The organism is Microbacterium sp. 05N427 (genome assembly GCF_056397105.1).
Map to the genome: position 1 here is coordinate 1 of NZ_JBFTMT010000028.1, position 54,465 is coordinate 54,465.

Here is a 54,465-nt window from a genome sequence, read left to right on the forward strand (position 1 = left end):
GTCCTCGACGGCGCCCTGGGACGCCGCGTCGGCGGCCGGAGCCTGCGTCTCGGCGGCTTCGGCCGGGGCCGGCTGCACGTCGGCGGTCTCCGCGGGCGCGGCCGGGGTGTCGACGCTCTGGGCGTCGGTCTCGGGCGCGGCGGCCACGGCGTCGTCGACGTCGTGCGCCGGCGCCGGCTTCGAAACCTCGTGGTCACTCATATGAGCTCCTCCATACGGATACGGTGATCCGAGGTTATCTCCGAGGTGGGACACCGTCGCGGAGACCTGCCGGAAAAGTGCGGATGCCTGATCCGGATCCGCTTCACGGGCGGATCCGCGTCGCTATCGCAGCAGCCCGGTGAGGTAGTTCACCATCACCGGCCCCATGGGCGCGGCGAGATACACGAGCCCCGCGATGACCCCGGCGCAGACGACGCCGGCGAGCCACGCGATCCCGGTGTTGCGCCCCCCGATCCGTGCCATACCCCGAGGGTACGAGCGCGGAGCACCCTGGCACGGGCGGCGCGCGGCGGAGAGTCTTCCCCGGCGCCCTCAGCGGGCGTCGGGGTACCCTGCCGGAGCGCTCAGGCGGCGTCGGGGGCGACCACGCCGGGCAGCGCCCACGCGGCGAACGCCGGCCCCTCCGCGGCGAGCGCGACGGCGCCGCCCTCGGCCACCGCGAACATCGCATCGCCGAACAGGGCCTCGGCGGCCGTCGCCCCGGGCAGCGCCCCGGGCGGAAGTTCGATGTCGACGTCTCCGCGGGCCGCGAGCACCAGGACGGTCTCGGATGCCGACTCCCGCACGAACACGAGGCACTCGTCGTCGACGTGGAGCCAGCGCAGCCCGCCCGTGCCGAGCACGGGATGCGCGCGGCGCAATTGGACGAGATCGCGGTAGAGCGCGATCCGCTCCGCGGTCTCCGGCTGTCCCTCGGACCCCCACGGGATCGGCGTGCGGCTGGCCTCGCCGTCCACGCCGGTCAGCCCGAACTCGTCGCCGGCGAACACCACGGGCAGGCCCGGCAGCGTCATCGAGAGCCCGACGGCGACCGGCACGGTGCCGGGCGCGGCGTTCGTGGCGAACCGTGCGGTGTCGTGCGTGTCCAGCGGCTGCATGTTGCCGAGCCGCACCCGCCAGGGGATCCCTCCGGTGAACCGGGCCATCGAGTCGACGACGTCGCGCGCCGTGTAGCGCGGGATCCCTCCGGTCTGCATGCCGAAGAACCAGCTCTCGGTGCGCTCCTCCCCCTCCGCGGTGAGATACGGCTCCCCGTTCGGCTCGCTGAGCCAGGCCCACACCGGGCGGGTGAACGACGGGTACGTCATCGCGCCGTCCCACCCGTCGCCCTGCAGGTCGCTCGTGGCGTCGTTCGTCGACTCCCCGAGCAGGATCGCGTCCGGGTTGATCGCCCGCACCGTGTCGCGCAGCAGCCGCCGCACGTCGGCGTTCAGGTCGATGGACCCGAGGCGCCCCGTCATGTTCGCGACGTCGACGCGCCAGCCGTCCGCGCCGTAGGGGGGCTTGAGCCACCGCGCCACGGCCGAATCCTCGCCCGTGATGAAGCGTTCGCGCAGTTCCTCGCTGGCCCAGTCGAACTTGGGCAGGCTCCGCGCGCCCAGCCAGCACTCGTACTCGGTGTTGTCGTCGTTCGTGAAGTAGTAGAACCCCTCCTCGGGGGCTCCGGGATTCCCGAACGCCGCGCGGAACCACTCGTGGCGGTCGCCCGAGTGGTTGCTGGTCAGGTCGCCGATCACCTTGATACCGCGGGCATGCGCCTCCTGGATGAGGCGCGCATATGCCTCGTCACCGCCCAGCAGCGGGTCGACGCGGAGGAAGCTCGAGGCGTCGTAGCGGTGATTGGACGCGGCGGGGAACACCGGCGTCAGGTACAGCAGGTTGACGCCGAGTTCGACGAGGTGGTCCAGGTGCTCTGTGATACCGGGGAGGTCTCCCCCGTAGAACTGGTGCGCGCGGCCGGGCATGACAGGGTCGACGGGCGTGTCCCAGTCCGCGGGGATCGCCCAGTCCGGGGTCGGGTGCTCGTCGGCCTGCGCGGAACGGGCGAAGCGATCGGGGAACACCTGGTACATCACCGACTCGTGCAGCCAGGCGGGAGGCGCGGGCTCGGCCACGAGTGCGAAGTCCTCGGCGTCGAGCGTCTCCAGACCGTGGAGGCCGGTCTGGTTCAGCCACTCGATCCGGCCGTCCTCGTGCTGCAGCAGGAAGCGATACCCGTGCCGCGGGTTGCGGACGGTGACCGGCGCCTCCCACCAGTCCCAGCCGTCGGCGCCGCCGATCCGCTCGGCGTCGGTCCACTCGGGCTCGTGGTCGGGGTTGGAGCGGGTGCGGACGGCCGCGAGCGGACCGTAGCCGGCGGGCACGCGCAGTCGCACTCGGACGACGTCGCCGAGGGCGGGGGCGTCGTCGGAGACGTGCAGCGGGGATCCGTCGTGGTGCGGGAGGAGAGCGGTCATGTCAGGCCTTTCCGGGTGCGGCGGCAGCCCGCCGGGAGTCGACGTGGTTGCACGACCGGTGCCGTGACAGAGCCCTTGAGTTGTGGTTCGAGGATCGCTACTTCACGCTACCGGCGGTGAGCCCGCCGACGATGTACTTCTGCAGCGAGAGGAACAGGATCATCGGCAGGATCGCCGCCAGCACGGCACCCGCCGCGAACACCGCATAGTTCTTCGCGTCGGTCGAGACGTACTGGTAGAGGCCGACCGCGAGCGTCTGCTTCTCCGGGGAGATCAGCACGGTGGATGCGATCAGGAAGTCGCCCGTGATGCCGATGAACGCGAGCAGCCCGACCACCGCGAGGATGGGCGCGACCAGGCGCAGGGTGATCGTGAAGAAGATCCGCGCGTGACCCGCCCCATCGATCTTCGCCGCCTCGTCGATCGACGCGGGGATCGTGTTGAAGAAGCCGTACATCAGGAATGTGTTCGCACCCAGCGCGCCGCCGAGATATACGAGGATCAGGCCGATCTGCGAGTTCAGGCCGAGCGCCGGGAAGATGTCGCCGATCGCCGACATGAGCAGGAAGATCGCCACGATCGCCAGCAGCTGCGGGAACATCTGCACGAGCAGCAGGGTCATGAGCCCCGTGCGGCGTCCGCGGAAGCGCATGCGCGAGAAGGCATATGCAGCGAGCGCACACAGGAACACGCTGGACACCGAGGCGAGCACGCCGATGAAGATCGTGTTCAGGAACCAGGCGCCGTAGGGGCGGGACGGATCCTGGAACAGCTGCACGTAGTTGTCCAGGCTGATCTTCGAGAACAGTCCGTTCGTGCTGAGCAGCGTGCCGCCGGGGTTCAGCGAGGCGGACAGCACGTACACCAGCGGGAAGCCGGCGAACACGAGCATCACGATGCCGATGATGTGGCGCCAGCCGGTCTCCCGGAACCAGCGGCCGAACGGACGACGGGCGCGCGGCGCCGGAGCGGCGAGCAGCGCCGAGGTCGCGGTCGGCGAGGAGGTCGATGCGATGTCGGTCATGTCAGTTCAGATCCTCCAGCACCTTGGTCTGCCGGAATCCGATCAGGGAGATCGCGGCGACGAGCACGAAGATGATGATCGAGAAGGCGCTGGCGAGGCCGTAGTCCCGCTCGGAGCCGACGAAGGCGACCTTGTAGACCATCGAGATGAGCAGATCCGTGGATCCCACGTTGATGCTCGCGCCGGTGAACTGCGGGCCGCCGTTCGTGAGCAGGAAGATGAGCCCGAAATTGTTGAAGTTGAAGGCGAACGACGCGATGAGCAGCGGAGCCACCGCCACGAGCAGCAGCGGGAACTTGATGAGCCGGAACGTCTGCCACACGCTCGCCCCGTCCACTCGCGCGGCCTCGACGACATCATCGGGCAACGACTGCAGCGCACCGGTGGTCACGAGGAACATGTACGGGAAGCCGAGCCACAGGTTCGCGATGAGGATCGCCCCCTTGGCGAGCCACGGATCCGTGAGCCACGGGATGGATGCGCCGCCGAGCACCACCTGATTGATGAAGCCGAAGTCCTTGTTGAACAGACCTGCCCAGACCAGCGCGGACAGGAACGCGGGGAACGCGTACGGCAGGATCATGATCAGCCGGTAGTACTTGCGGCTGCGCATCTTCGGATCGTTGAACACGATCGCCAGGAAGAGGCCGAGGATGAACGTCGTCGCGACCGAGAGGATCGCGAATGCGAACGTCCACACCAGCACGGCGAAGAACGGGCCGCGGATGGACTGGTCCGAGAAGGCGCGGACGAAGTTGTCCATGCCGACCCAGACCTGCCAGCCGGGCAGCAGTGCCTTGCCGTCCTTCGCGGTGAATGCACCATGACCGGTGTCGCTGTAGACGACCCCGGTCTTGGTGTCGGTCATCGTGTCGGCCTTCGGATCCCACCTCAGCGTCGAGGTGAACAGGTACGCCTTGGATCCGTCGGTGGTCTTGAGATAGCCCTCGTTCAGATCGTGCGAGAGCGGCACGGCGAGGGCGGCGATGTCGTCCTGGTGGGCGATCACGCTCGGGAAGTCGAGGGTCGTGAAGCCGGGCGCTCCGTCGGCGGTGATGCCGGGCTCGGTGGAGAGCGGGCGATCGGCACCGCCGATGAGCGGCGCGGCGCTGCCGGGCTCGGTGGTGAGGAAGAAGAACTTCCCGTCCTTCTCGAGGACCTTCACGGAGAACGTCGGAGAGTCGGCGACGCGGGTCTGCGACTGCAGCAGCAGCGCCTGGACCGCGTCGTCCTTGGTGGAGTTGTGCCCGGATCCGTAATTGGTGAAGGCGACGTATCCGGAGTAGAGCACCACGAAGATCTGGAAGATCAGCAGGAATACGAGGCCCGGCGTGAGGTACTTCGCGGGCAGGAGACCGGGGATGAGGTAGACCGCGTTGATCGCGAGGACGCCGACGGCGACCACCACGGCCGGGGTCCACTGCGCGTTCACGGCGAGCGCGAACACGGCGTACAGCGCGAGGGCGTCGATCACCGCGAGCGCGACGATCTTGACCAGCCACACCTTCCAGCCGGCCGATGCGGCCTCGGCATAGGCCGCGGCGCGGCGCTGGCGGCGGCTCCTGGCCCTGTCCTCGGCGGACACGGCCGTCTTCTCCTGCACGGCAGGACCCGTCATCTCGACCCCTTCACAACGTCGTCCGCGGGCGGTGGTGCGGGGAGGCGGCGCGATCGCGCGCCTCCCCGCACCGGGTTCTGGACCGGGTCAGCCGATCTTCGTCTGGATCGCCTGGGCCATGGTGGTCCAGGTGCTCGCCGGGTCCGCGCCCTTGATGATCGCGACCTCGGACTTGCCCCAGTCGTCCCACACGGAGCCCATCTCGGGCACCGAGGGCATCGGCACGGCGTTCGCGCCGACCTTGGCGAAACCGGCCACGGCCGGGTCGGACTGCGCGGCCTGGAACGACTCGGTCAGTGCCGGCGGACGTCCTCCGGCCTTGTACAGCGCGGTCTGCACGGCGGGGGTGGCGAGGTAGTTCACCAGGAACTCGTTGGCGGCGAGGGTGTTCTTCGACTTCGCGTTCACGAAGAACGCCTGCACGCCGGCGAACGGACGGGCCTCCTGGCCGCCGGCGCTCGGGATGGGGTCGACGGAGACCTTGATGCCGGCCTTCTCGGCGTCGGGCAGGTTCCACGGCCCGCTGATGAAGTACGGGGCCTCGCCCGCGTTGAACGCGGCCTTGGCGAGGTCTCCGGTCAGACCGGGGTTGAAGATGCCGGCCGCGCCCTGCGCGCCCAGCCAGGCGGCGAACTTCTGACCCGACTCATCGCCGATCGTGAGCTTCTTGGCGTCGTAGCTGCCGTCCGTGTTCTGCGCGAAGACCTGGCCGCCGAAGGACGTCTCGAAGGGGTAGGTGTGGTACGCGTCGCCCGTCGCGGCGTCGAGTCCGATCAGGAACGGGTACTTGGTGCCCGCGGCCTTGCCCTTCGCGATCATCTCCTCGTAGGTGGCGGGGGTGGCGTCCGCGAGGGCGGTGTTGCGCAGGATTGCGATGTTCTCGATCGCGTAGGGCAGGCCGTAGACCTTGCTGTCGTAGGTGACGGCCGAGATCGCGACCTTCTCGAACTTCGACGCGGAGTCGCCCAGCTCGATCGGGGCGACCAGGCCGTCCTTGACGAAGGACCCGATCCAGTCGTGCGCGCCGATCGTGATGTCGGGGCCCTTCCCGGTGGGGACCTGGGCGGTGAAGTCGTCGCGGATCTTGCCGAAGTCCTTGACCACCAGGTTGATGGTGATGCCCTTGTCCTTCTTGAAGTCGGCGGCGACCTGCTTCATCGCGGCCGCGCGGTTGGAGTCGACCCAGACCGTGAGCGAGCTCGTGGTCTTGTCGCCGCCCGCGGACGATCCGTTGCCGCTGCCGCTGCCGCTGCCGCCGCAGCCGGTCAGCGCCAGTGCGCCGGCCACGAGGAGTGCGCCGAACGCGACGACGCTCTTCCTGTTCACCTTCATCGGTGTACCTCTCTCGGTGCTATGTGGGAGCGCGATCGGCTCCGATCGTGCGCCGGATCGGCGCGCGCCCCGCCTGCCAGAACGCAAGCGTTTACAGTATGCGGATCCGATCCCGATCGCGCAACCCTCACTCACGCCTCCCCCCGCCATCAGAGCCGCGACGATCCCTTGTCTCCATTGGCGTGCAGGCGGAAACGACTCTGACTTGCACCGCACGGAAGCGTTTACAACAATGATCCGAACGAACACCACAGATCTCTCCTGCGGCCAACGCCCGCCGGGTGGGACCGGTACCCTTCCTTGACCCGACTCCCCAGGAGGCCTCGTGGCTGACATCGCCGATGTGGCGCGTCTCGCCGGCGTTTCCACCGCCACGGTCTCGCGCGCCCTGAACGGGAAGACCGCTTCGCCCGCGACGCGGGAGAAAGTCCTGGCTGCGGCGGCGGAGCTCGGCTACGTGATCTCGTCGAACGCCTCCGGGCTCGCCTCGGGGCGCACCCGGCAGATCGGCTTCATGGTGCCGTTCATCGACCGCTGGTTCTTCACCGACCTGCTCACGGGCATCGAGTCCGTGCTGCTCAGCCAGGGGTACGACGTGACCCTGTACGACCTGCAGGGCAATGACTCCCAGCGCGACCAGGTGTTCGCCAGTTCGCTGCGCCGCGCGAGCATCGACGGCCTGATCGCCGCGAGCATCGAGCTGACGCCCGACGAGGTCCGCGCGCTGCGGGCGCTCGGCAAGCCCGTGGTCAGCATCGGCGGATACATCGAGGGCGCGACCGCGGTCGACGTCGACAACGCACGGATGGCGACCCTCGCCACCGAGCACCTGCTCTCGCTCGGGCACACTCGGATCGCCTACGTCGGGGCGGGGCGGACGATCGCGAGCGCGTTCCAGCTCGGCGACGCGCGGTACGACGGCTGGCTGTCGGCGATGCGGGCGGCGGGGCTCCAGGTCGAGGAGACCGGGTTCTGGGAGGCGGACTTCGACATCCCCTCCGGGTACGCGGCCGCCAAAGCGCTGCTCGCGCACGACCGGCCGACCGCGATCTTCGCCGCGAGCGACGAGATCGGGATCGGCTGCATGCTCGCCGCACGCGACCTGGGCCTGCGCGTCCCTGACGACCTGTCCGTCGTCGGCATCGACGACCACAAGCTCTCTGCGTTCTTCGGGCTGACCACCCTCGCGCAGGATCCTGCCGGCCAGGGCCGTCTCGCCGCGCATCTGCTGCTCGCCCAGCTCGACAACCCGGGCGCGGAGCCCGAGCACCGCACGCTCACCCCGCGGTTCGTGGTCCGTTCTTCGACGGCGCGCCCGGGCGGCGCCGTGCACGAGACCGCCTGACTGCCCCGCTCGATACACTGCCTGTATGGCTGACAGCTCATTCGACATCGTGTCCAAGGTGGATCGCCAGGAGGCGGACAACGCCCTCAACCAGGCCCGCAAGGAGATCGAGCAGCGCTACGACTTCAAGGGGGTCGGCGCGTCGATCGCGTGGAGCGGCGAGAAGATCGTGATCCTGGCGAACACGGACGAGCGTGTGCGGGCGGTGCTGGACGTGTTCCAGACCAAGCTCATCAAGCGCGGTATCTCGCTCAAGAGCCTGGAGTCCGGCGAGCCCGCCGCGAGCGGCAAGGAGTTCCGCCTGGAGTCGACCCTCAAGGAGGGCATCAGCTCCGAGAACGCGAAGAAGATCGGCAAGATCATCCGCGACGAGGGCCCGAAGTCCGTGAAGTCGCAGATCCAGGGCGACGAGCTGCGCGTGCAGTCCAAGAGCCGTGACGACCTGCAGACCGTGATCGCGCTGCTCAAGGGATCCGACCTGGATCTCGATCTGCAGTTCATCAACTTCCGGTAAAGGACACTGCAGTGGCCGCTGCGTCCTGACGGCATCGCGCTGCTTCGCCGGCTGCCCGCCGCCTAGCTCAGCCCGAGCGCTCGCCCCAGAGCGACCAGGCTGGGGCCGAACAGCTGACCGACAAGCCCTCCTCCGCCGACCACGGCGAGCGCGACGACGCCCGCACCGATCAGGTTGACGCCGATGATGGCCGCGGTCGCGAGGATCGTCTGCACCGCGAACGACGGATCCGTCGACCCCGAGCGCCGACCGCCCCCGAGTGCCTCGACCTCTTCCAGTACCGTCATGCTGCTCTCCCCGTGCTCCGCGCGCTCGACCGGAGAGCATTCCCCTCCACAGCACTCAGACGCGATCTCTCCCGTTCCATTACGCCGGTCGGGCGCATGTTTCAGCGGCGGAGCCATCCGCGCGCGCGTACAGAGCCAGTTCATAGAATTCTCACGCACGATCCGTGGTGGGGACGTTGTCGCCGGCCACGGATGGACCGTGCGGTGAGCACGTTTGGGGAGACAATCATGAGCAAGTACCTGGTGCTGTACCGGTCGAACGTTTCGGCCGCCGAGCAGATGCAGAACCCGGATGCGGAGCAAGCCGCTGAAGGCATGAAGGCATGGATGGAGTGGGCCGGCCGCGCGGGCGATGCGATCATCGACCTGGGCGCCCCGACGCAGACCGTCGATGGAGCGGATCCCGGCGCGACGACGTTCATCGGCGGGTACTCGATCATGCAGGCCGACACCCTCGACGCGCTGAAGGCGCTGTTCGAGGGGCACCCCCACCTTGCCTGGGGTGGCACGATCGAGGCCCTCGAGCTGCTCGCGACCCCGGGGATGAACTGAACGCGGTACTGAGCGCCGATCGCACGATACGGATCGAACAACCTCCGCTCGTCGTCTACGACTTCCTCGCGGACGGCCTGAACGGCCCGCTGTGGCGCTCAGCGATCCGGTCGATCAGCCTCCGTACCGGCACGGCCGGCCAGACCGGCGCGGAGTACGAGCAGACACTCGCCGGCCCGGGCGGACGCACCGTTCGGGGGGATTACCGGATCGTGCACGCGGAGAGGCCGGGACGGATCGAGTTCGAAGTGACCGCAGGCCCGCTTCGGCCTCGTGGTGTGTACTCGATCCTCAGGAGCGGGTCGTCGTCCGTCGTGACGTTCGCGCTCATGGCCGAGCCGACGGGGCTCATGCGCCTGATGACCAGAACGATCCGCACGACCATGGCGGACGAGGTCTCGCAACTCGTGAACGCCAAGCGCGTCATCGAGACGATGTCGCAGCCCTAGGGCGCCCGAGCGACGCGAATCGCCGCTGCTTCTCTTCGGAGAGGCAGGGCGATTCGCGTCGGCGGCATGTCGATCGCGCGCCTCCTCGATCGTCACCCTTCTGAACGGAACCTCCGATCCGGAAAGGGACACTCATGGACAGCACGCACATCACCGGAGTCCGCACCGTCAGCATCCCGGTGAACGACCAGGACGACGCCCTGCGCTTCTATCGTCGGCTCGGCTTCGCGGTCCTGCGCGACGCGCCCATACCGAACGGCCGCTGGATCGAGCTGGCCCCCGGGCGAGGGAACGTGATCCTCACGCTGGAGCCGGCGGATCCGGACGTCCACCGCGGACCGATCGGGATCCGGTTCACCTCGGACGACGTCGACGCCGCCCACGCCGCGATGCTCGCCGAGGGCATCGAGGTCGACGAGATCCTGCGGTGGCCAGGGGTGCCGGCGATGTTCGCGTTCCGCGACCCGGACGGCAACGCGTTCTCGATCACGGGCGTGGATCCTGCGGCGGATCCCGGCGCTGATGGGAGGATCGCGTCATGAGCACGATCGGGCCTGTGGACATCGCCTTCACCGCCACGCTCGGGCGCGTCCGCGAGGGCGACACCTGGATCTGCGTGCAGCTGCYGGACTCGGCGACGATCTTCGGCACCCGAGGGCTCGTGAAGGTGTCCGGAACCGTCGACGGGCACCCGTTCGACGGCGCCTTCATGGCCCTGGGCGATGGCACGCACAAGCTGCCGGTCTCGAGCGCGATCCGCCGGGCGATCGGCAAGGCGGAGGGCGACGACGTCGCCGTGCACCTCACCCGCCGGCGCAGCTGACCCTCGCCTCCCCCCGAGCGCTGTTCCGGTCCCGCCCGGCCGGAACGTCGCGGAAACACCGCTCGATGTCGCGGAATGCACGGCTCGTTCATCACTTCGATACCGGTATTTGGGTTTGCCCTCTCCCAGTGAGATAGTGCTGTTCTGGGGTAACTACTTGGGGGTAGTGATGGGCGAACGCGGTCCGTTGACTGGCGTAGTACGGTCGCCGCTGGGGGCGACGAAACAGCTCCTCGCGGAAGAGGTGTATCAGCAGGTCGGTGCGTCGATCATCGACGGCACGCTGCCGGCGGGATCGCGCATCCGGGATGCGGATCTGGCCGAGAAGTTCGGCGTCTCGCGAATGCCGATCCGCGAGGCGCTGCAGCGACTCGAGCGGGTCGGCCTGGTCGAGATGTATCCGAGCCGGTACACGCAGGTGACAGAGGTTCCGCCCGAGCTCACGGCGAAGACCCTGGAGTACGCGGGCTACGTCGGCGGGGCGGTCGCGGCGATCGCCGTACCTCGGCTGAGCGCCGCCGAGCGCGAGGAGGCAGCGGCCCTGGCTCGCGCCCTCGACGACGGCCTCGACGATCCGGCCGCGCTCTCGGCGGAGCGCTGGGCGCTCCTGCACTATCTGGCCGAGCGGTGCGACAACGAGATCCTCAGCTCCGTCCTGGACGAGACGAGCATGCCGCTGTCCCGCAACCTGCGACCGTGGTCCGTCGACGCCTCGCAGCGCGACGTCATGCGCGCACGTCACGCCGCCCTGGCCGAGGCGATCCTCGCCGGCGACGGGCACTCCGCGGAGCATCTCATGCGCGCCATGCACCTCGTGGAGTGATTCCGGGCGGATCCGGATCCGGATCCGGGCGGGCGGTCAGGCCGGCGACGTGCGCCGGGCGGCACGATCCGCGGCGGCCCAGCCGTCGACCCAGTGCCCGAGCCGGGCGTAGGCCTCCTCGCGGGCCTCATGCCGGGACAGGAACACGTCGTGCAGGGCGCCGTCGATGCGCTCGATCGTGACCGAGGGGCCGAGCTTCAGCGCGGCGCGGGCGATGTCGTCGACGACCAGCACGCTGTCCGCGCGGGTGAGGTCATCCGACCAGGCCGTCGGCACGGCGCTGCGCGCCGAGAGCAGCACGCACACCGGAACGCCGATCGCGATACCCGCGGCGATCGTCGCATGCCCGGCCAGGATCGCGTGCAGCCACCCGGCGTGCACGGCCATCGTCTGCGCCGGCCGCCAGGCGAGGTTCACGTCCATGGGATCCGCCCCGTCGGCGGCCTCCTGCTGGGCCCGGGTGTAGTAGCCGAGGTCGACCTGCGGGGCCCGGTCGAGCGGACGGTACTTGGCGCGCAGCCCCACGAGCGGTGTGATCGTCTCGCGCGTGAAGCGCGACAGCTGGAACTCCAGCCACGGGCTGTTCAGGATCACCGCCGAGGCGACGCCGGGGTTCCGTGCGGCCCACAGGCTCAGGATCAACCCTCCCGTGGAGTGGCCGAGCAGCACCAGCCTGCGACCGACCGCATCGGAGCCCGCCTGCATGGCGGCGAGCGCCGCCGCGATGTCCTGGTCGTAGTCGGCGAGGCTCCCGATGTAGCCCGGGGTCTGGTACTCGCGCAGGCTCCGTCCGTACTTGCGCAGATCCAGGGCGAAGAACCGGGCGCCGCGGCCGGTCCAGAACCGTGCCAGCCGCTTCTGGAAGAAGTAGTCCGACCAGCCGTGCACGTACAGCACATCGGTGTCAGCGAGCTGCCGGCCGTCTCCGAACAGCCGCTGCCATGCGGTGCGCTGCGGCAGCGCTCGCACCAGGGTCGCGACGACCTCTCCCTCGTCGTCGGATCCGAGCGGCAGCGTGAGCTGCTCGAACTCGTCGCCGAGCACGTCAGCCGTCCACGCGGCGGGGTCGGAGCGGCTCATGGGTCCAGGGTATCCGGGTTGCCCCGGGGTGCTCACGGTGCCCCGGACGCCCTTCGTCTCGCCTTCGGCTCGCTCAGGGACCGGGTTCGGGTCGCTCAGGGACCGGTTTCCGCTCGCTCAGGGACCGGGTTCGGCCGGGGGCGTCACTCCCCGCGCGAGACGCGGACCATGTCCTCGCGGGGCACGAGCTTGATGCGGACGCGCTCCTCGGGAGCGCCGAGCGCCATCTCGTGCTCGTCCAGCCGGTGCCAGCCGTCGAGGTCGGTCCAGCGCACGCCGCGCTCGGCGAGCAGTGCGGGGATCGCCTCTTCGGACGGATCCTCCGGCTGCCACCACGAGCCCTGGTCGTTGATCACGTGACGGATCGTCTCCATCGCGTCCGACTTGGTGTGCCCGATGAGGCCGACCGGACCGCGCTTGATCCAGCCCGTGGCGTAGATGCCCGGCACCCGCTGGTTGGAGTCCTTCGCGAGCACCTGGCCCTCGCGGTTCGGGATCACCCCGTGCTTCTTGTCGAACGGCACGCCGTCCAGCGGCGAGCCGAAGTAGCCGACCGCGCGGTACAGCGCCTGGATCGGCACCTCGCGCAGCTCTCCCGTGCCGACCGCGCCACCCGTGCCGTCCGGCTTCGTGCGCTCGTAGACGAGGGCGGCGACCCGGCCGTTCTCATCGGAGCGGACCTCCACGGGGCGCGCCCAGAAGTGCAGATGCAGACGACGCGACGCGGACCCCCCGGCGTTGTTCACCGAGTCCCGCTTGCGCCAGGCCTGCAGCACCCGGTCGATGACCATGACCTGCTTGTTGCTGGCGATCGCGTCGCGGGACGCGTCGTCGTAGTCGAAGTCCTCGTCGTAGACGACCATGTCGACGTCGCGCAGCTCGCCGAGCTCGCGCAGCTCGAGCGGAGTGAACTTCACCTGCGCGGGTCCCCGGCGGCCGAACACGTGCACATCGGTGACGGCACTGGCCTTCATGCCCTCGTAGACGTTCGCCGGCACCTCCGTGACCAGCAGGTCCTCGGCGTGCTTGGCGAGCATGCGCGACACGTCGAGCGCCACGTTGCCGTTGCCGATGACGGCCACGGAGGCGGCGTCCAGCGGCCACTCGCGCGGCACGTCGGGGTGCCCGTCGAACCAGCTCACGTAATCGGCGGCGCCGTAGCATCCGACGGCGTCGATCCCCGGGATGTCCATGCCGGTGTCGCGCCGGGCGCCGGTCGCGAAGATCACCGCGTTGTAGTGCCGCTTCAGATCCTCGAGCGTGATGTCTGTGCCGAAGTTCACGTTGCCGAACAGGCGGATGTCGCCGCGGTCCAGCACGTCGCGCAGGGCCGTGATGATGCCCTTGATGCGCGGGTGGTCTGGCGCGACGCCGTAGCGGACCAGGCCGTAGGGCGCGGGCAGCTGTTCGAAGAGGTCGATGGAGACGTCGAAGCGCCGCTCGGCCTTCAACAGGAGGTCGGCGGCGTAGATGCCGGCGGGGCCGGCTCCGACGATGGCAAGCCTGAGCTTGGTCATGGTGGTTCCTTTCGGCAGCAGGACGTCAGCTGCTGCGGTCCGCGAGCGACTCCGCGAACCGGGTCAGCGCCTCGCGCACGGGCCCCTTGGGCAGCACGGCGAGCTCGTCGATCGCGCCCTGGGTCCAGCTGCGGGCGAGGTCGAGGGTCTTCCGGGTGACAACGTGGTCGCGGAGGCGGGCGAGGGCGTCGTCGAGGATCGCCGGATCCTCGCCCTCGGCGATCCGCTGCACGCCGGCGTCGATCTCCGCAGCGAGAGCTCTGGATTCCGGATCCGTCTCGACGCTGAGCAGCAGGGAGGGCATGGTCGGGACGCCCGCGCGCAGGTCCGTCCCCGGCACCTTGCCGGTGTCCTCGGGCTTCGCGGAGAGGTCGATCACGTCGTCGAGCAGCTGGAAGGCCACGCCGACCTTCTCGCCGTAGTTGCGCAGCGGCTCCTCGTACTCGGCGGGCGCGCCGGAGAAGATCGCCCCGGCCTGCGTGGATGCGGCGATGAGAGATCCGGTCTTGTCGGCGAGCACCTGGATGTAGAACTCGACAGGGTCGTCGCCCTCCTGCGGGCCGACGGTCTCGTGCATCTGCCCGAGCACGAGGCGCTCGAACGTGTCGGCCTGCAGCCGGATCGCACGGTCGCCGTGGCGCGACATGAGCTGACTCGCGCGGGAGAACAGGATGTCGCCGGTGAGGATCGCGATGTTGTTGCCCCACACGGTCTGCGCGGCCGGCACACCGCGGCGACGGTCCGCGCCGTCCATGACGTCGTCGTGGTACAGCGAGCCGAGGTGCGTCATCTCCAGCGCCTTCGCGATGTCGATCACCGCTGGCACGTTTCCGGCGCCGAGCTGCGCCGTGAGTAGCGACAGCACAGGGCGCACGCGCTTGCCTCCGGCCTCATAGAGGTAGCGGCTCGGGGCGTCCGCGATCGAGTCGGCGACGCGCAGGTCGACGGCGAGTCCCTCTTCGACCAGGTCGAGACCCGCCTCGACCTCGCGGGCGAGCTTGCGCGCGGCGGGGCCGACGAACACGCGGTCGCTGAAACCGAGACGGCTCGCGAGGCGCGAACCCGTGGCGGCGGGGCTCGAAGTCACGTCGTCCAGCCTACCTGGGCGCGAACCGTGTCCGGTGCCGGGTCACGCCTTCGGCTTGCGCGCGCGGTGCAGCGCCACGATCCCGAAGGACAGATTGCGCCAGGCGACGTCGATCCAGCCCGCCTCGCGCAGCCAGCTCGCGAGCGTGCGCTGATCGGGCCAGGCGCTGATCGACTCGTTGAGGTAGTCGTAGGCCTCGCTGTTCGTGCCGGCCAGACGGGCCACGCGCGGCAGCACCTGCGCGTTGTAGAGCTTGTAGAAGCCGCGCAGCAGCTTGGCCGGCGGTGTGGAGAACTCGTTGATCACGACCCGCCCGCCGGGCTTGGTGACCCGGAACAGCTCGGCGATGGCCTTCTTCGGATCCTGCACGTTGCGGAGGCTGTACGACATCGTCACCGCATCGAAGGAGTCATCGTCGAACGGGAGGGCGGTCGCGTCCGCCTCGACGAAGCTGAGGTTCGGAAGGTCGCCGTGCCGTCGCTTCCCCTCGGCGAGCATGCCCGGCGAGAAGTCTGCGGCGACCACGTCTGCGCCGCTCCGCGCGAGCGCGGCAGAGGACGAGGCGGTACCGGCCCCGAGATCGAGGATCCGCTCGCCCTTCCTGGGCGCGACGGCGCGGGTCGTCGCCGCACGCCAGAGCGCGTCGTTGCCGACCGTCATCACGGTGTTGGTGCGGTCGTAGCCGGCCGCGACCTGGTCGAACATCCCGCTCACGCGGGAGGGATCCTTGCCGAGGTCTGCGCGGTTCGGCTGCTCGTTCGCACTCACCCGTCCAGCCTACGCGGCTCTCATTCGGAGTCTCCCCGTGGAGCTCCCCCGCGTTTGAGAGTCTCCCCGTGGAGCGCCCCCGCGTTTGAGAGTCTCCCCGTGGAGCGCCCCTATTTCCGAGTCGTCCCCGTGAGCGCGGCCTATAGCGTGCGCTCACGGGGACGACGCGGAATGGTGAAGCGCTATGGGCGCTCTGTGCGCGGGGGGAGGGCGAGCGCCTCGAGCCGGTCCAGCCACGCGTCGGCCGTGGCGTCGTCGAACGGCGGCAGCTGGGCGCGCACCCGCTGCTCGAGGTCGGCGGCGAGGGCTTCCAGATGCCGCTGCACGTCGGCGGGGTAGCCGTACTGCACGCGATGCTCGTCCCACTCGTCCTCGTCGTCGATCCAGGTGCCGCGCTCTCCCTCGATCCGCACGACGTCGAGGTCCATGTCGATGCCGGTGAAGAGCACGGGCACCGCCCCTGACTGCGCGTCGTGCTCGGCGGCGCCAGCGGGCGCGTCGACGAAGTCCCTTGAAGGATGTTCCTGTTCCGCAGGGTTCGCGGAGCGCAGATCCCAGGCGAGGTCGATGTAGATCCGCATCCCTTCGGGGTGGTCGCGGTTCACCGTGAGGGCGTAGTCGCCGCTCGGCGCCACGAGGGTGACGTTGGGGCCGTGCGCCGTGAAGGAGCGGCCGGGGCGCGCACTCCCCCATCCGCCGGGCTGGCCCACCCAGTGGCCCCACTCGTCGGTTCCGAGGTAGACGCATTCATGACGCCAGTGCGGGGATCCGTCCCACTTTCGCCATTGGAAGACGATCTCGGTTCCGAAGGCGAGGCGCTCTGGGGTCACGGTGCCACTCTATGGCGCACCCCTGACGCTTCCCGGGGCACGGCGGCGCTTCCGGCACGCAATAGGCTGGATCCGTGAGTGCCGGCCTGGTCGTTCAGACGCGAGAGTTCGACCTCGCCGACGACCTGCTCGCCTACGCGGATCCGGTGGATCCGCGAGCATGGCTGCGCCGCGGCGACGGGATCGTCGCGGTCGGATCCGAGACCGCCACGGTCGTCCGGGTCGCCGCCGGCGGGGAACCTCGCACCACCGCCCTCAGCCGCGCCTGGGACGGGATCCGCTCCTCCGCGCGCATCGACGACGCGGTGCGGCTACCGGGCACCGGCCTCGTCGCGTTCGCCGCACTGGTCTTCGACGAGACCTCCGCCGCGGACAGCGTGCTCATCGTGCCGCGCACCGTGATCGGCCGGCACGGCGGACGCACGTGGATCACGCGGATCGTCGATGCCGGCGGATCGGTCGATGCCGGCGGACCGGTCGATGCCGGCGGACCGGTCGATGCCGGCGGATCGGTCGATGCGCCCGCGGTTTCGGGCGATGGGACCGACGACGACGCCGCTGGATTCGCGGGCGGACTGCTCGCGGACGGCATCCCGGCGCCCACCGCCCTCGGGCCGCACTGGGCCGGCACGCTCGGCCCCGGCGCGCAGACCGCGCAGGGCTACCAGGCCTCGGTGCGCCAGGCGCTCGCCGCGATCGCCGACGCCAGGTACGGCAAGGTCGTGCTCGCGCGCGATCTCGTCGGCACGGTGCCGGCCGGATCCGACCTGCGCCGTCTGGTGCGCGCGCTCAGCACCGAGTACCCGGACACGTGGGCCTTCGCCGTGGACGGCCTCATCGGCGCGAGCCCGGAGACGCTCGTCACCGCGCAGGACGGCGTGGTGACTGCCCGGGTGCTGGCCGGCACGGCCGCGCGCGGTGCCGACGCGGTGACCGACGCCCGCGCCGCCGCGTCACTCGCCGACAGTCCCAAGGACAACGACGAGCACGCGTTTGCCGTGCGCAGCGTCGTGGCCTCGCTCGCCCCGCACACGACCGCGCTCGACGCGGAGGGCGGGCCGTTCATCCTCGAGCTGCCGAACCTGTTCCACTTGGCGACCGATGTGCGCGCGCGCCTCAGCGACGGCGCCTCCGCCCTCGACCTCGCCGCCGCACTGCACCCGACGGCCGCCGTGGCCGGCACCCCGACCGATGCCGCGATCGCGGCGATCCGCGAGCTCGAGCCCTTCGACCGGGGACGCTACGCCGGCCCCGTGGGCTGGATCGACGCGCACGGCAACGGCGAGTGGGCGATCGCGCTGCGGTGCGCGCAGTTCGACGTGGCCGGATCCGGATCCGGAGCGCCGATTCCGCTCACCGCCTATGCGGGCGCGGGGATCGTCGCCGGCAGCGACCCCGAGGCGGAGCTGCTGGAGACCCGGGTGAAGTTCCGCCCGATCGTCGACGCGCTCGCCTGAGCGGGGCCGGGCCGTTCCTGTTCTTCTGTTCGCCGGCCCGCTGACGGCTAACGGCGGAATCGAACGATGCCGATGGCGGTCGCTGCCGTTGCCGCCACGACCACCGCGACAAAAAGCACAAGCAGGAGCGGTTGGTGCACGGCGAGCGTTGGGATGCGCCGAGTCGGCACAGCCACGACACCGATGAAGGCGCCCAGCAACCCGAAGTAGGAGCCGATCATGAACGCACGGTGTGAGCGGATCTTGCTGCGTCGTGCCTGGACGACACCGATGGTGATCGTGCAGGCGGTGAAGAGCGAGAGCCCATGCAGGATGCCGAAGCCGCCCGTGATCGTCAGAACCCCGAACGAAGTCAGTAGCGCGATCGCCATGGAGACGACCCAGATGCGCCCAAGAAGTCGGTGCGGCCGGTCTCCCTTGCGGCGAAAGAGCTGAACTCCCCCGATCAGGAGCGCGACAGTCGCTGCAACCGCGTGGAGAAAGATCAGCGGTGTCCACGGAGACATCAAGCAGCGTCTCTACACGCGCATGAATCTCGGGACGGGGCTGGCGTGATTGCCGCGGTTCCGTATCGTGCCATCAAGAGAAGCACGAGTGCGGTGCCGGAGAGTAGTCCATCTACGATGCCGGCGGGGAGCATGAACAGCATCAGTGCAAGCGTGACGGAGCAGTTGATGAGCGAGAGAGCGTAGCCCCAGAGGCGGTTCTTGAGGACGCCGATTGCGCCGGTCACGCGGAGCGCGCCGAAGATTCCGCTCATGATCATCATGAGGTACAGGTGATCTTGGAAGAACGGGACGATGAACGAGAAATGCTCGCCAACCGCCTGCTGCGAGACTCCCAAGGTGGCGAGGACGACGAACCCGAGGAACGTGCCGCCCTCCATGAGAGCTCCCTGGAGGAGCATCAGCCAGCCTGCGAGCCGAAGGCGTCGAGTCGTCGGCGTCTTCGTGAAACGTGCAGGCGCGATGGCGCTGTGATCGTGAGAAGGCATACTGCCCATGAATATGAAGGATGCGGCGCGTGTCGTCAAATGCACCATCTGCTGCGATCGCTGAGGCCACTTCTCATTCGCACCAGGACCCACGCGATCGCGTTGCGAGCGCCCTCAGCCGAGCCGTCGAAGGTACTCGTCGACGTGGAACGGACGCAGCGGCGCGTCGCTCTTCACATAGAGGGGGTGTCGAGGGTGCCCGTGCTTCGTCGGCTCCCCCAGCGACAACCAGCTGCTGCCGGCCGCCTTCGTGATCGCGACGATGTCCTGCAGTAGAGCCGGCAGATACCCTCGCGTCTCGATCAGAGCGCCCCACGCCGTAAGCAGCATTGCCTGCCGGCCGTCGAGGAGCTCAGCGATGTTGCGCTCGTTCTCGAGCTTCAGCTCCGCGCGGTGCTCGCGATCGAGGCCTCGCGGGTCCGTGGAGATCTGCGGGTAGACGTTCAGCATCATCCAGCTGTCAAACCCGTTGTCTGCAGCGAATCGGATCAGCCGCTTGATCGTCGGGTCCGGCGCCCCCGGCACCGCGGTGCTCGGGTTGATCCCGAAGCAGATCAGAGGGCTCTGCCCAATGGTGCCCAGAGCGAACCTGGCTGACCCGTCGGCTGCACGCTCGTAGATCCATTGCTCTTCGGCGACGTCGGTATCCATTGTCATGGTCTCGACTATCCCAGGCGCACGGACGCCGATGACGGATGCGAAAGAGCAGGGCTTAGCGAGAAGGCGCCCCCCCAGCGACAGTTCATCCCTCCGGAACGATCCAACCGAATCGCACACGGAAGTCACCGAAGCATTTCGGGCACACCCACGTGTAATTGTCGTCCGCTGTCACCCACGCCTCAGTGAAATCGGCGTTGCCTGCGTGGCCGTCAGAAATCTCTGCAGAGCAGAAGTCGCAATGGTCATGGTCCCAACCGGGGCGATATGGCGTCCACCGGGCGTAACGCAACGATCGACCAGCGAGATAAGACTCTTGTCCCTTCAACCGCCAGTCGTCAACCACGCGCTCACACTACGCGCCGGGCCACCGTCTTCACTATCCGTCGAACATCCAAGGCTCTCGATACTCCGCCCCTTCGCCGAGCGCACCGACGAGTTCTTGCGGACACTCGAGGCGATGCTGGGCGGAGTCACTGCCGCGGTAGAAGCTGGGGAGCACACCGTCCTCCCCTGCCGGACGGCGGCCAGCACGGCGCGCCCGGCCAGGGGTGAAAGTTGCCTTGATGAATCGCCCGGCTGACACGCACACTGGAGTTCAGCTACACGGCAGGAGGGTGAAGAAATGAACCAGCATCTGCTCAGGCGAATCCTCGCTAAAGTGGCGATCGTTCTGATCGTGGCCGGCGTTGTGACCTTCGTGCTGGCAAAGGTGCTCGGCTGGTCCTCCATCGGGACCACGATCGGCATCTGGATGTCCTGGCTGCCCGCCGCGGTCATCGCACTGGCGTTCCTGGTGAGAGCGATACTGCCGAGGAGGCATTCCGGGCCGCGTCCGGAGGATCTCAGCGCCGCTGGCGAAGCGATCAACGATCTCTATCTGGGGCGTGTCGACTCTGCACCGATCGTGAGGTCGGCGGACGAGCACTCAGTCTTTCCGCCCCCGGGAGATGCCGGCCGCTAGAAGGAATGCGACCGTGCCCGCAAGACGACTGCAAGGTGGGAGAATTCCGAGCCGGGGGAAAGCCGCAAAGAAAGAGGCCCCGACTTCCCAGTGTTTTCTAGGAGAGTCGGGGCCCTGATCTGGCGGTGACGGTGGGATTTGAACCCACGGTAGGGGGTTACCCTACACAACTTTTCGAGAGTTGCACCTTCGGCCGCTCGGACACGTCACCGCGGAATAGCTTACGCGACGGCGGGATCGATCGCGAATCGAGCGGCGCCGCCCGGGCGTGCCGCGCCCGCGCTCTCGCCGAACGGGTCGGACCCGGCTGCCTCTGCGGCGTGCCCGGCGGCCTGCCTAGAGCGCCGAGCGCACCGGTTGCTGCCGAGCGCACGGCTTATCGACGCCGGCTTCCCGTGAACTCGGCAGGATGCCGTACGCTCAACGTTCTCCCGCCGAGTGCACGGCTTGTCGCCAGCACCGGATCGCAGCATCCACGGCACTCCGAGCGCACCGGATCCTGCCGAGTTCACCGCTCATCTACGTCGGCTTCCCGTGAGCTCGGCAGGAATCCGTGCCATCAACGCTTCCAGTCGAATGCACGGGTTCTCGACGCAAGCTACCCGTGAGCTCGGCAGGATCCCGTGCCGTCGGCGGGATCCCGTGCACTCAACGCGAGTGCACGGCTTGTCGACGCCGAGCAGATCCCGCCGCCTGCGTAGCGCGCCGAGCGCACCGGATCCCGTCGAACGCACGGTTTGTCGACGCCGACTTCCCGTGGACTCAGCAGGATCCCCTGCACTCAGCAGGTACCCGTGGACTCAGCAGGATCCCGTGCCGTCGCGAGGATCCGGTGCAATCGGCGAGGTCAGCCCAGACCAGAACAGCCCACCCCCACCCCGGCCGCGCACATCACCAGGCGGCGGCGACCTCGGCGTGAGTGCGGAGGATGCCCTCGGTGGATCCTGCGGGGGCGCGTCCGATGCCGCACTCGGTGCCCACGCCGAACTCGGCGACGTGCGAGGAAGCTGCGGCGATTCGACGCTCCGCGCCCTCGGCGCCGTCCTCGCGGTGCACGAGGCCGAGGTACAGCTCGACGCCGTCGCCGAGCGCGAGCGCGTCGAGCGGGGCGAAGTACGCGTCGTCATCGCGCTCGATCGGGACGGGCAGGTGCAGCCAGGTCAGCGGGCGCTCGGATGCCGCCACCGCGGCGTTCGCGTAGCGGACCAGGGTGCCGGCGTCGGCCGGCTCGATGAAGTGCTTCTCGGCGGCGTCGCCGTAGCAGAGGTGCACGCCGACCTCGACTCCCGAGGGGACGGCGTCGATGAGCGCCGCGAGTCGCGCCACGAGGCCGTCGAACGGGTCACCGGGCCACCACGCCTCCATCACCTTGCCGTAGCCGGCGGCGCGCTCGATGATGCCCAGCTCGCTCGCGACGTCCCACTGGATCGCGAGGTCGGCTGGCGGGATCGCGGCCAGGATCTCCTCGAGCTCGCCGAGGAGCGCCGCCGTGTAGACCGGCTCGATCGCGGCACGGTCGTCGCCCGCGAAGAACGACGAGATCACGGCGAGCGGCGTGGGCAGCGACACCTGGAAGCGCACACCCTCGGCGATCGCCCCCTCGGCGCGCAGCCGGCGGAAGACCTCGTACGACTCGAGCGCCGCGGACGCGTAGCCGAGCGGCGGCAGCGCGATCTCGGACGCATCCACGCCATCGGCGATCCGTAGGGGCCGGGCGTCGAGACCCGCGCCGAAGGGGATCCGCTCGGCACCGACCCGTTCGATCCCGTGAGCGCTCCCGAGCACATCGGGCTGGAACATGATCCAGTGGAATCGGACGCCGACCTCGCCGTCGGGGATGCGTCGCAGTCGCGGCCCGAGAATCTCGGCGGCGGTGCGCATCGTGGTCTCGGCATCGTCGTAGTTCACGCTGCCGACCAGCAGCGCTCCGCGGGGGTTGGTCATGCCTGAAAGCGTAGGGCGGTTCCCCGGAACGGTCTTGCTCGGTTGCATCCCGTGCCTGTCGCACTCCGCACCTCGGGCCGACGCGCACCCCGCCGCCGAGCACGCACGCTCGGACGTGACGTCGGTGCCACTGGAACCGGCGGTCATCGACGACGCACAGCAGGAGCTGCATCGCCGGATCGAGGCGCGCCGTCACGCGTTCGAGGCGCTCGGCGAAGTGCTCGAACCCGCTTCCACTCTGGCCCCGACGGGCGCTTCAAGGGCCGCGGAATCCGGAACGGGCTCAGGATCCCGAACACGAGATCCGGAACGCGGGCTCCCGATCAGCCGGCCGGGATGAGGCGGACTCCCGCAGCGACGAGATCGCGGAGGGTCGGATCCGCGGGGTCCGCATCCGTGACGACACCGGCCACCTCGTCCAGCGCCAGGACCCCGAACCGGGAGGCCGTGCCTATCTTCTCCTCGCTCGCGAGCACATACGTCTCCGCGGCGCGTGACGCGAGGACGCGCTTCATCGCCGCCTCCTCGGGATCCCCCGTGGTCAGCCCCGCCGTCGGATGCACCCCCGTGACGCCGAGGAAGAACAGGTCGGCGCTGATCCGCTGCGCGGCCTCGACGGCCGCCGCCCCGCACGCGACAGCGGAGTGCTTGAAGAGCTGCCCGCCGATGAGGAAGACGTCGGCGGCATGGTCCAGAAGCGCGGCGGCGACCGTGGGACTGTGCGTGATGACCGTGCACGGCAGCGCGACAGGGATCCGGGCGACCATCGCGAGCGCCGTGGTGCCGCCGTCGAGGATCACCGTCGCTCCCGGCTCGATGAGGGCGGCGGCCGCGGCGGCGACCCGCGCCTTGCTGTCGGGGGCCACGGCCGTGCGTCGCCCGTAGTCGACCACGGCGGGGGACGCCGGGAGCGCCCCGCCGTAGACGCGCACCGCAAGCCCGGCCGCATCGAGCTCGCGCAGATCGCGGCGGATGCTGTCCTCCGACAGCCCCAGCTCTGCGGCGATGTCCTTCGCGACGAGGCGGCCGTCGCGGCGCAGTCGTTCGAGCAACATCTCCTTGCGTACGGCAGCGAGCATTCCGAGCCCTTCCGAATTGTGCACGTTTCTGCTGTATTGTACCCGATATGACGAAGCCACTCATGATCCTCATCGCCGGCCCCTACGCGTCCGGCACCGGCGGCGACCCCGCGCTCATGGCGCAGAACCTGGCCCGGCTCGAAGAAGCGGCATGGCCGATCTTCCGCGCCGGGCACATCCCGATGATCGGCGAGTGGGTCGCGCTGCCCGTGCTGTCCAGCGCGGGCGCGACCGGCCCCGGCGATCCCCTCGCGACCGAGGTGATGTACCCGACTGCCGAGCGGCTGCTGCAGCACTGCGACGGCGTGCTGCGCCTGCCGGGAGAGTCTCGCGGGGCCGATCAGGACGTGGCGATCGCCGAGGGTCGAGGGATCCCGGTCTACCGCCGCCTCGACGAGGTGCCGGGAATCGCCGCCTGACCCGGGCTCCGTCACGAAGGGCCCGGTCTCGAGCCGGGGCGCCGCCGAATGCAGGACCCCCCGGCCCGTTTGCAGGATGGGCGCCCGCCGGCGCGGCGGATCCGCCCTGCAAACGGGGCCGTTAGCGGGATTGATCCTGCATTCGGAGAGCACGTCCTGCATTCGGCGGACCGGACGTCGAAGATCCGGCGCCGGCCGCCCGGAACCACCGGCTCGGCGACCGGCAGGTCACGCCTCTGCGACCCACACCTCAGGCCTCGACGGGCCGGATCCGCCCGGCATCGAGCCGGACCGTCCTGTCGATCGTGCCGGCCGGAGGCTCCACGTGCGAGACCAGGACGACGGACTGGGATCCGGTCGCGCCCAGCAGATCGCGCAGCAGCGCGTCGGACGCGTCCGGATCCACCCCCGCCGTCGGCTCGTCGAGCACGAGCACCGGGAATCCGCGCAGGATCGCCCTGGCGAGCGCGATGCGCTGCGCCTGGCCGCCGGAGACGAGGGCGCCCCGCTCCCCCACCCGCGCGTCGAGCCCGCCGCGCTCGAGCGCCCAGGGGCCGAGACCGACGCGGTCGAGCACGGCGAGCAGTTCGGCGTCGGTCGCGGTCTCGCGCGCGAACAGCAGGTTCTGCCGGATGTCCTCGTCGAAGAGCATCGGATCCTGCTCGCACAGCCCGACGTGGCGGCGCAGCTCCGGGCCCGGCACCAGCGCTGCGTCGCTGTCGCCGACGCGATACGAGCCGCCGAAGCGCAGGAAGCCCACGAGGACGGCGGCGAGCGTGGACTTGCCCGCACCGCTGGACCCGGTGACGAGGATCCGCTCGCCCGGCGCGACATCCAGATCGAGGTCGCGCAGGGCAGGAGTGCGCACGCCCGGCCACGACGCGGTCACCCCGCGCAGGCGGAGCGCGCCGTCCTCGATCCGGCCCTCGCCCTCGTCGCCGCGCACCTCGGCCGGCAGGGCGGAGGGCAGCAGCGCGTGGATCCGCTCCGCGCCCGCGCGCACGCCGCGCCAGGCCGAGGCGGCCTGCGGCACGGCCGAGAACACGTCGAAGACGGCCATCGGCAGCAGCACGGCGACAGCGAACCAGGGCGCGTCGACCGCGCCTCCGACCTGTCCGGGAGCTGCGACGGCGAGCGCCCAGATCGAGGCGGCGCCCGCCGCGAGCGACACGACCGCGGTGGACAGCGCCTGCGCGACGGCGGCGCGGGTGGTCGTGCGCCGCAACGCATCGTCGGCGGCCCGGATCCGCCGGCGCGCGACGGCCTCCGCGCCGTAGGCCTGCAGCACGTCGAGCGCGGTGAGTTCGTCGACGAGGGCTCCGGCCAGCTCGGCGCGGTCGCGGCTGAGCGCGTGTTCCGCCCGGCCTCCGGCGATGCCGCCGAGGACGACCGCACCGGCGACGGCGATCACGAGACAGACCGCGAGCGCGAGGGCCGCCGAGGGGGCGATCGCGGCCAGGACGCCGATCGAGACGAGGGCCACGACACCCCCGGTCAGCAGAGGCTGCACCACGCGCAGGGGCAGGTTCTGCAGGTTCTCCACGTCGTCGACGAGGGCGGCGAGCACCGAGCCGCGGTCCGTGGATCCGAGTCCGGCGGGGGCCAGCGGGGTGAGCCGGCGCACGACCGCCGCCCGCAGATCCGCGAGCCGGCCGAGCGCGGCGTCGTGCCCCACGAGGCGCTCGAGGTATCGGGTGACGGCGCGGGTCACGGCGAAGAAGCGCACGCCGACGATCGCGACCGAGAGCGGCACGAGGTTGTCGACGAGCGATGCGGTGACGATGAGCCAGCCGCTCACGAGCAGCAGGCCGACCGCGGCCGCCGCCGAGACGATCCCGGCCAGGATCGCGGGCAGGAACCGGCGGGCACGCGGCATCGCGAGGCGGAGGATCCCGCCGACGGACGCCGGCAGTTCGGGGATCGGATCCGGATCCGTCCCGGGCTCGGGTCGCAGTTTCGGCTCTGTGCCGGGCTCGGGTCGCAGTTTCGGCTCGTCCGGATGCCCTGGAGCAGCCGAAAGAGCGACCTGGGCAGCAACACCGATCCGTACCACCTGGTCGGCGATCGCGCGGGCCGATTCCCGGTGCGAGACGAGCAGCACCGTCGCCCCGTCGTCGGCGGCACGGCGCAGCGAGGCCCACAGCCGCCGCTCCGTCTCGGCGTCGAGGGCGCTCGACGGCTCGTCGAGCGCGAGCACGCTCGCTCCGGATCCGAGCCGGTACAGGGCACGGGCCACGGCGACACGCTGCGCCTGGCCTCCCGAGAGCCCTGCTCCCTGCACGCCGAGCTCCTGCGCCGGGTCCAGGTCGGGCGCTGCGGCCGCGACGAGCGCAGTCCGCACCCGCGCGAGGTCGGGCGCAGGGTCGCCGAGCGCGACGTTCGCGGCGATCGTGCCGCGGATGAGCCCGGGACGCTGGCCGGCCCAGGCGAGCCAGGTGGTCGGATCCGGATCCGCCGCGCCCTCGGCCACGACGGTTCCGTCGTGCTCCGCCGCCCCGCGCAGCGCCGCGAGCAGACTCGACTTGCCGGATCCGCTCCGCCCCTCCAGGAGCGTGACGCTCCCCGGCTCCGCCGCGAACGACACCCCCGGCAGCCGCCGCTCCCCGTGCCGCACCGCGACGTCGTCGACGACCAGCCGCACCCCTGTTTCGAAGTGCGCGAAGGGCTCGATTCCCGGCCCATTTGCGGCAAAGCGCGCGCGGTGAGCGCCTGGCTCCGATTCCAGGACCGCGAACACGTCTTCCGTGGCGGCGACGCCCTCGGCCGCGGCGTGGAACTGCACCCCGACCTGGCGGAGTGGCAGGAACGCCTCCGGGGCCAGCAGCAGCACGAACAGGCCGACGCCGAGGCTCAGCTCGCCGCCCAGCAGGCGCAGGCCCACCGAGACCGCGATGATCGCCACCGCGAGCGACGAGAGCAGCTCGAGCGCGAAGCCGGAGAGGAACGAGTACCGCAGCACCCGCATGGTCTCATGGCGGTACTGATCGGCGGTCTCGCGCATGCGGGCCGCGGCGCGGCGCTCGCGCCCGAACAGACGCAGCGTGGCGAGACCCTGCACGGTGTCGGCGAACCGTGCCGCGAGCGCGTGCAGGACCTGTAGCTGCGTGCGCTGCACACCGCGGGTCGCGATGCCGATGAGGATGAGGAACAGCGGGATGAGCGGCAGCGTCACGACCGCCGCGAGGCCGCTCGGCCAGTCCTGCCACCACATCACGGCGACGATGACCGGCGTTGCGATCGCGGTGAGCACGAGCTGCGGGATGTACCGGGAGAAGTACGGATCCAGCGCATCGAGCCCGTGCCCCGCCGTCACCGCGAGCTCTGTGCGGTTGCGCGTGCCGAGCCACGCCGGGCCGCGGCGGGAGATCGCGTCGAGCAGCGCCTTGCGCAGTTCGCGCCCCGCCTGGGCCGCGGCGCGGGCGCCCCACGCCTCGGACACCCAGAGCAGCGCCGCGCGCACGAGCACCACGAGCGCGAGCCACGGCACCGCGCCGAGCGGCGAGCGCCCCTCGGCCACGTCCGTGATCCCCGCCGCGAGCAGCCCCGCGAACGCGATCGTGACCGCGGTCTGCAGGAGCGCGATGCCGGCCGACACCCCGAGGTACGTCCGCGCGGCGGGCGCCCACCGCAGCAGCCGCGGATCGATCGGCTTCATCGGATCCGCTCCGCCGACGCGTGCGCCAGACCCACTGGACGCGCCGGCCGCACGGACCTCGCCGGCCCAGCCGGCCCCACCGACCCCGCCGGCCCCGCCGCCCCCGCCGGCCCCGCCGCCCCCGCAAGGGCCGCCGAGACCCCTCCACCTTCGAGTCGTCCCCATGAGCGCACGCCATGGGGGGGCCGCGGGGCGGACGGCGCGGGTTCGGGGCGGGGCGGAGAGGGTTGGGAGCTCATGCGTGCGCGGGGGCGGCCTCGATCGTCGACCGGCGCACGCGCTTGCGGAACACCCAGTACGTCCACGCCTGGTACGCGAGGACGAGCGGCATCGCCACGAGCGCCGTCCAGCTCATGATCTGCAGCGTGTACGGCGTGCTCGACGCGTTCTGGATCGTGAGCGAGTTCGCCGGATCGATCGTCGACGGCAGCACGTTCGGGAACAGCGCGGAGAACAGCATGAGCACGGCCGTGAGGATCGTGACGACCCCGGCGGCGAAGGCCCAGCCGTCGCGGCCGCGCAGCGAGAAGAGCACCGACACGATGAGGAACACCGCGGCCACGGCGCCGAGCGCGATCACGGCCCAGAGCAGCGACGGCCGTCCGGCGGCGATCGCGATCGTCCACACCACGGTCCCGGCCGCGGCGAGGATCGTCGGCAGCGCGGCGAGACGCGCCACCCGGCGGGCGCGCTCGTGCACGACGCCGTCGGTCTTGAGCGCCACGAAGTACAGCCCGTGCAGGAAGAACAGGAGCAGCGTCGTGACCCCGACGAGCAGACCGTACGGGTTCAGCAGGTCGAACACCGACCCCCGGAAGACATGCCTCTCATCGAGCGCGACGCCCTGCACGATGTTGCCGAACGCGACGCCCCAGAGCAGGGCGGGGACGGCGGATCCGATCACGATCATGGTGTCGAACCGACGCTTCCAGCGCGCATCGTCCCGCTGGTGCCGGTACTCGAACGACACCCCGCGCAGGATGAGGGCCAGCAGGATCACCAGCAGCGGCAGGTAGAACCCGCTGAACAGCGAGGCGTACCACTCCGGGAACGACGCGAACAGGCAGGCGCCCGCCACGATCACCCAGGTCTCGTTGAGATCCCAGACCGGGCCGATCGTGTTGATCACCTGGCGGCGCGAGACGTCGTCACCGTTCTTGCCGAAGCCGCCGAGGAACGGCAGCGACATGCCCACACCGAAGTCGAAGCCGTCGAGCACGAAATAGCCCACGAAGAACAGGGCGACGATCCAGAACCAGAGCGTTGCGAGATCCATGTCCGTCTCCTTCCTCAGTACACGACCGACGGGACAGGGGCGTCCTCGTCGTGCTTCTCTGTGATGTCGGGCCCCTTCTTGGCGGCACGGACGATGAGCCCGACCTCCACGACCGCGAGCGCGGCGTAGATGGCGGTGAAGGAGATGAGCGAGATGAGCACCTCGACCCCGCTCACCCCGGGCGAGACGCCGTTCTTGGTCGTCATCAGGCTGAACACGATCCAGGGCTGCCGGCCCATCTCGGTGAAGACCCAGCCGACGATGTTCGCACCCAGCGACAGCGGGAACGAGTAGATCGCGATCTTCCACATCCAGGCAGCCGGTTCGCGCTTGGCGTTCTTGCGGGTGAACCAGAGGCCGGCCACCGCGACCAGCGCGTGGGCCATCCCGAGGCCGATCATCCAGCGGAACGCCCAATATGTGACCCACAGCACCGGGTTGAACTCGGTGAGCCCCGTGGAGGCGAACTTCTGCGCGTACTCCGCGTTCAGGTCGTTGATGCCGTGCACGCAGCCGTCGAGGGTGTGGTTCGACAACAGCGACAACAGATAAGGCACGCGGATCGAGAACAGCTCGCTCTTGCCGTCCGGTGTGCCGAGCGTGAACAGGCTGAACGCCGCGTCCTTGCCGCACACCGTGTTGAACGTCGCCTCGGCGGCGGCCATCTTCATCGGCTGCGTCGAGTACATCGCGAGGCCGAGCTGGTCGCCGGAGAGGAGGATGCCCGCGGTCGCGACGAGGATCGCCCACAGCCCGAACTTCAGGGACTTGCGCATCGTCGCGACGTGCTGGCCGCGGGACAGATGCCAGGCCGAGACCGAGATCACGACGCCCGCGGCGAGCATGAACGCGCCGAAGATCGTGTGCGGGAATGCGGCGAGCGCGACCTTGTTCGTGAGCAGCGCGACGAAGTCGGTGAGCTCGGCACGATTCGTCGCCGGGTTGTAGGTGTAGCCCACCGGATTCTGCATGAACGCGTTCGCGGCGATGATGAAGTACGCCGAGAGGATCGTGCCGATCGCGACGCCCCAGATGGTGGCGAGGTGCACCTTCTTCGGCAGCTTGTCCCAGCCGAAGATCCACAGCCCGATGAAGGTCGCCTCGAGGAAGAACGCGAGCAGGCCCTCGAACGCGAGCGGCGCGCCGAACACGTCGCCGACGAAGCGGGAGTAGTCCGACCAGTTCATGCCGAACTGGAACTCCTGCACGATGCCGGTGACGACGCCCATCGCGAAATTGATGAGGAAGATCTTCGAGAAGAACCGGGTCAGGTGCAGGTACTCGATCTTGCCGGTGCGCACCCAGGCGGTCTGGAAGATCGCGGTGACGGTGGCCATGCCGATCGTGAGCGGCACGAACAGGTAGTGGTAGACGGTCGTCAGCCCGAACTGCCAGCGGGACAGGATGAGCGGATCAAGCCAATCCATGCGCGGAGCCTCCTGCGTTCGCGGACCCGGTGCGGGATCCTGTGCGGTGTGCGGATGCGGATCCGGTCGGGGATCCTGTGCGGTCATCGATCGCGAAGCGGGATCCGCCGACCCGGTCCAGTTCGACCGTGCACTCCTCAGGCCGGGCCGCCGAGCGCACGCAGCGCGCGGTGAGCGGGCCGCCGGCCTGGGCGAGCACGCCCTGCATCAGGCCGAGGTGCACCTGGCACAGCACCGGTCGGTGCTCCGGCCGGGCGGCGGCGTGCGGGCACGGGGTGAGCTCGACGGTCAGCCGGTGCTCGTCGATGACGGGCTCGAAGCCGCTCTCCTCGAGGTGCTCGACGAGCGCGTCGAGCTGGTAGATCGCGCGCTGGCCCAGGCTCGAGGACTCGGTCCGCAGTATGCGGCGCAGCAGGTCCCCGCGGCGGGCCGCGTCATCGGCCTTCTGCTTGGCGACCGGGCTCGACGCCTCCGGCGCGCCGGTGGCCGCGCTGTACAGCACGCGCGGACGCCCGCGGGTCGTGCGGTGCTCGGTCGCCTGCACGACGTAGCCGCCCTCGATCAGCCGCTGCAGGTGCTCGCGCACCGTGTTCGGATGCAGCGCCGTGGCCTCGCACAGCTCGCCGATCGTGCGGTGCGGACGCGCCTGCACGAGATGCAGGATCCGCACGCGCGAATAGCTGGAGATCGGCCCGCAGACGGGCCCGGCGCTGGCCATGGCTCCATACTCGCATCGAGCATCGCCGGGCATGGGGGCTTAGGCCGTGAATAATGCCGTGCGCGATAGGAGGTTCGGATCACCACCATGCGGATCCCGGATGCCGCCGCCCACCCGCGGGGGGCGGTCAGTCCTTGCCGTGCGCGAGGGCCAGCTGGGAGATCGCCGCGACCGCTGCGCGCACGTCGCCGGGGCTTCCGCCCGCGCGACCGGCCACGAGCCCGGCGACGAAGGCGCTGAACGGTGCGGCGGGACGCGCGACGCCGTTCGCGACGTCGCGCGCGAGGTCGAGGATCAGGGCGATCGGCACATCCTCCTCGGCGAGACCGAACCGCTCGCGCAGCTCGGCGGCCCATTCGTCCAGCGCCTCGGGGGGCAGGGTGCGGTCGTTCGGGGTCATCGGGGCTCCTCGTCATGACGGGCGGACGGATCGGCGAGCGCCGCACGGGCGCGCTCCAGGTCGGCGGGGGTGTCGATGTCGGCTGTGATGCCATCCTCGTCCCGGATCCACCGGGTCGGAAGCCCCGCGAGCAGTTCCCGCGCGGCGGCGCCGGATGGGACGGCGATCGCGGCGAGTGCGGCGCGCACGGCGGCGACGCGATAGGCGCCGGCCAGCCACTGCGCACGGTCGTCGGCGCGGAACACGATCGCATCGATCGCGCCGTCAGCATCGATCGCACCGTCGGCACCGTCGGCGCGCACGGCGGCGCACAGCCTCCGCACGACGCCGGCCGGATGCACGAGGTYCCCGGCGAGCAGCAGCGCCCACTCCGCCCCGGCGAGTGCGGGCAGCCCCGCCGCGATCGCCGCGACGGGCCCGCCGAAGGGCGGGTCCTCCCGCGCCCAGATCACGGGCGCGCTCGCCGCGCCGGTCGCGGGAGCGGGCCCGTCGGGGTCCCAGGAGGTTCCGACCGCGACCACCGGGGCGACGTCCCGCTCCGCGAGTGCGGCGAGCGTGCGCCGCCACGGCGTGGATCCCCCGAGCTCCAGCAGGGGCTTGGCGGCACCGTCGAATCGCCGCGCGCGACCGCCCACGAGCACGAGGGCGCCGACGGATCCCGCGGGCGCGCTCAGCGCAGCTCCCACACGTCGACGAGGTCTCCGACCTGGACGGCCTCGACATCGGCCGACACGATCGCGTACGCCGTGGCCCCGGCGAGTCCGACGGTGAGGTGCGAGCCGGATCCACCCCGCGTCGCCGGTACGACCGCACCATCGACGATCACGGCAGGAAGGTACTGGCGCCTGCCCGGAGGGGTGCGCCACGCCGTACCCGCGGGCAGGCGGCGGAGCGGACGATGCACGACGGCGCGCCCCTGCAGCCGCAGCAGCGCAGGGCGCACGAACGTCTCGAACGACACCGCGGCGCTGACCGGATTGCCGGGCAGCCCGAACAGCAGCATGCCCTCGGCGGTCGCGCCGAACGCCTGCGGCTTGCCCGGCTGCATCGCCACGGCCACGAACTCCATCGCCTGGCCCATGCTCAGCCGCACGGCCTCGTACGCACCGGCGCTCACCCCGCCGGAGAAGATCACCGCATCCGCGCCGAGTGCGGCCGCCCGCGCGGCGGCCTCGGCGGGCCCGTCTCCCTCGTCGCCGACGACCTCGCGCAGCACGACCTCCGCCCCGGCCTCGGCCGCGAGCCCGGCCAGCAGCAGGCCGTTCGACTCCGGGATCTGTCCGCGCCGCAGCGGCGCTCCTGGCGGCACGAGCTCGGATCCGGTCGACACCACGGCCACCCGAGGACGGGGTGCGACGTGCACCTCGGCGATCCCGACCGAGGCGAGCGCCGAGAGCTGCCGCGGACCGAGCAGAACGCCGCCGGGCAGCGCCACGGAGCCGGCGGCGGCGTCGGCCCCGGCCCGGCGCACGTGGGCGCCCTCGGCGCGCGGAGCGCGCTGCACGACGGCGGTCCGCAAGGAGTCCTCGAGTCCGCCGGCCGTGTCCTCGAACGGGACGATCGTGTCGGCCTCGCCCGGCAGCGCGGACCCCGTCATGATCCGCACGGCGCAGCCCTGGGCGAGGGGCGGATCCTCGGGGCTCCCTGCGGGCAGATCCGCCGTCACGCGCAGCGTCACAGGATCCGCATCGCTCGCCGAGGCGACGTCGGCGAACCGCACCGCGAACCCGTCCATCGCGGAGTTGTCGAAGACCGGAACCGAGTTCACCGCGATGGCGTCGACGGCGAGCGTGAACCCGGCTGCCTCATCCACGGGGATCGTCACCGCGGGGCGCGGACGGACGGCGGCGAGCACGCGCTCCTGCTGCTCCTCGACCGTGCGTAAGGTGGTTGTGCCCTGGCTCATGCGCGCTCCCTCGTCGTGTGCTTCGAGGCTACCGGTGCGCCCTTTCCGCCGCCCCTCGATCCGTGCGGCGGCCCCGGCGTCGGCGCCCCCGGCTAGCCTTGCTGCATGGCCTCCCGGAAACCCTCCGCACCCGCGTACGTCTGCACCGAGTGCGGGTGGACGACCGCGAAATGGGTGGGCAGGTGCGGTGAGTGCCAGCAGTGGGGCACGGTGACCGAGCAGGCCGCGMAGACCGGCATCGTGCGCCGGGTCGAGGCGACGGCCCCGGCGTCCGGTCGGCGGGCGCGCCCGATCACGTCCCTCACGTCGCAGGAGTCGCCACGGCGGTCGAGCGGCGTCGCCGAGTTCGACCGCGTGCTCGGCGGCGGCATCGTGCCTGGTGCAGCCATCCTGCTGAGCGGCGAGCCGGGCGTCGGCAAGTCCACGCTGCTGCTCGAGGTGGCGGCCGCGGCGGCCCGCTCCGGCCGGCGGGTGCTCTATGCGAGCGGCGAGGAGTCCACGGCGCAGGTGCGGCTGCGCGCCGAGCGCACCGGCGCGCTGCACGACGAGCTGTACCTCGCGGCCGAGACCGACCTCGGCACGATCCTCGGCCACATCGACGAGGTCTCCCCCGGGCTCGTGATCGTCGACTCCGTGCAAACCGTCACCTCTGCGCTGTCGGAGGGGGCCGCGGGCCAGCCCGCCCAGGTGCGCGAGGTCGCGTCGGCGCTCATCCGGGTGGCGAAGGAGCGGGATCTCCCGATCGTGATCGTCGGGCACGTCACGAAGGACGGGTCGGTCGCAGGCCCCCGCGTGCTCGAGCACCTCGTCGACGTCGTCTGCCATTTCGAAGGCGACCGGCAGACGTCGCTGCGGTTCATCCGGGCGCTCAAGAACAGGTTCGGCCCGACCGACGAGGTCGGCTGCTTCGAGATGACCGGATCCGGGATCGCGGAGGTGCCGGATCCGTCGAGCCTGTTCCTCTCGCGCGGACGCCCGGAGCCAGGCACGTGCGTCGCAATCGCGCTCGAGGGCCGGCGCGCGATGCCGGTCGAGGTGCAGGCGCTCACGATCCCCACCCAGGCGCCTAACCCGCGCCGGGTCGTGAACGGTCTCGACTCGTCCCGCGTCGCGATGGTGCTCGCCGTGCTCGAGCGTCGGGCCGGCATCAAGACCAGCGACAAGGACGTGTACGTCTCGACGGTGGGCGGCGTGCGCTTCGTCGAGCCGGCGGCGGATCTGGCGATCGCGATCGCGGTGGCCGGCTCCCTCATGGACAACGCCGTGCCGCGCACACTCGCCGCCGTGGGCGAACTGAGCCTCGCCGGCGAGGTGCGCCCGGTCACCCAGGCGTCGCAGCGCCGCTCGGAGGCGGCTCGGCTCGGCTACGCGCACGTGATCGATGACCGCTCGGCGACCCTGCGCGGAGCGCTCAGCGACGTCAAGGCGCATCGTGCGCCGCGCCGCCTCGACGACGAGGTCCCCGCGTTCTGACGCCGGTCAGGCCTCGAGCGCGCGCAGCAGCTCCTCCGGGGGCGCCTGCATCGGGTGCGGGCCCGCGATGTCCAGGAACACGGTCGTGATCACGTCGCGATGCGTCGTGAGGAACGAGCGCAGCCAGAGCGGCGAGTAGATCCCGACGCCGGGCGGGAGGTTCGCGGGCTTGTGCGTCGCGTCGCTGAACAGCAGCAGCGCGACGTCGCCCGTGGCCGGATCCCGGTAGGTCCACACCTCGCCGCCGTCCCGCGGGTCATCCTTCGCACCAGGCCGGATCAGCGGCACGACCGTGTTGCCGTTGCGCAAGGCGAGCGCCACCGCGGCCATGTCCTGCTTCTCGAGCGCCTGTGCGAGGGCTTCGGAGCGGAACTCCGCCGCGGCCGGTGCCTTCTTCTTCGACTTCTTCACGGCCATCGTTCCAGCATAGGAGAGGACCTCTTCGCTCATCGCTTGGGGACAGACGATCGAAGAGGCCCTCAAAGTCTTCGACGACGGACGACGATGCGCTGGGGACGCTTAAGAATGTCGAAGCCACTGGGGATGGCAACCGTCTAGATCTCGAAGACTCGGCCTCTATGGTATCCCAAAGGTTGGACTCAGGCGACAAATTCCCACTTTTCGTCCAGGTTCAATTGAGCAGGAACTGCACGGGATTCGTGCTCTGGAACCCTCCGATCGACACGGTCAGGCGATAGGCCGCCCCACCGCCCGGGGCGCGCTGCCGGTCCGCGGCCGCGCAGGTGTCGACGCTGGAGCGGGTGCGATCCCAGACGACCGGGGTCGAGCTGGTGATGGTGGCGCCGGCCTTGATGGTCTGGATCGCGTCGCTCGGCGTCTGCTGGCAGTCCGTGGAACGCCACCAGGTGTCGTTCCCACTGGTGATGGTGAACGCCTGCGTCGTGGTGCCGACGTTCATCGTGCAATCCTTGCTGCTGCCGTTGGTCAGCGAGATCGACAGCTTCGGATTCTCGTCGGCGGAGTAGCTGTCGTGATCGGCGACGGCAGTGACCCTGACCTCTGCCGCGGTGCACGGCACGGGCCCCGCACCCGCGGAGCTGGTCGGCCCCGGCGTCGTCGCGGCCGGGTCGGGGCTCGCATCCGCGCTCGGATCCGGTGAGGCGGGCGGCGTCGATGCGGTCGGGGACGGCGTGGACGAGGTCGTGGGCAGCGGCTTCGGATCCGCGCCGGATGCGCCGCGCCCGACGAGCGCCCACACGAGCACGATCAGCAGCGCGAGCAGCACGATGATGATGCCGAGGACCACGATCCGGCGACGACGATAGACGGCGGCGGACTGGCGAGGGCTCATGCTTCCAGGTTAGACAAGGTGCTTGAGCATACGCGTGTTGCCGAGCGTGTTCGGCTTCACGTGCGCGAGGTCGAGGAACTCGGCCACGCCCTCGTCGCCGCTGCGCAGCAGCTGGGTGTAGACGTCGGGATCCACGACCTGCTCGCCGATCGGAGCGAACCCGCGACGCTCGAAGAACGGCACCTCGAAGGTCAGGCAGAACAGCCGGCTGAGGCCGAGATCCACCGCATGCGTCTCGAGGCGTTCCACGATGGCCCGTCCGACGCCGTGGTGCTTCCAGCCCTCCTCGACGAGCAGGGTGCGCACCTCGCCGAGGTCCTCCCACATGACGTGCAGCGCGCCGCAGCCGATGAGCCGGCCTTCGGCCTCGGCGACCACGAACTCCTGCACCGCACCGTAGAGCACCGCGATGTCCTTGCCCAGCAGGATGCGTCGTTCCACGAGCGGCTCCAGGAGTGCGTAGATGCCCTGGACGTCTCCGGCCCGCGCGGGCCGGACGAGATAGTCGCTCATCCCTCCAGCCTACGACTGCTGTCCTGTGCGCCCGCGGACGACGCGGCCCCGCCGTCCCGCTCACGGGGAGCGGGAGGGCGGGGCGGGGTGCTGGTGCGTCGCGTCAGACCGTGACGATGACGTCGTCGGCGTTCACGCGCACCGGGATCGGGCGCAGCCCGACACGGCGGTCCGCGGGGTGCTTTCCGGTGAGGACGTCGAACTCGAAGCCGTGCCACGGGCACACGATGTTGCGGTCGGTGGGATGGAACCCCGGCCCGCCGCTCTTCAGACCGCCCTCGCCCCGCACGAGCTGCACGGTGCGCGGCATGATCTTGCCCTGGCAGACGGGGCCGCCCTGGTGCGGGCAGACGTTGTGCCAGGCGCGCACCTCGCCGGCGTGGAAGTACAGGCCGAGCTCGGTGCCGTCGACGTCGACGACGATCCGCTCCCGCTCCTGCAGGTCGGCGAGGCTCGCGACGACGACGTCCCGGCGGACGACCTGCGCGCTCATTCGGCCCTCCGGTACCAGATCGCCATGTCGAAGAGGTTCACGTCGGCAGCATCCAGGAGCGCCGTGACGAGGACGACGGTCTCGGTCGCGTTGAGCGCGTCAGGGCGGATCGGCCAGGCGATCTTGCCGACGCGGTCGGTCTTCGCGGAGAAGAGCCGTGCGGCGGCGTAGAGCACGTCGGCGATCTGCTCGTCGGAGACCTCGGCTCCCCGCTCCTCGTCGCTCACGTGCTGCACGAGTTCGCCGAGGCGGGCGATGACCGTCGAGAGCTCGGCGGTCCCGGGCGCGGTGGTGGTGGTGTTGTTGTCAGTCATGTCAGGAAATCCCGGGTCGCTCCTGGAGCACACGCTCCGCGGAGGGCTTCTTGCGGTCGGTGGGGAGGTTGAACACGCGCGCGGCGTTCAACCCGAGGATGTTGCGCTTGGCCTGCTCGGAGAGGAAGGGCAGGCGGGTGATCGTGGACGGTGCGTCCCAATCCCAGTGCGGCCAGTCGGACGAGTAGAGCAGTTGCGTCTCCGCGTTGAACGACTTCATGGTGGCCTCGAGCAGCTCCATGTTGGTCCGCTCCATGGGCTGGGTCGTGTACCACATCTCCTTCATGTACTCGCTCGGCAGGCGCTTGAGGCCGGGGGCCTCGCTCGGCCGCATGAGCACCTCGTGATCGAGACGCTGCATGAGGAACGGGATCCAGGCCAGGCCGCTCTCGACCCACACCATCTTGAGCTTCGGGAAGCGCTCCGGCATGGCGTTGATGATCCAGTTCGTCACGTGGATCTGGTTGTAGTGCGTGAACGAGAGCGCGTGCATGGAGAGGAACCGATTCAGCTGAGCGAACGACGGATCCCCCCAGTGGTAGCCCGAGTGGAAGGCGAGCGGCTTGCCGCTGTCCTCGATGAGCTTGTAGAGCCGCGTGTAGACGTCGGAGTGCACCGGGTTGTTTCGGGTAGAGCACACCGTGTACCCGATGATGCCGTCGTCGTCGGCGTACTTCTCGACCAGCTCCTCGCACACCTCCGGGGTGTTGTAGGGCAGGTAGAGCATGCCCCTGAGGCGCGGGTTCGGCGGCAGGATGACCTCGGTGAGCCAGCGGTTGAATGCTCGGCCCAGCACGACCTCGACCTCGTCCTGCGGGTGCATGCCGAGCAGCAGCATCGCGCTCGGGAAGACCACCTGGTAGTCCAGGCCCATCGCGTCCATGCCGCGCCGGGCGGCCGTGACGAACGGGTGCCCCTCCGTGCCGTCGGTGGGCTCCTTGCGGCCCTGGTGGCCGATGCGGCCGCCGACGCTCTGCTGCGACATGCCGGGCTGGATGTTCAGGAGCGCATTGTTGCCGGCGAAGCCCGCGTGCTGGCTCAGGCCGAGGTCGCGCCACACGTCGTTGTCGATGAGGCTCAGCACCTCGCCCCAGAAGTGGTCCTCCGAGACGTGCGCGTCGATGTCGACGATGAAGTAGTCGTCGTAGTCGTCGCGCGCCTGCTTGGTCGCGTGGGCGAGCACGTCGCGCGTATCCGAGCGGCCGCCGATCTCGGCGAGTTCGCGGATCCGCGGCGCGTCGGAGCGGGGGGCGGGCAGGTCACTCATGGGCATTCCTCTCAGGCGTCGATCGCTCAATGCGCGGCGACGATCGCATCGGTCATCGTGGTCAGGTAGTCGTCGTCGGCGGGTGCCACCGCCACGCGGTGCGGGATCACGACCGCACGGGCGGGGTTGATCGCGAAGCCGTACTCGTCACCGGGGCGCGGCACCGCGTCCGCGGCCAGCTCGCCCGTCTCGACCCGCACGCGCAGCGGAAGCCGGCCTGAGCGGACGAGCAGGTTCACGGCACTGCCGAGATAGGTGCTGCGCTCGACGCCCGCGCGGAACCGCCCGGCTCCGGGAGCGAGGTCGTCGACGGGCATGATCCGGGCGTGCGCGGCGCGGAAGGCCACATCCGCCCTCTCCCCCGGCGCCGCCTCACCCGTGACGACGCCGGCGACGACGAGCGATGTGCCGTCGACCTCGACATCGGCGATGCCGTCCCGCACCGCGCGGATCGTTCCGGGGAGGATGTTCTGGAAACCCATGAAGTCGGCGACGTACGCCGAATTCGGGCGGTCGTACAGCTCGCTCGGCGTGCCGTCCTGCACGATCGCGCCCTCGCTCATCACGATGATCCGGTCGGAGAGCGTGATCGCCTCCTCCTGGTCGTGCGTGACGTAGACGGAGGTCGTCTCGAACTGGTTGTGCAGCGCGCGCACCTGCTGGCCCATCTGGTAGCGCAGCTTGGAGTCGAGGTTGGACAGCGGCTCGTCGTAGAAGATGATGCCCGGCCGGGCGGCCAGAGCGCGGGCGAGAGCCACCCGCTGCTGCTGGCCGCCCGACAGGGCGGTGACCGGACGCTTCTCGTAGTCCGCGAGTCCCACCGCGGAGAGCATGTCGGCGACGCGGGTGCGGCGCTCCGCCGCCCCCACCTTCGCGACCTTGAGCGGGTACGCGACGTTCTCCGCCACGCTCATGTGCGGCCAGAGCGCATAGCTCTGGAAGACCATGCCCACCTGTCGCTTGTCGGCCGGCACGAACGTGCGCCGGTCGGTGTCCACGACGATGCGATCGCCCATGCTGATGCGTCCGCCCGTGGGGCGCTCGAGGCCGGCCAGGCACCGCAGCGTCGTCGTCTTGCCGCAGCCCGAGGGGCCGAGCAGGGTGACGAACTCGCCGGATCCGATCGTCAGATCCAATCCGTGCAGAGCGGTCTTGCCGCCGTAGCGCTTGGTCAGTCCGGATACCTGGACCTCAGTCATGCCGATCAGTGCTCTCTCGCTGGGGGACGTCGGATTCGAAGCGGCTACTTCTTGAACTGCGCGTTGATGAAATCGAAGTAGGGCTGGTTGAAGTTCGGGTCGGGGTTGGAGAACGGCAGGCGTCCGAGCTTGCTCAGCGCCGGGGCGCCCTGCGGGCCGGGAGCGTCCGGCGTCCAGCCGTACGACTTGTTCTTCTCGGCGAGCGCCTTCTGCCCCTCGGGCGAGTACAGCCAGTTGATGTAGAGCTGCGCGGCGTCCGCGTGCGGGGCCTTGTTCACGATGCACATCCCGGTACGGGACATGAAGTTGCCGCCGTCGTCGAGTGGGAAGACCGCGGCGACCGGGCCGCCCTTCGCCTTCACGTCCTCGTAGAAGCCCTGGTAGACGGCGATGCCGATCGGGAACCGGCCGCTCGCCACGTCGGCGGGGACGTTCGGCTCGGACTGCGCGAACTGCACGTCCTGCTTGGCCAGTGCCTCGACGTAGGGCTTGCCCCATTTGTCGGCGCTCTCCGGCACCATGAGCGAGGTGAGGATGTAGCGGATACCGCCAGGGACCGTCGGGTCGCCGACCGTGATCTTGCCCTTCCACTTCGGATCGAGCAGGTCCTTCCAGTTCTTCGGGGCCTCGTTCTCCTTCACCATGTCGGTGTTGTAGACGAACACGAAGTACCGCATCGCGTAGTAGGTGAGGCGGCCGTCGAAGGCGGTCGGGATCTCGAAGCCGTCCGGAGCCGTCTGCACGTCGGCCTTGGTGCACAGGTCGCCCTTCGCGGCGACCTGCGGCGACTCGCCGCCGTCGTAGATGTCGGCGATGCGGTTGCCGCTCTGCGCCTCGGTCTCGATCTTGGTGATGCTCTGCGCATCCGGCTGGTCCTGCTGGACGACCTTGATCCCGGGGAAGCGATCCGTGAAGGCCTTGAACAGCGCCTTCTGCGAGGAGACGCTGGGCCCGTAGACCACGATGTCGGTCTTCCCGCTGGCGAGCGCCTTGCCGTAGAGGTCGTTCATGTGCGAGTTGCCCGCGGCGCTGGTGCCCGGGACCTCGATCGGCTTATCGGGCTTGGCGGCGGCCGTGTCGGAGGAGCACGCGGTCAGGGCCGCGAGCGCGCCGATGGCCAGGGTCGCCGTCGCGAGGCGGAGGGTATTGCGGGAGAACGTCATCATTCTTCCTCTCGGGTGTGTCAGGGGGTGATCCGGGTGAGGGGGACTGAGGGGGCGCGGCCGGTACGGCCGGCGCGGGCGCGGAGAACCGCGGCGAGCTTCATGGATCCGGCGGCGAGCGCGAGCACGGCCATGGCCGCGACCAGGATGATCATGAACAGCGCGGCGCCCTGCGACATGTTGCCCTGCAGGAACTGCTGGAACGCGGTCAGCGAGACCGGCTGCAGTCCGGGCGGGGCGAGCAGCATCGGCACCGACAGGTTGCCGGCGATGAAGAGCGCCGAGAGGAACCAGCCGGAGAGGAAGCTGGGCACGACGAGCCTGAGCACGATCGTGATCAKCACGCGCCAGGATCCGGCCCCCGACGTGCGTCCCGCCTCCTCCAGCTCYGGCGAGAGCTGCGCGAGCGCTCCCTCCGCGATCCGGCTGGAGACCGGGATCGTGGCGACGATCAGCACGAGCGTCATGAGGAACGCCGTCCCGTAGAGGCTGCGGAAGGCGGGCACGTAGAGCACCGCGAACATGTACGCCAGCGCCAAGACGATGCCGGGAAGCGCCCACGGGATCCACACCGAGAACGACGTGTACGAGCGGATGAAACCGGTGCGGCGCGCGGTGACGTAGGTCGTGAGCAGCGCGACCGCGATCGAGCCGAAGCCGCCGATCACCGCGAGCCAGGCCGTGAGTCCCAGGCTCGAGCTGAACTCGGGATCCGTGAGCATCTGCACGTAGTTGTCGAAGGTGAGCCCGGTGCTCATGACCCCGAAGATCGGCTGCAGGCTGCCGAGGATCATCGCGAACAGCGGCAGGATCAGGTTCAGCAGCAGGAACACGACGATGAGGGCGGAGAGCACCCAGCGCACGGGGCCGAGCTCCTGCGGCTCGCGGCGCGAGGTCTTGCCGGTGAGGGTCGTGAAGCTGCGACCGCGGAGGATCCATCGCTGTGCGAGGAAGAGCAGCAGCACGAGCACGATGAGCACGAGCGAGAGCGCGAAAGCCTTCGTGTACTCGGCGGGCGCCTGATCGCGCACGTAGTGGAAGATCTGCGTCGAGAACACGAAGATGTTGGCCTGGCGCCCGATCAGCTGCGGGCTGTCGAAGGACTGGAACACGAGCACGGCGATGAGGATCGCCGCCCCCGTGATCGCGGGCCCGACCGAGGGGATCGTGATGGTGAAGAAGGTCCGCACCGCTCCGGCGCCGCTGATCGCGGCGGCCTCGTCAAGCGACTGGTCCCGGTTCTTGAAGGCGCCGAGCATGAGCAGGTATGCGAACGGCATGTAGCCGAGCGACATGAGCAGGAACAGGCCGCCCCAGCTCTGGATGTTCAGGATCGGCCCGTGCATCCCGAGCATGCGTCCGAACTGGTTCAGCAGGCCGTTCTGCGGGTTGCCCAGCATGATCCAGCCGAGCGTGTGGAACAGCGGCGGCACGAACAGGTTCACCGCCATGAGGGGCGTCAACAGGCGGCGGCCCGGGACGTTGGTGTTCGCCGCGATCCAGGCGAAGAGCCCTCCGCCGGCGACCGAGATCGTGCCGCACACGACCACGAGCAGCAGCGAGTTGCCCATGGTCTTCCAGGTCTCGGGGTCCTGGAACGCCGCGAGCAGCCCGCCGAGGGTGAACGGCAGGTCGTCCGACGGGAGGCCGTCGCGGAACGCGCCGATCGCGATCATCGAGACGGGGTAGACGAACACGAGCGTCAGCGCGGCGAGGAACACCGTCCAGCCGAACCCGCCGGTCATCGAGCGCCGGATCGATGCTCGCCGGTCGCGTTCGAAGTCGCTTGCCGTCACTGCCCTCTTCTTCCGTTCGCGAGAGCGGATCCGAGACCGCCGGTCACCCGGGATCAGACCGCTCCGTCTGTCGTGTTGTCAGCGTAGGAAGCCGCTGCGCGAGCCTCATCGGGCCCGGCTCCGAAGTCCTTCCCGGGCGATCCGACACGGTGTCGGAACTCGGGCTGCCAGGGGCGCGATCGTGTCCGTCGGCGATCCCAGGGGCGCGATCGCGACGCGCCGGGGATCGATCAGGGGTTCAGAGCAGGGCGGCGAGGACAGCGTCGTTCTCCGCGGGGAGACCGACCGTGACGCGCGCGCCGCCGGCGTTCGGGAACGGCCGGGCGAGCACGTCCTGCTCGGCGAAGCGCGCCATGAGCGCGCCGGCGTCGCCGGGGAGGAAGAGGAAGTTGGACTGGCTCGGGAGCACCGCCACCCCCGCCTCGTCGAGGGCGCGAACGATGCGCGCCCGCTCCGCGACGATCGTCGCGACCCGCTCCTCGGCGATCGCGATGCCCTCGGGGCTGAAGGCCGCGATGAGGGCGGCCTCGGCGATCCCGTTCAGCGCGAAGCCGACCGAGGTGCGCCGCAGCGCCTCCGCGATCCGCTCGGAGGCCGCGGCATAGCCGGCCCTGATGCCGGCGAGCCCGTGCGATTTCGAGAGCGTGCGCAGGATCACGAGGTTGTCGAACTCGTCCAGCAGCGGCAGCGTCGCCTCCACCGGCTCGTCCGTGACGAACTCCCGGTAGGCCTCGTCGAGCACGACGATCACGCTCTCCGGCACGCTCCGGAGGAACTCCCGCAGTCCCTCGACCGGGATCAGGCCGCCCGTCGGATTGTTCGGGTTGCAGAGGTACACGATGCGCGTCTCGGGGCGGATCGCGGCCGCCATCGCCGCCAGGTCCATCGCACCGTCCTCGGCGAGACCGACCGCGGTCGCGTCGGCCCCGGCGAGAGCGAGCGCCGCCTTGTACGCCTCGAAGGACGGCGCAGGGTAGACGCCGTGCACGCCCGGCTCGCAGACCAGTCGCGCAAGACCGTGCAGGAGCGATCCGGATCCGTTGTCCACGGCCACCCGATCCTGAGCGACGCCGAGCGCCCCGGCGATCGCGGCACGAGCTGCGGCACGGTGGTAGTCGGGATAGCGGTGCGCCGTACCGACCGCCGCGGACATCGCCGCCACGATCGGTGCGGACGGCGTCCAGGGCATCTCGTTCTGGGAGAGCCGGATGGGCGGCGGGGTCGCCCCTGCGGGACGGTTCGGGGTCTGCAGCATCTCGTCGACGACACCTCGGAACTCGAGCGGCATGCGTCCTCCTCGGGGCGGAAGTTAATTCTTAATAATGAATATGAACATTATTGAAGACGCGTCTTCCTGTCAACCCGCACGGCCCCCTCAGACCCTCAGGAGAGCAGCGTGGCGACCGAGGAGTGCCGGTGCCGCTCCGCCGCGGAGCGCGCGAGCGCGTGATCGCGTCCGGCGACCGCCGCCGCGAAGTCCAGGTGGGTGCGCAGCCGCTCGGGCGTGCTGGGCGCCGTAGCGCCTTCGAGCTGCTCGGCGATGATGTAGTCGACGAGGTTCGTGTAGAGGCTGCGCAGCAGCTCGTTCGGGGTGATCAGGGCGATCCGCGCGTGCAGCGCCCAGATCGCCGAAGGCCCCTTGTCGGTGTCCCACGCGGCCTGGAGCCGATCGGCGAGCGTCGTGATCTCGGCGACGTCGTCGTCGCTCGCGTGCTCGATCGCATCGTGCAGCACGAGCCCGTCCAGCGCGTCCAGCACCCGGAGGCAGTCGCTCGCCGTCGCCTTGCCCTCGCGCAGCTGCAGCAGCTGGTCGCTGAGCTGCATGAACGGCGACCGCGCCGCGACGAAGATGCCGCCGCCCGGACCGGGCTTGGCGTCGACGATGCCGCGCGAGCGCAGCAGCTGGATGGCCTCGCCCAGCGTGGCCGGTGCGACTCCGAATCGGGCGGAGAGCTCCTGCCGTCGCCCGATGAAGTGCCCCGCCTTCCACCCGCCGGAGACGATCTCCGCCTCGAGCGACTTCGCCACCTGCACGGCGACGGCGGCGTTGGTGATCTGCGTCATGACTTTCCCCCGGTGATCCCTGCGGTGACCCCGAGCCGGCCACGCGTGAGTACAGAGTATGAGGTGCCCCGCCTCGGCGCACCCTCGATTAGATATATTCAACATATCCAATGAGCATCGGCGGGCACGGATCGTCGACCTGGGACGAAGGAGTCCTCATGACGGATCCTGCCGCACTCCGCGCTGACGCCGAAGCGCTCCTGCCCGAGCTCGTCGCTCTGCGACGCGCACTGCACGCTCACCCCGAGGCGGGCTTCGCCCTCCCCCGGACGCAGCGCGCCGTGCTCGACGCCCTCGACGGGCTCGGCCTCGAGGTGACAGCGGGCCCCGAGGACTTCTCCTCGATCACCGCCGTCGTGCACGGCCACGGCCCCGGCCCCGCCGTGCTGCTGCGCGCCGATATGGACGCCCTCCGGGTGCAGGAGCGCACCGGACTCCCCTATGCCTCGGGCGTCGACGGGGTGATGCACGCGTGCGGGCACGACCTGCACACGCCGGGCCTCGTCGGCGCGGCCCGGCTGCTGGCCGCACGCCGGGAGCAGCTGAGGGGCTCGGTCGTGCTGATGTTCGAGCCGGGCGAGGAGGCCGGGGGCGGGGCGCTGCGGATGATCCGCGAGGGCGTGCTCGACGCGGCGGGACCGCGCGTCGAGGCTGCCTACGGGGTCCACGTGCTGCCGGGAGAGCCCGGCGTCTTCTCCACCCGCGGCGGGACGATCATGGCGGGCGCCTGCGCGCTCGAGGTCGTGGTCGAGGGCCGCGGCGGCCACGGATCGCGCCCTCATCAGGCGATCGACCCCGTGCCGGCGGTCGCGCAGCTCGTCCTCGCCCTGCACGCGTTCGCGACCCGCCGCTTCCCGACATCGGATCCGATCGTCCTCTCGGTCACGAAGCTCGCCGGCAGCGAGATCATCAACGCGATCCCCGACACCGCCTCGCTCGGCGCGACGATCCGCATCCTCTCCGAACGCAGCAGAGCGACGCTGGAGGCCGAACTGCCCGCCCTCGCCGAGGGGATCGCGGCGGCGCACGGCTGCCGCGCCAGGGTCTCGTTCCGCACGGTGTACCCGGTCACCGTCAATGACGAGGCGTGCGCGGAGCGGGCGCTCGGCACGATCGCCGGACTGCTCGGTGCCGAGCGCGCGATGCTCGCCGCCGAGCCCTCGATGGCGTCGGAGGATTTCTCCGCGGTCCTCGACGAGGTGCCGGGCGCGTTCCTCTTCCTCGGAGCCACCCCCGCGGGGATCGATCCCGACGAGACGGAGATGAACCACTCCCCCGTGCGCTGTTCGACGACGGCGTGCTCGCAGATCAGGCCGCCGCGCTCGCCGCTCTCGCCCTCGCGCACGTCGGCCTCCGATGAGCCTCCGTCGGTTCCCCGCAGGGTTTCACCCGGAACCGGGCCGGGGGCTGCGGCGGCCGGGCGGGATCGCTCCGCCACCGGCCGCGGCAGCCCCCGCGCGGATCAGTGCTTCTCGTGGATGAGCGACCAGGGCGAGGGGAAGACGTCCACCCGCACCCGGACGATCGCCGGGCGCCGGGCCGCGATCGCTGCCTCGATCGCCGTGCGGACGCCGTCCGCATCCTCGACGTCGGCGAAGTCGATGCCGAACGCCTGGGCGAGCACCGCGAAGTCGGGGTTCACGAGATCCGAGCCGATGAACCGCCCGCCGTACGTGTCACGCTGGATCCGCCAGACGTTGCCGAAGCGCCCGTCCTCGAACAGCACCGTGACCAGGGGGATCCCGTAGCGCTTGGCGGTCGCGAACTCCTGCAGCGACCAGCCGATCCCGCCGTCTCCGGTGACGGCGACCACGGGGCGACCTCCGGCGCCGACCGCGGCACCGAGAGCGGTGGGCATCGCGTAGCCGAGCGTGCCCTGGTAGCCGGGCCACACGTACGAGTGCGGAGCCTGCACGGGGAAGCCGTACGTCGAGACGTATCCGATCTGGGTGAGCTCGTTCACGTACACGCCATCCTCGGGCAGGGCCGCGCGGATGGCGTCGACGAAGGCCATCTGCGGCGCGACGCGCTCGCGGATCCGCTCCTCGCACTCGGCTCTGAGGCGGCGCAGCTCTTCGCCCCACCCCTCGCGCGCCGGCGCTTCGGCGACGAGTGCCTCGAGCACCGTGGCGGCGTCGGCCTGGATCGCGAGGTCGGGCTGCCGGGGCGCGCCGAGATCGGCCGCCTCGACGTTCACGAGCGCGACCTTCGCGTCACCGACGTTCAGCTGCTGCCCGAACGGGGTGAGGAAGCGGCTGCCGAACGAGATCACGAGATCCGCCGTCGCCCGCAGCTCCCAGAGGGCGAAGGCCGGCAGCGCGTGCGGATCGCGCGCGTCGATCGCGCCGCGACCGTTCTCGCTCATGACCACCGGGGCGTCCAGCCTCTCGGCCAGGGCCGCGATCAACGCGAACGCGCGATGTCCGCGCACGCCGCCGCCGACGTGCAGGACGGGGCGCTCGCTCTCGGCGAGCAGTCGCAGGAGCGCCGCCACCTCGTCGGCGGGCGCGACCGGGGCGGACACGGCGAAGGGGTCGCCCACCTCGACGTCGATCTCGGCGTGCAGCAGGTCGGGCCCGAGCTCGAGCGCCACCGGGCGAGGCCGCCCCGTGCGCATCTGCCGGAAGCCCTCGTGCACGAGCTCCGGGATCTCCTCGGCCCTGGTCGGGCGCACCGACCACTTGGTGAGGCCCTCGACCGTTTCGGTCTGGCGCGGGATCTCGTGCAGCGCACCGAGCCCGCCACCGACGAGACGGGACGGGATCGTGCCCGCCAGCAGCATCACCTGCGAGGAGCACGCGTAGGCGGTGGCCATCCCCGCCCCGGCGTTGAGCACGCCGGGGCCGGGGACCACCATCGCGACACCCGGCTTGCCGGACGCCCGGTGGTAGCCGTCCGCCATGTAGGTCGTGCTCTGCTCGTGCCGCGGCACCAGCAGGTCGATCTCGTCCCGCTTGCGGTACATCCCGTCGGTGAGCCCGTCCAACTGCACACCGGGGATCCCGAAGACCGTCTCGACACCCTCGCTGAGCAGTGCCAGGGTGAGCGCGTCGCCGCCTGTCATCTTTGCCATCGCATCGCCTCTCAAGAAATGAATATAATGAATATAGATCTATTTCCCGAGTCCCTGCAACGCGGCCGTTCGCGCGCTGCTCTCAGGGGGGCTCGCGACAGCTCCCGGCGGACCGCGGGGAGCACCCGAGGACAGGGAGGCGGGCGATGACCCTCGAAGCGCAGGTGCAGGCCTATGCGGACCGGCTCGGGCGACCCATCATCGTGTTCGACGCGGAGTTCGCGGTGACCGCGTTCAGCGTGCACGACGAGGATGTCGACCATGCACGACTGGCGATCATCCTGGCCCACCGCGGGTCGTCCCGCGCGCGGGAGTCGATCAAGGAGTTCCGCGTCGGCCGGGCCGACGGCCCCGTGCTGATCCCGGCGATCGAGGGCGGACAGACCAGGCTCGTCGCACCGATCCGGCACGACGGCCACCTCGTCGGCTACGTCTCCTCGACGATCCCCGACGGGCACGAACCCGTCGCCGACGACGAGGTGCTGCGGACCGGACGCGAACAGCTCGGCGTGGTGCTCGCAGCGATGGCGCTCGGCAGCAGACAGGACGAGGACAGAGCCCTGCGACTGCTCTCCGCGCTGTTCGGCGGCGGCGCGGAGCACCGTGCGCGAGCCGCGGACGAGCTGCTCACGAGCGGCCTGCTCTCCCCCGCGCCGCACTACACCGCGATCTCGCTCGCGGTCGCCCCCGGTGCGGCCGCGAGCGCCGCGACCCTGCGCCTGCTGCTGGACAGGGCCGTCGCGAGCATCCCGGTGTTCCCCACGCTCAAGGCGGTCGGGGCCGTGATCGACGGCGAGGCCGTGCTCGCCGTGCCCTATGAGATCGACGCCGACCGCCTCACCGCCCTGCTCGCGCAGCCGGCGTTCTCCGCGCTGCGCGCCGGGATCGGCGGYGCGCATGCTCCGCTCGCCTCGGCCTTCCGCTCCCTCCGGGAGGCGCGGATCGCCCAGCGCGCGGCCGTCGTCGATGACGAGCGCGGCAGCGTCGCGCACTGGGCCGACCTGGGTCTGGACCGCGTGCTGCTGCAGCTGCCGCTCGCCGAACTCGCCCTGACCGACCTCCCCGAGGCCGTGCAGCGCCTCCTGGACGCGCAGTCCGGCCCCGATCTCGCGCACACGCTCGAGGCCTACCTGGACTGCGGGTGCGATGCGCAGCGCACCGCCCAGGAGCTCCACGTGCACCGGAGCACCCTCTACTACCGACTCGACCGCATCCGGGCCATCGCCGACGTCGACCTCGCCGACGGGGGCGTGCGCCGAGAGCTGCATACGGCGCTGCGGGTCGCGACGCTGGCCGGCCTGCGATGACGGAACCGACGGATCCGTTAATTGACTATATTGATTAGAGTTGATTGTGGAGATCTTCCGATCGCCCCGATCCCGCCGCACGCAAGGGAGCTGCCATGAATGCACTGCTGACCTCTGTCTCCGTCCCCGACGGTCGCCCGATCCTGGATGCCGCGACCCGCGCGGAAGTGGGACGGGCTCCGGTCCGCACGGTGGCGGACCTGGATCGCGCGATCGACACCGCGCGCGCCGCGCAGCCCGCCTGGGCCGCCCTGGGCCACGCCGAGCGCTCACGCCTGCTGCGGCTCGTCGCCGACGACCTCGACGCGCACGCCGAGGATCTCGGCGAGATCGTCACGGCGGAGCAGGGCAAGATCGACGGCGCCGGAGAGGTTCACGGCGCCGCGCACTGGCTGCGCTCCGCCGCCGACACCGTGCTGGATCCGCAGGTGCTGCGTGAGGACGGCGCCTCGCGCACCGAGCTGCACTACGTCCCCCTCGGCGTTGTCGCCTCGATCGGCCCCTGGAACTTCCCGGTCATGATCTCGGTCTGGCACATCGCGCCGGCCCTGCGCATGGGCAACACGGTCGTCATGAAGCCCTCCGAGAACACCCCGCTGAGCGTGCTGGCCCTCGCCGAGATCTTCCGCCGCCACCTGCCTGCGGACGTCGTCACCGCCGTCTCAGGAGACCGCGAGGTGGGTGCGGCCCTGGCCGCGCACCCCGGCATCGCCAAGATCGTCTTCACCGGATCCACCCCCACCGGCCGCCGCATCGTGGAGAGCTCGGCGCACAACCTCGCCCGCCTCACGCTGGAGCTCGGCGGCAACGACGCCGGGATCGTGCTGCCGGGCACCGACGTCGCCGCGGTCGCCGACCGCCTGTTCTGGGGCGCTTTCATGAACACCGGCCAGGTGTGCGCCGCGCTCAAGCGCCTCTACGTGCACGACTCGGTCTACGACGACGTGGTGGCGGCGCTCGCCGAACGCGCGGCGGCGGCGCCGATGGGGTCTGGTCACGACAAGAGCAATCGTCTCGGCCCGGTGCAGAACCCCGCGCAGTTCGAGATCGTCTCGCGCCTCGTGGACGACGCCCGCGACCGCGGGGGCAGGATCGTCACGGGCGGCGAGCCCGCCGCCGAACTCGGCCCGCTCTTCTACCGCGCCACGATCGTCGCCGATGTCCAGGACGGTGCGGCGATCGTCGACGAGGAGCAGTTCGGCCCGGTGCTGCCCGTCGTGCGCTACACCGACGTCGATGACGCCGTGCGCCGCGCGAACGGCACGGAGCAGGGCCTCGGCGCCTCGGTGTGGGGTCCCGACGTCGACGAGGCCGCGGCGGTGGCGCAGCGTCTCGACGCCGGCACGGTCTGGATCAACCAGCACGGCGGCGTCGACCCCTCGATCCCCTTCGGCGGCACCAAGGCCTCCGGATACGGCCTGGAGTTCGGCGTCGAGGGCCTCAAAGCGATGGCGGCGACGAAGGTCATCCGCCGCTGAGGACCGCCGCCGGATCCGTTCCCGTCGCGAAAGGTGCCGCTCTGACCGCTCGATAGCGGCATCTTTTGCGACGGGAACCCCACGATCAGGCGGCGCCGCGCAGGAGTTCCCAGAGCGCGGCGGCCTCGGGGGCGGTGGGGGCGGCGCCGCGCCAGACCACGGTCTGATCCTGCCGCACGAGCGTGATCGGCTGGTCGTACTCCGCCGGCAGCAGCGACGCTCCGGCCTCGACCGCTGCGAACGGGATCCCGCGGAGCTCGGCGGCCGCGGCGAGCACGTCGACGTGCACGCCCGGCGCGCAGACCGCGGTGTACCCCGGCGAGAGCAGGTCGTAGAGCGAGGTCCCGTCCGCGAGCCGGAAGTGCGGGGCGCGGCAGCCCGGCACGGTCGAGGGCGTGTATGCGCCCATCGTGTAGCCGGGAGCCTGCCCGCCGTCGTAGCGGACGATCGGCGAGGCGTCGTAGCTGTAGCCGTAGTTGAGCCCGGCGGCCGCGAACTGCGGCTCGTTGAGGTCATGCACCGCGGCGCCGAAGGCGCGCCGCGCCTCGTCCCCCGCCGGCCCCTCGTCCTCGAGGGCGGCGGGCAGCCCCGGCTTGGCCAGCTTCTGCTGGTGGCTCATCGCGAACTGCGAGACCTGCTCGGTGATCGGACGCCGCTCGGCCTGATACGCCTCCAGGATCCGCTCCTCCGCCCAGCCGGCGATCCTCGCGCCCAGCAGCCAGGTGAGATTGAGGACGTCCGCGATGCCCGCGTTCATGCCGAACCCGGCGAACGGCACCCACAGGTGGCACGCGTCGCCCGCGATGAAGACCCGGCCGTCGCGGAAGCGGTCGGCGAGCAGCCGCCGGGCGACCCAGTCCTCCTTCGAGACGACGTCGTAGGAGAAGTCGTCGTCGACGCCGAGGATCGCGCGGATCGCCGCGTCACGGTCGACGGATCCGGGATCCTCCGCCTCCTCGGGCGAGAGGTAGGTGTGCACGAGGAACGTCCCGGTGCCGTCGATCGCGTAAACGTGCCCGACGCGGCGCGGGTTGAACGTGTAATAGCCCCAGGCGCGCGGCTCCTCGGCCGACATGAGCGCGTACAGGTGCGGGGCGCGGATGCAGGTCGACTGCACGTGCTGCAGCACCGGATCGCCGCTGAGCTTCGCGCCGATCTGCTTGCGCACGGCGGATCGGCCGCCGTCCGCGCCGATGAGATAGCGGGCGCGCAGGGTGCGCTCGGCACCGCCGTCGAGGTCGCTGATCGTCGCGGTGACTCCGTCCGCGTCCTGCGCGAACGAGTGGAACAGGGTGCGGTTGAGGAGCGTCACGCCGGGCGCCGCCGCAGCGTGCCGGGCGAGGATCGGCTCGAGGAACGTCTGGTTGATGCGGTGGGGCGGCTCCGGGGTCGCCCAGGTCGTGTCGGGGCCGACCGTCGCCGTGTACCGCTCGCCGCTCGCCGGGATCGGGATGCGGGACAGCTCTGCGCCGGTGAGGGAGGTGCGGAAGGCGACGTCCTGCGGGTAGTCGGCGGGCAGGCCCGCCGCGCGCACCTCGGCGGCGATCCCGAGCCGGCGCAGGCTCTCCATGGTGCGCGAGGCGACGTGGTTGCACTTCACGTTCGGCGGCTCGAGGAAGTCGCGCGTCTCGACCACGATCGCGGAAACGCCGCGGGACGAGAGATCGAGCGCGGCGAGCAGGCCGACCGGGCCCGCTCCGATGATGAGGACGTCGGCGTCCGGCGTGCCGGTCATCGTGCTCCGTTCGGGTCGGCCGCGCGGCGGATCGGATCCCCGAGGCGGCGGAAGTCGTAGAGGTCGAGGGTGAGCTCGCCCGCGCGCAGGCGTGCCATGTACGCGTCCTCCTTGGCGGCGCGGGCGCGGGCCGCGTCCAGGATCCGGTCCACGTCGCCCGAGGGCAGGATCGCGACGCCGTCGCGATCCGCGACCACGAGGTCGCCCGCACGCACGACTCGGCCGCGCAGTGTGATCGGGATCCCGATCGTGCCCGGCCACTGCTTGACCGTGCCGCGGATCGAGACCGAGGTGCTGAAGGCCGGGAAGCCCAGCTTTCGCAGCTGCGCGGTGTCGCGCACGCCGCCGTCGATCACGAGGCCCGCGATGCCGCGCGCCTGCGCCGCGACCGCCATGACCTCGCCCCAGTAGCCGAAGGGCGCGCCCCCGCCGTCGACGACGAGCACGTCACCGGAGCCCGCGGCCTCCAGACCGTGGTGCAGGGCGAGGTTGTCTCCGGCCTGCGCCGACACGGGCACCGCGCGACCGACGAACTCCGCGCCGTCCCAGGCCGGGCGGAACGCCGCATCGAGGAAGCAGTCCTGTCCGGACGCCTCGTACAGGGTCGCGCTCCCGAGTCGCAGCAGTTCGGCGGCATCGAACTCGGCGGCATCGAGCTCGATGTCGAGTGGGGCGTCGAGCTCGCGGCGGGCGGCGCTCACGCCTCGGCCCGCTGCAGGTCGTGATAGCCGTAGCGCGCCCTGGCCTCGGCGATCGAGGCTCCGCCGAGTGCCGCGGCCAGGATCGACTCCTCGCGGGCGTGGATCCCCTCTGCGACGTCGAGCACCTCGGCCTCGCAGTCCCGCGGGATCACGACGACCCCGTCGGAGTCGCCGAGCAGGATGTCGCCCGGCCGCACCGTGACGCCCCCGATGGTGACCGGCCCCTGCTCTTCGGCGACCTCGACCCTGTCCTTCCCGGTGCGCATGAACCGCCCGCGGCTGTAGATCGGGTATCCGATCGAGAGTGCGCGGTGCGTGTCGCGGCAGACGCCCTCGATCACGGTCCCGGAAATGCCCCGGTGGTGCGCGACGGCGGTGAGGATGTCGCCCCACACGGTGCAGTCCACGCGTCCGTCGTTGTCGAGCACGACCACCTGGCCCGGCTCGACCTGGTCGATGAAGTCGCCGACCGTGCCCGCCGGCACCTGGGCGCTGACGTAGCGGACGGTGAAGGCGCGGCCGACCATGCGCTGGCCGTCGGCGAGGGGCGCGAGACCGAGCAGGCTCCCCGGGCGGCGCAGCTTGTCGAGCGCATCCGAGACGGTCGCGGTGCCGAGAGCGCGGAAGCGCTCGATGAGAGGGTCCGTCATGGGGTTCGCTCCTCTGCGGTGACGGTGGGGAACTGGGAGTCGTGCATGACCTCGCTCACGTCGCGGCCCGCACGCACGGCCTCCGCCATGCGCTCCTCGCGGTCGGCGATGCGCCGGGCGAGGCCGATGACGCGCTCCGCCTGGTCGGCCGCGACGAACACGACGCCGTTGACGTCGGCGATCACGTAGTCGTACGAGGCCACGGACACGCCGGAGACCTGAATGCGCTCGTCCGCGGCCAGCTGCACGATCCGGCCGCGCGCGCTCACCGGCACGGCGGCGCGGGCGTAGAGGGGAAGGCCGAGCGCGGCGCTCTCCTGCACGTCGCGGCAGGCGCCGTCCACGATCACCCCGGCGACGCCCCGGCGCACGGCGGCCTCGGCCAGCAGTCCGCCCCAGCACGACACATCGGTGCGACCGTGGTTGTCGATCACCACGACGTCGTCGGGCTCGGCGACCGCCACGAGCGGGGTCGCGATGTGCGTCGCGGGCCCGGCCGCGGCCTTGGGCGCCGCCGTGACCG

The 54,465-nt window shown here is 70.5% G+C and carries 52 protein-coding genes, 1 tRNA gene and 2 pseudogenes; 14 read left to right on the forward strand and 41 right to left on the reverse strand.

Annotation, left to right across the window (positions count from 1 at the left end):
- The 6 genes and pseudogenes from AC1DG4_RS18650 to AC1DG4_RS18675 all read right to left on the reverse strand — a co-directional run.
- Nucleotides 1–201, reverse strand: a pseudogene (locus AC1DG4_RS18650) (hypothetical protein); the annotation flags it as partial.
- A 123-nt stretch (nt 202–324) separates the two neighbouring features.
- On the reverse strand, nt 325–465 hold the full coding sequence (locus AC1DG4_RS18655) for a hypothetical protein (protein WP_477376087.1): 141 nt from the start codon (nt 463–465) through the stop codon (nt 325–327).
- 101 nt (nt 466–566) lie between these two features.
- A complete protein-coding gene (locus AC1DG4_RS18660; protein WP_477376085.1) occupies nt 567–2,459 on the reverse strand; it encodes a glycoside hydrolase family 13 protein in 1,893 nt (630 codons plus the stop codon).
- 97 nt (nt 2,460–2,556) lie between these two features.
- Nucleotides 2,557–3,483, reverse strand: a complete 927-nt coding sequence (locus tag AC1DG4_RS18665) for a sugar ABC transporter permease (protein WP_477376083.1) — start codon at nt 3,481–3,483, stop codon at nt 2,557–2,559.
- Between the two features lies 1 nt (nt 3,484).
- Complete coding sequence (locus tag AC1DG4_RS18670) at nt 3,485–5,101, reverse strand: ABC transporter permease subunit (protein WP_477376081.1); 1,617 nt, start codon at nt 5,099–5,101, stop codon at nt 3,485–3,487.
- A gap of 87 nt (nt 5,102–5,188) precedes the next feature.
- Nucleotides 5,189–6,433, reverse strand: coding sequence for a sugar ABC transporter substrate-binding protein (locus AC1DG4_RS18675; RefSeq protein ID WP_477376079.1), 1,245 nt, complete (start codon nt 6,431–6,433; stop codon nt 5,189–5,191).
- Nucleotides 6,434–6,758: 325 nt separating this feature from the next.
- Between AC1DG4_RS18675 and AC1DG4_RS18680 the strand changes: the two genes are divergently transcribed.
- A complete protein-coding gene (locus tag AC1DG4_RS18680) occupies nt 6,759–7,778 on the forward strand; it encodes a LacI family DNA-binding transcriptional regulator (RefSeq protein WP_477376077.1) in 1,020 nt (339 codons plus the stop codon).
- A gap of 25 nt (nt 7,779–7,803) precedes the next feature.
- The gene (locus AC1DG4_RS18685) at nt 7,804–8,292 is read left to right on the forward strand and encodes a YajQ family cyclic di-GMP-binding protein (RefSeq protein WP_477376075.1); all 489 of its coding nucleotides are present in this window, start codon (nt 7,804–7,806) and stop codon (nt 8,290–8,292) included.
- Between the two features lie 62 nt (nt 8,293–8,354).
- Here AC1DG4_RS18685 and AC1DG4_RS18690 read toward each other — a convergent pair whose 3' ends face one another.
- Nucleotides 8,355–8,579: a hypothetical protein gene (locus tag AC1DG4_RS18690; RefSeq protein WP_477376073.1), complete on the reverse strand. Its 225-nt coding sequence runs from the start codon at nt 8,577–8,579 to the stop codon at nt 8,355–8,357.
- 228 nt (nt 8,580–8,807) lie between these two features.
- Here AC1DG4_RS18690 and AC1DG4_RS18695 point away from each other — a divergent pair, with 228 nt between their 5' ends.
- From AC1DG4_RS18695 to AC1DG4_RS18715, 5 genes are all read left to right on the forward strand, one after another.
- On the forward strand, nt 8,808–9,131 hold the full coding sequence (locus AC1DG4_RS18695; protein ID WP_477376071.1) for a YciI family protein: 324 nt from the start codon (nt 8,808–8,810) through the stop codon (nt 9,129–9,131).
- A gap of 26 nt (nt 9,132–9,157) precedes the next feature.
- On the forward strand, nt 9,158–9,580 hold the full coding sequence (locus AC1DG4_RS18700) for an SRPBCC family protein (RefSeq protein ID WP_477421414.1): 423 nt from the start codon (nt 9,158–9,160) through the stop codon (nt 9,578–9,580).
- Nucleotides 9,581–9,714: 134 nt separating this feature from the next.
- Nucleotides 9,715–10,122, forward strand: a complete 408-nt coding sequence (locus tag AC1DG4_RS18705) for a VOC family protein (RefSeq protein ID WP_477376069.1) — start codon at nt 9,715–9,717, stop codon at nt 10,120–10,122.
- The gene (locus AC1DG4_RS18710) at nt 10,119–10,403 is read left to right on the forward strand and encodes a DUF1905 domain-containing protein (RefSeq protein WP_477421409.1); all 285 of its coding nucleotides are present in this window, start codon (nt 10,119–10,121) and stop codon (nt 10,401–10,403) included. Before AC1DG4_RS18705 ends, AC1DG4_RS18710 begins: the two co-directional genes overlap by 4 nt.
- Before the next feature lie 187 nt (nt 10,404–10,590).
- Complete coding sequence (locus AC1DG4_RS18715; protein ID WP_477376065.1) at nt 10,591–11,226, forward strand: GntR family transcriptional regulator; 636 nt, start codon at nt 10,591–10,593, stop codon at nt 11,224–11,226.
- Nucleotides 11,227–11,262: 36 nt separating this feature from the next.
- Here the strand turns inward: AC1DG4_RS18715 and AC1DG4_RS18720 are convergent, their stop codons facing one another.
- From AC1DG4_RS18720 to AC1DG4_RS18740, 5 genes are all read right to left on the reverse strand, one after another.
- Nucleotides 11,263–12,306, reverse strand: a complete 1,044-nt coding sequence (locus AC1DG4_RS18720; RefSeq protein ID WP_477376063.1) for an alpha/beta hydrolase — start codon at nt 12,304–12,306, stop codon at nt 11,263–11,265.
- A 143-nt stretch (nt 12,307–12,449) separates the two neighbouring features.
- Nucleotides 12,450–13,823, reverse strand: a complete 1,374-nt coding sequence (locus tag AC1DG4_RS18725; protein WP_477376061.1) for an FAD-dependent oxidoreductase — start codon at nt 13,821–13,823, stop codon at nt 12,450–12,452.
- 25 nt (nt 13,824–13,848) lie between these two features.
- Complete coding sequence (locus AC1DG4_RS18730; RefSeq protein ID WP_477376060.1) at nt 13,849–14,910, reverse strand: polyprenyl synthetase family protein; 1,062 nt, start codon at nt 14,908–14,910, stop codon at nt 13,849–13,851.
- Between the two features lie 42 nt (nt 14,911–14,952).
- Nucleotides 14,953–15,678, reverse strand: coding sequence for a class I SAM-dependent methyltransferase (locus AC1DG4_RS18735; protein WP_477376058.1), 726 nt, complete (start codon nt 15,676–15,678; stop codon nt 14,953–14,955).
- 182 nt (nt 15,679–15,860) lie between these two features.
- Nucleotides 15,861–16,508, reverse strand: a complete 648-nt coding sequence (locus AC1DG4_RS18740; RefSeq protein WP_477376056.1) for a DUF402 domain-containing protein — start codon at nt 16,506–16,508, stop codon at nt 15,861–15,863.
- 74 nt (nt 16,509–16,582) lie between these two features.
- On the opposite strand from AC1DG4_RS18740, the gene AC1DG4_RS18745 reads away from it, so the two are divergent.
- Nucleotides 16,583–17,965 carry an isochorismate synthase gene (locus AC1DG4_RS18745; RefSeq protein ID WP_477376054.1) on the forward strand — a complete coding sequence of 461 codons (1,383 nt, stop codon included), beginning with the start codon at nt 16,583–16,585 and terminating at the stop codon, nt 17,963–17,965.
- 47 nt (nt 17,966–18,012) lie between these two features.
- On the opposite strand, the gene AC1DG4_RS18750 is transcribed toward AC1DG4_RS18745, so the two are convergent.
- The 3 genes from AC1DG4_RS18750 to AC1DG4_RS18760 all read right to left on the reverse strand — a co-directional run bounded on the left by AC1DG4_RS18750 (nt 18,013) and on the right by AC1DG4_RS18760 (nt 19,616).
- The gene (locus AC1DG4_RS18750; RefSeq protein WP_477376052.1) at nt 18,013–18,471 is read right to left on the reverse strand and encodes a DUF2306 domain-containing protein; all 459 of its coding nucleotides are present in this window, start codon (nt 18,469–18,471) and stop codon (nt 18,013–18,015) included.
- Nucleotides 18,471–18,872, reverse strand: a complete 402-nt coding sequence (locus tag AC1DG4_RS18755) for a hypothetical protein (protein ID WP_477376050.1) — start codon at nt 18,870–18,872, stop codon at nt 18,471–18,473. Before AC1DG4_RS18755 ends, AC1DG4_RS18750 begins: the two co-directional genes overlap by 1 nt.
- A 201-nt stretch (nt 18,873–19,073) precedes the next feature.
- Nucleotides 19,074–19,616: a DUF1643 domain-containing protein gene (locus AC1DG4_RS18760; protein ID WP_477376048.1), complete on the reverse strand. Its 543-nt coding sequence runs from the start codon at nt 19,614–19,616 to the stop codon at nt 19,074–19,076.
- Between the two features lie 625 nt (nt 19,617–20,241).
- On the opposite strand from AC1DG4_RS18760, the gene AC1DG4_RS18765 reads away from it, so the two are divergent.
- On the forward strand, nt 20,242–20,580 hold the full coding sequence (locus tag AC1DG4_RS18765; protein WP_477376046.1) for a Pycsar system effector family protein: 339 nt from the start codon (nt 20,242–20,244) through the stop codon (nt 20,578–20,580).
- A 120-nt stretch (nt 20,581–20,700) separates the two neighbouring features.
- On the opposite strand, the gene AC1DG4_RS18770 is transcribed toward AC1DG4_RS18765, so the two are convergent.
- The 3 genes from AC1DG4_RS18770 to AC1DG4_RS18780 form a co-directional block, all read right to left on the reverse strand.
- Nucleotides 20,701–20,791, reverse strand: a tRNA-Ser gene (locus tag AC1DG4_RS18770).
- 680 nt (nt 20,792–21,471) lie between these two features.
- Entirely contained in the window at nt 21,472–22,524 is a 1,053-nt protein-coding gene (locus tag AC1DG4_RS18775) for a hypothetical protein (protein ID WP_477376044.1), read from the reverse strand.
- Between the two features lie 323 nt (nt 22,525–22,847).
- On the reverse strand, nt 22,848–23,627 hold the full coding sequence (locus AC1DG4_RS18780) for a DeoR/GlpR family DNA-binding transcription regulator (RefSeq protein WP_477376042.1): 780 nt from the start codon (nt 23,625–23,627) through the stop codon (nt 22,848–22,850).
- 23 nt (nt 23,628–23,650) lie between these two features.
- Between AC1DG4_RS18780 and AC1DG4_RS18785 the strand changes: the two genes are divergently transcribed.
- Nucleotides 23,651–24,022, forward strand: coding sequence for a DUF4406 domain-containing protein (locus AC1DG4_RS18785; protein WP_477376041.1), 372 nt, complete (start codon nt 23,651–23,653; stop codon nt 24,020–24,022).
- A 250-nt stretch (nt 24,023–24,272) separates the two neighbouring features.
- On the opposite strand, the gene cydD is transcribed toward AC1DG4_RS18785, so the two are convergent.
- The 7 genes from cydD to AC1DG4_RS18820 form a co-directional block, all read right to left on the reverse strand.
- Nucleotides 24,273–27,677: a thiol reductant ABC exporter subunit CydD gene (gene cydD, locus AC1DG4_RS18790; protein ID WP_477376039.1), complete on the reverse strand. Its 3,405-nt coding sequence runs from the start codon at nt 27,675–27,677 to the stop codon at nt 24,273–24,275.
- Between the two features lie 235 nt (nt 27,678–27,912).
- Complete coding sequence (gene cydB / locus AC1DG4_RS18795) at nt 27,913–28,953, reverse strand: cytochrome d ubiquinol oxidase subunit II (RefSeq protein ID WP_477376037.1); 1,041 nt, start codon at nt 28,951–28,953, stop codon at nt 27,913–27,915.
- A gap of 14 nt (nt 28,954–28,967) precedes the next feature.
- Nucleotides 28,968–30,380 (reverse strand): cytochrome ubiquinol oxidase subunit I, encoded by a 1,413-nt coding sequence (locus tag AC1DG4_RS18800; protein ID WP_477376035.1) that lies wholly within the window; start codon nt 30,378–30,380, stop codon nt 28,968–28,970.
- Nucleotides 30,367–31,098 carry a helix-turn-helix transcriptional regulator gene (locus tag AC1DG4_RS18805; RefSeq protein ID WP_477376033.1) on the reverse strand — a complete coding sequence of 244 codons (732 nt, stop codon included), beginning with the start codon at nt 31,096–31,098 and terminating at the stop codon, nt 30,367–30,369. Before AC1DG4_RS18805 ends, AC1DG4_RS18800 begins: the two co-directional genes overlap by 14 nt.
- A gap of 127 nt (nt 31,099–31,225) precedes the next feature.
- Nucleotides 31,226–31,498 carry a DUF6457 domain-containing protein gene (locus tag AC1DG4_RS18810; RefSeq protein ID WP_477376031.1) on the reverse strand — a complete coding sequence of 91 codons (273 nt, stop codon included), beginning with the start codon at nt 31,496–31,498 and terminating at the stop codon, nt 31,226–31,228.
- Nucleotides 31,495–32,184, reverse strand: coding sequence for a molybdenum cofactor guanylyltransferase (gene mobA, locus AC1DG4_RS18815; protein WP_477421410.1), 690 nt, complete (start codon nt 32,182–32,184; stop codon nt 31,495–31,497). Before mobA ends, AC1DG4_RS18810 begins: the two co-directional genes overlap by 4 nt.
- A complete protein-coding gene (locus AC1DG4_RS18820; protein WP_477376028.1) occupies nt 32,169–33,404 on the reverse strand; it encodes a molybdopterin molybdotransferase MoeA in 1,236 nt (411 codons plus the stop codon). Before AC1DG4_RS18820 ends, mobA begins: the two co-directional genes overlap by 16 nt.
- Before the next feature lie 105 nt (nt 33,405–33,509).
- Here AC1DG4_RS18820 and radA point away from each other — a divergent pair, with 105 nt between their 5' ends.
- Nucleotides 33,510–34,877: a DNA repair protein RadA gene (gene radA, locus AC1DG4_RS18825; protein WP_477421411.1), complete on the forward strand. Its 1,368-nt coding sequence runs from the start codon at nt 33,510–33,512 to the stop codon at nt 34,875–34,877.
- Nucleotides 34,878–34,883: 6 nt separating this feature from the next.
- Here radA and AC1DG4_RS18830 read toward each other — a convergent pair whose 3' ends face one another.
- From AC1DG4_RS18830 to AC1DG4_RS18880, 11 genes are all read right to left on the reverse strand, one after another.
- Nucleotides 34,884–35,294, reverse strand: coding sequence for a dehydrogenase (locus tag AC1DG4_RS18830; RefSeq protein ID WP_477376024.1), 411 nt, complete (start codon nt 35,292–35,294; stop codon nt 34,884–34,886).
- A gap of 214 nt (nt 35,295–35,508) precedes the next feature.
- On the reverse strand, nt 35,509–36,189 hold the full coding sequence (locus AC1DG4_RS18835; RefSeq protein WP_477376022.1) for a hypothetical protein: 681 nt from the start codon (nt 36,187–36,189) through the stop codon (nt 35,509–35,511).
- Nucleotides 36,190–36,198: 9 nt separating this feature from the next.
- Nucleotides 36,199–36,702, reverse strand: coding sequence for an amino-acid N-acetyltransferase (locus AC1DG4_RS18840; RefSeq protein ID WP_477376020.1), 504 nt, complete (start codon nt 36,700–36,702; stop codon nt 36,199–36,201).
- A 103-nt stretch (nt 36,703–36,805) separates the two neighbouring features.
- The gene (locus AC1DG4_RS18845; protein ID WP_477376018.1) at nt 36,806–37,195 is read right to left on the reverse strand and encodes a Rieske (2Fe-2S) protein; all 390 of its coding nucleotides are present in this window, start codon (nt 37,193–37,195) and stop codon (nt 36,806–36,808) included.
- Nucleotides 37,192–37,509 carry a hypothetical protein gene (locus AC1DG4_RS18850; RefSeq protein ID WP_477376016.1) on the reverse strand — a complete coding sequence of 106 codons (318 nt, stop codon included), beginning with the start codon at nt 37,507–37,509 and terminating at the stop codon, nt 37,192–37,194. Before AC1DG4_RS18850 ends, AC1DG4_RS18845 begins: the two co-directional genes overlap by 4 nt.
- A 1-nt stretch (nt 37,510) precedes the next feature.
- Nucleotides 37,511–38,776, reverse strand: coding sequence for an amidohydrolase family protein (locus tag AC1DG4_RS18855; protein WP_477376014.1), 1,266 nt, complete (start codon nt 38,774–38,776; stop codon nt 37,511–37,513).
- Nucleotides 38,777–38,802: 26 nt separating this feature from the next.
- Entirely contained in the window at nt 38,803–39,975 is a 1,173-nt protein-coding gene (locus AC1DG4_RS18860; RefSeq protein ID WP_477376012.1) for an ABC transporter ATP-binding protein, read from the reverse strand.
- A 44-nt stretch (nt 39,976–40,019) separates the two neighbouring features.
- Nucleotides 40,020–41,138 carry an ABC transporter substrate-binding protein gene (locus AC1DG4_RS18865; RefSeq protein ID WP_477376010.1) on the reverse strand — a complete coding sequence of 373 codons (1,119 nt, stop codon included), beginning with the start codon at nt 41,136–41,138 and terminating at the stop codon, nt 40,020–40,022.
- Between the two features lie 20 nt (nt 41,139–41,158).
- A complete protein-coding gene (locus AC1DG4_RS18870; RefSeq protein ID WP_477421412.1) occupies nt 41,159–42,934 on the reverse strand; it encodes an ABC transporter permease in 1,776 nt (591 codons plus the stop codon).
- A 238-nt stretch (nt 42,935–43,172) separates the two neighbouring features.
- On the reverse strand, nt 43,173–44,222 hold the full coding sequence (locus AC1DG4_RS18875) for a pyridoxal phosphate-dependent aminotransferase (RefSeq protein ID WP_477376006.1): 1,050 nt from the start codon (nt 44,220–44,222) through the stop codon (nt 43,173–43,175).
- 95 nt (nt 44,223–44,317) lie between these two features.
- Complete coding sequence (locus tag AC1DG4_RS18880; protein WP_477376004.1) at nt 44,318–44,998, reverse strand: FadR/GntR family transcriptional regulator; 681 nt, start codon at nt 44,996–44,998, stop codon at nt 44,318–44,320.
- 158 nt (nt 44,999–45,156) lie between these two features.
- Between AC1DG4_RS18880 and AC1DG4_RS18885 the strand changes: the two are divergent.
- Nucleotides 45,157–46,173: pseudogene (locus tag AC1DG4_RS18885) on the forward strand (M20 metallopeptidase family protein); the annotation flags it as partial.
- Nucleotides 46,174–46,460: 287 nt separating this feature from the next.
- Here AC1DG4_RS18885 and AC1DG4_RS18890 read toward each other — a convergent pair.
- Nucleotides 46,461–48,071: a thiamine pyrophosphate-dependent enzyme gene (locus AC1DG4_RS18890; RefSeq protein WP_477376002.1), complete on the reverse strand. Its 1,611-nt coding sequence runs from the start codon at nt 48,069–48,071 to the stop codon at nt 46,461–46,463.
- Nucleotides 48,072–48,217: 146 nt separating this feature from the next.
- Here AC1DG4_RS18890 and AC1DG4_RS18895 point away from each other — a divergent pair, with 146 nt between their 5' ends.
- Entirely contained in the window at nt 48,218–49,378 is a 1,161-nt protein-coding gene (locus AC1DG4_RS18895) for a PucR family transcriptional regulator (RefSeq protein WP_477376000.1), read from the forward strand.
- A 95-nt stretch (nt 49,379–49,473) separates the two neighbouring features.
- The gene (locus AC1DG4_RS18900) at nt 49,474–50,856 is read left to right on the forward strand and encodes an aldehyde dehydrogenase family protein (protein WP_477375998.1); all 1,383 of its coding nucleotides are present in this window, start codon (nt 49,474–49,476) and stop codon (nt 50,854–50,856) included.
- A gap of 85 nt (nt 50,857–50,941) precedes the next feature.
- On the opposite strand, the gene AC1DG4_RS18905 is transcribed toward AC1DG4_RS18900, so the two are convergent.
- From AC1DG4_RS18905 to AC1DG4_RS18920, 4 genes are all read right to left on the reverse strand, one after another.
- A complete protein-coding gene (locus AC1DG4_RS18905) occupies nt 50,942–52,591 on the reverse strand; it encodes an FAD-dependent monooxygenase (protein WP_477375997.1) in 1,650 nt (549 codons plus the stop codon).
- The gene (locus AC1DG4_RS18910) at nt 52,588–53,292 is read right to left on the reverse strand and encodes a 4-carboxy-4-hydroxy-2-oxoadipate aldolase/oxaloacetate decarboxylase (RefSeq protein WP_477375995.1); all 705 of its coding nucleotides are present in this window, start codon (nt 53,290–53,292) and stop codon (nt 52,588–52,590) included. Before AC1DG4_RS18910 ends, AC1DG4_RS18905 begins: the two co-directional genes overlap by 4 nt.
- Entirely contained in the window at nt 53,289–53,942 is a 654-nt protein-coding gene (locus AC1DG4_RS18915; RefSeq protein ID WP_477375993.1) for an RraA family protein, read from the reverse strand. Before AC1DG4_RS18915 ends, AC1DG4_RS18910 begins: the two co-directional genes overlap by 4 nt.
- Nucleotides 53,939–54,465, reverse strand: a 527-nt coding sequence (locus AC1DG4_RS18920; RefSeq protein WP_477421413.1) for an RraA family protein, incomplete at its 5' end; no start/stop codon positions are given. The genes AC1DG4_RS18920 and AC1DG4_RS18915, both read right to left, overlap by 4 nt.

Coding starts and splice junctions, on each gene's coding strand:
- AC1DG4_RS18900 (WP_477375998.1), top strand. CDS start 49,474: ATGAATGCACTGCTGACCTCTGTCTCCGTCCCCGACGGTCGCCCGATC.
- AC1DG4_RS18755 (WP_477376050.1), bottom strand. CDS start 18,872: ATGCTCCTCCAGGGAGCTCTCATGGAGGGCGGCACGTTCCTCGGGTTC.
- AC1DG4_RS18760 (WP_477376048.1), bottom strand. CDS start 19,616: ATGACAATGGATACCGACGTCGCCGAAGAGCAATGGATCTACGAGCGT.
- AC1DG4_RS18655 (WP_477376087.1), bottom strand. CDS start 465: ATGGCACGGATCGGGGGGCGCAACACCGGGATCGCGTGGCTCGCCGGC.
- AC1DG4_RS18805 (WP_477376033.1), bottom strand. CDS start 31,098: ATGGCCAGCGCCGGGCCCGTCTGCGGGCCGATCTCCAGCTATTCGCGC.
- AC1DG4_RS18880 (WP_477376004.1), bottom strand. CDS start 44,998: ATGACGCAGATCACCAACGCCGCCGTCGCCGTGCAGGTGGCGAAGTCG.
- AC1DG4_RS18690 (WP_477376073.1), bottom strand. CDS start 8,579: ATGACGGTACTGGAAGAGGTCGAGGCACTCGGGGGCGGTCGGCGCTCG.
- AC1DG4_RS18865 (WP_477376010.1), bottom strand. CDS start 41,138: ATGACGTTCTCCCGCAATACCCTCCGCCTCGCGACGGCGACCCTGGCC.
- AC1DG4_RS18840 (WP_477376020.1), bottom strand. CDS start 36,702: ATGAGCGACTATCTCGTCCGGCCCGCGCGGGCCGGAGACGTCCAGGGC.
- AC1DG4_RS18775 (WP_477376044.1), bottom strand. CDS start 22,524: ATGACCAACCCCCGCGGAGCGCTGCTGGTCGGCAGCGTGAACTACGAC.
- AC1DG4_RS18800 (WP_477376035.1), bottom strand. CDS start 30,380: ATGGATTGGCTTGATCCGCTCATCCTGTCCCGCTGGCAGTTCGGGCTG.
- AC1DG4_RS18905 (WP_477375997.1), bottom strand. CDS start 52,591: ATGACCGGCACGCCGGACGCCGACGTCCTCATCATCGGAGCGGGCCCG.
- AC1DG4_RS18765 (WP_477376046.1), top strand. CDS start 20,242: ATGAACCAGCATCTGCTCAGGCGAATCCTCGCTAAAGTGGCGATCGTT.
- AC1DG4_RS18695 (WP_477376071.1), top strand. CDS start 8,808: ATGAGCAAGTACCTGGTGCTGTACCGGTCGAACGTTTCGGCCGCCGAG.
- AC1DG4_RS18860 (WP_477376012.1), bottom strand. CDS start 39,975: ATGACTGAGGTCCAGGTATCCGGACTGACCAAGCGCTACGGCGGCAAG.
- cydB (WP_477376037.1), bottom strand. CDS start 28,953: ATGGATCTCGCAACGCTCTGGTTCTGGATCGTCGCCCTGTTCTTCGTG.
- AC1DG4_RS18670 (WP_477376081.1), bottom strand. CDS start 5,101: ATGACGGGTCCTGCCGTGCAGGAGAAGACGGCCGTGTCCGCCGAGGAC.
- cydD (WP_477376039.1), bottom strand. CDS start 27,677: ATGAAGCCGATCGATCCGCGGCTGCTGCGGTGGGCGCCCGCCGCGCGG.
- AC1DG4_RS18725 (WP_477376061.1), bottom strand. CDS start 13,823: ATGACCAAGCTCAGGCTTGCCATCGTCGGAGCCGGCCCCGCCGGCATC.
- AC1DG4_RS18820 (WP_477376028.1), bottom strand. CDS start 33,404: ATGAGCCAGGGCACAACCACCTTACGCACGGTCGAGGAGCAGCAGGAG.
- AC1DG4_RS18835 (WP_477376022.1), bottom strand. CDS start 36,189: ATGAGCCCTCGCCAGTCCGCCGCCGTCTATCGTCGTCGCCGGATCGTG.
- AC1DG4_RS18845 (WP_477376018.1), bottom strand. CDS start 37,195: ATGAGCGCGCAGGTCGTCCGCCGGGACGTCGTCGTCGCGAGCCTCGCC.
- AC1DG4_RS18915 (WP_477375993.1), bottom strand. CDS start 53,942: ATGACGGACCCTCTCATCGAGCGCTTCCGCGCTCTCGGCACCGCGACC.
- AC1DG4_RS18705 (WP_477376069.1), top strand. CDS start 9,715: ATGGACAGCACGCACATCACCGGAGTCCGCACCGTCAGCATCCCGGTG.
- AC1DG4_RS18850 (WP_477376016.1), bottom strand. CDS start 37,509: ATGACTGACAACAACACCACCACCACCGCGCCCGGGACCGCCGAGCTC.
- AC1DG4_RS18890 (WP_477376002.1), bottom strand. CDS start 48,071: ATGGCAAAGATGACAGGCGGCGACGCGCTCACCCTGGCACTGCTCAGC.
- AC1DG4_RS18785 (WP_477376041.1), top strand. CDS start 23,651: ATGACGAAGCCACTCATGATCCTCATCGCCGGCCCCTACGCGTCCGGC.
- AC1DG4_RS18720 (WP_477376063.1), bottom strand. CDS start 12,306: ATGAGCCGCTCCGACCCCGCCGCGTGGACGGCTGACGTGCTCGGCGAC.
- AC1DG4_RS18830 (WP_477376024.1), bottom strand. CDS start 35,294: ATGGCCGTGAAGAAGTCGAAGAAGAAGGCACCGGCCGCGGCGGAGTTC.
- AC1DG4_RS18750 (WP_477376052.1), bottom strand. CDS start 18,471: ATGTCTCCGTGGACACCGCTGATCTTTCTCCACGCGGTTGCAGCGACT.
- AC1DG4_RS18855 (WP_477376014.1), bottom strand. CDS start 38,776: ATGAGTGACCTGCCCGCCCCCCGCTCCGACGCGCCGCGGATCCGCGAA.
- AC1DG4_RS18810 (WP_477376031.1), bottom strand. CDS start 31,498: ATGACCCCGAACGACCGCACCCTGCCCCCCGAGGCGCTGGACGAATGG.
- AC1DG4_RS18685 (WP_477376075.1), top strand. CDS start 7,804: ATGGCTGACAGCTCATTCGACATCGTGTCCAAGGTGGATCGCCAGGAG.
- AC1DG4_RS18660 (WP_477376085.1), bottom strand. CDS start 2,459: ATGACCGCTCTCCTCCCGCACCACGACGGATCCCCGCTGCACGTCTCC.
- AC1DG4_RS18875 (WP_477376006.1), bottom strand. CDS start 44,222: ATGCCGCTCGAGTTCCGAGGTGTCGTCGACGAGATGCTGCAGACCCCG.
- AC1DG4_RS18665 (WP_477376083.1), bottom strand. CDS start 3,483: ATGACCGACATCGCATCGACCTCCTCGCCGACCGCGACCTCGGCGCTG.
- AC1DG4_RS18675 (WP_477376079.1), bottom strand. CDS start 6,433: ATGAAGGTGAACAGGAAGAGCGTCGTCGCGTTCGGCGCACTCCTCGTG.